This is a genomic window from Synechococcus sp. PCC 7335 (assembly GCF_000155595.1).
Classification (GTDB): Bacteria; Cyanobacteriota; Cyanobacteriia; order Phormidesmidales; family Phormidesmidaceae; genus Phormidesmis.
In genome coordinates this window covers 1,187,711-1,244,617 of sequence record NZ_DS989904.1, presented here as the reverse complement: position 1 = coordinate 1,244,617, position 56,907 = coordinate 1,187,711, and the positions used below count along the sequence as shown (strand labels likewise).

The window sequence follows — 56,907 nt, the reverse complement described above, 5'->3', positions numbered from 1 at the left end:
GCGTCGTCCGGCTTAGGAATTGCCTCTAGGTTCAGCTCTCTAGCTACAGCGTCCTGCACTTCTACTTTATCCGCATTGCCGTGGCCAGTGATCGACTGCTTAATTTGAGCAGGCGTAAACTCTACAAAAGGCAAATTGCACTGAGCTAGCACCAACATCACAACGCCTCTAGCCTGGGCAACCAAAATGGTATTACCCATCCGATAAAAAAAAAGCTTCTCAATTGAAACCAAATCTGGCTTGTACTCGTCGATGACGCTGTGCAAGTCGTTATATATAGTACAAAGGCGCTGGCCGGTATCCGTACGAGCAGGCGTCTGCACAATGCCATAGTCTATGACTCGAATATCTGGCATCAAGTCTCGCATCTTGGCTGGGTCATACTCGAGCACGCCAAACCCTAAAATTGCCAAACCCGGGTCCAAACCAAGAATGCGCTTAGTCATGCAGGTACTAAATTATCGAGTAGCCATAGGCTTACGGCCATTCATCTCTGGCGCGGCAACACCGAAAGTAGCGCTAAAAGTCTTTTCTACCTTGAAACCAGAATCAATTGATTCCAAAGGATCTTTGCGCAGACGGTGACGTAAACATAGCGCAATCACTCGTTGGATGTCCTCCAAAGCGACCTCAGTTCTGCCTTCGTAGGCGGCTAGCGCCTTGGCTGCTCGAGTACTTACAATATCGCCTCTTAGTCCATCTACATTCAGCTCTGAGCAGACTTGAGATATTTTGAGCTGATACTCGTGATCAAGCGTGACGTCCTTTAGTCGATTCTGGGCAGCCACAATCTTCTCTTGCAGCGCTGCTTGTTCAGCCTGACACTGGGCGGCAAACCCCTCTGGGTCTTGGTCAAATTCAGTCCGCTGCTCTACGATCCGAACGCGCAGCGTCGGTTCACGAACGGTGCGAATCTCAGCGTGCATACCAAAGCGATCCAATAGCTGAGGTCGTAGTTCACCTTCCTCCGGGTTTCCAGAACCAATCAGAACAAACTGCGCTGGGTGACGAATGGAGATACCTTCACGTTCTACGGTGTTCCAACCAGAGGCGGCAGAATCTAGCAAAACATCGACTAGATGGTCGTCTAGTAAGTTTACTTCGTCTACATAGAGCAGACCGCGGTTTGCTTTAGCGAGTAGACCAGGTTCAAAATCTTTCTTGCCTTCAGCAAGTGCTTTTTCAATATCAATCGTGCCGCAAACGCGATCTTCGGTTGCACCCAAAGGCAAATCAACCATAGGCACCTTTTTACTAGCCGTTGTGATGTCTTGACCTTCATATTCAGCTAGAACGTCAGGGTTATCAGGCGCACGGTTGAAAGGGTCGTTGGCGACCACTTCAATATCTGGTAGCAGATCGGCTAGAGCCCGGATTGTGGTAGATTTACCTGTCCCGCGATCGCCCATGATCATCACGCCACCGATCTTAGGATCGATCACATTCAAGATCAGCGCTAACTTCATGTCTTCTTGGCCAATAACCGCAGTGAAGGGAAAAACGGCTCGGCGGGCTGGCGACTTTACGATACTCACAGGTGGCAATCATTTATACATTGGGCTTATTCCATTGTGCCATAGGAGGTTGTGCCTAGTGCTTATGCCAAAAATAAACCCATCAGCAAGGAGGAAGAGCACGATGGCTAGAAAACCGTATGGCTAGCAGATGCTGATCGTCCAATCTAGCTTCAGCTATCGCCTTACCTCCTAGCGACCCTTTAATACACCTTTGATACAAGAGAAGCGCTGACAAATTGTCAACGCTTTAAGCTCCTGTATGCAGACTGTCCAACAATCGGAGCGGCGGGATTTGAACCCACGACCCCTACTACCCCAAAGTAGTGCGCTACCAAGCTGCGCTACGCCCCGAAGCTGCTAATTTGCCTATCAAGAATAGCACAACCCACGACCCCTACTACCTCAAAGTAGTGCGCTACTAGCTATCAGATACGTTTAGGACAGTCTGCAATATAGTCCTGAGTATCTTCCTGATACTTATCCTACAGACTGTCCTAAGTACATAGCATTGTAGATTCAATGAACAAGACCAAAGGGAGATTGAGAATAGAACGGACTAGTTCTATCTCTTCGAGACTAGCCAAGCACCTTCACCCCCCGATCGATAGCCTGCACGATTAAAGATGAATCCTGCTTCATAGAAGGTGTGGCCGTAGCCCTCAATCTCTTTAGGATCGAGTTTTAGTAGCTCTGCCAATTCAGAGGTCCTCAACTTCCATCCTCCTTTAGCTGCTTTCTCTAAGGATTCGTAGTAGGCTAGCGGATCGCGCGCAGACAAAGCAGGCTGAAGCTTTGTGGACATTTCGGCCGCGATCGCACTGATCAGCTTCACCATATCAGACTGGTTGAGGGCTAGATCCGAGGATTGTCCTGAGGATCGACCTGAGGACTGTCCTGAAGAATTGTTAGAAGACGAGGGGCTAGGCTTGTTGAGTCCTTTACGGGCTATGAATTCGGCAACGTTGCCGCCCACACCGATAAAATTATGCAGCTCGTCTAGTAGCTTGACCTGCTCGTTACTGACGTATGCTCGATTACCGATCTTCTCCCGCTCAACTCCTAAATCTGACATGCGCTTGTACACAGCGCTTCTAGCTAATTGGTAGCGATCGCTCAGTTGATTGACCGGGATACGGTCGATATTTCCACTACTCATGACCTATCCTCTGGACAATCCGCAGGAGCTTTAAATTGAATCTATCATACATACTTTTCTCTGCTAGGTCCGGTCACTAGACAGCTCTAAAGATAAGTAGAGGACAGTTATCCATATTCATCGCTTAGCAGCCATGGGTTCCAACTCAAAGTCCAGATTCTATGACATGGGAAAAGAGAACCTCAGCAGTTGCTTCATTGTTTCTAACATCCGAACGAAGAGCACCTAAAAATGTAATCTGCGGCCCTTTGAGGTAATACAGAGACCGTTAGGCTCTTGTAGGCCTAGGGTAGGTTTAGGGCATTTGGAGTCCTAAGCTGGCAGTAGAAGGGATGCTTTTTTCTATCTAGCGACGAGCAGACAGATGGGTGGTCTGTAGCTCTCTAGTACGCTACCCATTCCAGTTTCGTCCATAGGATAGTATACAGGAATATAGTTCATATATACCATATATTAATTCCTGAGGACAGTCCTATAGTTTTTGCCTTGTAGTCGTCTTCATAGCCCGTAAGACTAGCGAGCGTAGCCTGCTCCGACTTGGATACGCGTGAAAATTGAAACGCTATTGGGCAGTCAATGACGCTATAGACTCGATGACGCTGTAGATAAAGTAATAAAGCTAGTGATTGATAAAGCTAGTGATCAAGATTAACCTAGTTAAGCTTGATTACTTATGCGGAATTGACCTTCGAACTCGTGCCCCGTAGTGCACAGCGCAAGGTATACAGAGAAGTACCTACAGAGCAGTGCCTACGGCCGAAGTGTCTAGCGCTATAGGTCACGAAAAGGTAATTGATCTAGAGCGCTAATCAACTGTGGAACTACATCAGGCGGCCATTCTCCTTCGCACTTTCTGCCTGTCAATAGTATGAAGCGCAGACCATAGCAGGTCGGAAAGCCTTCAGCTTCTAACCAAACTATCTGAGTTTCCTGCTCACAGCTCAAACGCTCTTCGTCGACTAGTTGCACTGTCATCGCGTTCATCGTGCTATCTAACTGCCGAGCGAGCCTACAAAAATCTTTGAGTTCTGCAGCGGTCAACTCTAGGGCCCAGTCTGGTCCAGCTATCAAACCACGAAAGTTATCAGCCTCAGGGTTCCAGCCCAGTCGCCAACCATTTCCTTCTAGGACTTTTTGCTTCACCTGCGGTCACTATTAGACGCTATGGTCGGCGAGACAAATGCTTCATAAAGAAGATTGGTAAGGAGATCGCGTACCTCCCAGCTTAGATTCTCAACTGCCAAGATATCACCAGCCATCGGATTTTCTCGCAAACCGTAGTCAGGATAGTCATCGGCAGATATCCGCTCAAATACACCGAGAAAATCAGCCATCGTCAGCTTCCAATCAAGTCGCAAAGTAGTAGGACGGTCCTTGATGTATAGGTGATAGCGAATAATTCTAGAAACCAGTGTATTTTCCGCAGCGACCTCTCCGGTTTCACTGCTGACATACTGATTTTCTAAAGGTAGTTCTGGTATCTGGGTATATACCTGTATCGATATGGCCGCAGGGTTAACAGCGCGAGATGGAGACTGAGCTTGCCCGGGTTCAAGTGCGATTCCGTTAAACGCAACAAACGTAGCCACTAAGACGCCTAATAAACGATATCGCTTTAGGTGTTTATACATAGCCACGCTTGTTTTCTTAAAGTTTGACTTGAAATTTGGTTGTGTTAACTAGATGGGAACGCCAATTGAATGCTAGCTGAATGCTGAATGCCTATTCACCGATGATCTCTGGTTGCGTTAGCTCGTCCGACATCTCGACAATCGCACGTAGGACAGGCTTCATTTTGGACTCATCTAAGCTATCGAACTCTTCAAAACGACGACGCTGCGCCCGGTTAGCAACTTGTACAGTGATGCGATAGCGATTTGAGGCGGCGCTGATCAGATCTTCAGTGCGGCGCATGACTTGTTGGCTGTCAAAGGGAAGTCGCTTCATAGAATATTTCTTTAGGTAACAGCGTTTAGTGTAGCAAACAGCGCCAGATTACAGACCTAGATTACAGGCATAGATGAACAGAACCCTCAATTAGGCTCTAAGTGTGTGGTACTTGGACTAAGCGCAATTAGGGGGCAATGGCTGGATGCAGACTCTGCGAGAAGGCAAAGCCTACGGTCATTGCTGACCACTTAGCTCTTCATACATCAAGGGTTTCAGTCCTAGAAAATGTGTAGAGCTAAGTGGCGAAAGCTATAGATCGATCGTCATCAGGCTATTAAAACAAAGTCTCACTGCTAAGAGAGGGTCTCAATGCCATGGGCGGTAAATGGAGCGGTATAGACCATAAGATCTGAGTCGCTAACGGATTGACGGAGTGCCTTCGCCATAGACTGGGCTTGCTCTGGCGTTTCAGATAGCGTGAATAAGGTAGGTCCAGAACCAGACATTAGGGTACCGAGAGCATTGAACTGCGCTGCCAAAGCAGTCATGGTTGACTTGAGCAGAGCGACCTTAGGATGAGCTGGCAACACGATTTTCTCTAGATCGTTATAAAGATTTGAACCAATCGCCTGCGACTGCTTTTTGCCGATCGCCTGGACCATACTGCCAGAATGCACTCGCGCTCGGCGTTTCTCTAAGCTAGTGAATCTGTCGACGGGGATGTAGGTGTGGCCGAACTGCTCTCGATAGGTCTGATAGGCCCATGGGGTAGAAACTGAAAGGCTATTGTACTTAGCCAAGACAGCGTGAAGGCTGTTGTTTTTATAAAGTAGATTGACTTCCTCACCTCTGCCGGTCGCGATCGCGCATCCCCCTGCCAAGCAAAATGGCACATCCGAGCCGAGTTCCGAGCCGAGTTCCTGAAGCTCCACCCGCGTCAACCCTAGATCCCATAAGATATCTAGACCAAACAGTACCGCAGCCGCATTCGACGATCCGCCCGCTAGTCCAGCCCCTACCGGAATCTTCTTCTCAATTGTGATTTCTACCCCACCCTTTTGATTGGTTCGATGAGGCAGTCGCTCTTGAAGGAGTGCTACCGCCTGATAAGCCAGATTCGCTGAGTCAGTAGGAACCTGCGGGTGATCACATTGAATCTGAATAGTTGGTGTGTTTAGAGGGCGAAGGGTAATGCGATCCGCTAAAGCAACGCTTTGCATGACCATAACTAGCTCATGAAAGCCGTCAGGTCGACTGCCAATGATTTCAAGGTGGAGGTTGATTTTGGCGTTAGCGAGGAAAGTGAGCATCGAGGGCGGGTCTATACTTCTGACTTTAATTTTCCAACAGCATTGCTCAAGGCGACCCACTCACCAACGCCTAGACCTTCTGCTCTAGTTTGAGGATTGAGAGAAAGGCTTTCTAGAAGCGCACTTAACGTATCGCGATCAACAATGCTCTGTAAGTTGTTACGTAGCATCTTACGCTTTTGAGAAAACCCAAGTTTGACCAGCTGACTGAGGAAGATGGGATCTTCAGCGGGGGTAAGAAAGGGTCGAGGCCGAAGTCGAACAACAGCGGAGTCTACTTTAGGAGTAGGCTTAAAGGCGCTAGGCGGAACTAAGCAGATCTCTTCGCACTCAGCTAGATACTGGACTCGGATAGTGAGTGCGCCGTTAGCTCTAGTACCGGGTTGAGCGCAGAGGCGATCGCTGATTTCCTTTTGGACTAAGAGGACAATATTGCTGAAGGGGAAAGGGTTGGGCGATCGCATTGTCCCTAACAGCTTCTCTAAAATAGGCGCGGTGATGTAGTAAGGAATATTCGCAACTACTTTGTTGGGTCGATCTAGCTCAAAATCAAGCAGCGCCTGGTCAAAGTTCAGCTCTAAAAAGTCAGACTCAATCAGCCGAAACTGCCCAGACGCCATGTCTGCAATAAACTGATCGCTAAGCTGCAAACACAGATCTCGATCGATTTCCACCGCGAGCACCTTTGCAGAGGTGTCTAACAACCTTTGGGTCAGTACGCCCTGGCCAGGACCAATCTCTAGCACCAGGTCGCCTTCAGCCAACTCGCCCGCCCTCACAATCTGGTTGAGCACCTGATCGCTACACAGCCAGTGCTGACCAAATCTTTTTCGCGCTCTTTTACCGACTTTAGGACCGGCCCTAGGGTCATTTCTAGGCGCAGGGTTAGCGCTTGTTTTCCGTCCAGTTCTCGCAGGCACAGGCCAAACCATTCCTTATTAGAGATAGCCCTGAGGGAAGTCATGGGTGACTGGGCTTGCTAGCACCTTATCTTAGCGTGTGCGATCGCTCAGCGGGAAAATCCTATCTCAATAGGAGCGAGGCAAGCGTTTCACACTCACGGTATTTTAGAGATTGGGTAGACACACCGCACTCGAGACAGGTAACGAGTACTAAACAGGTGATTAGCGCTGCCGAAACCCATAGCTGCCAACTGATGGAATCAACTGATGGAAGAGTCCAATTCGCCTACTCCGACTAACGCTTCAGACATTGAAGATTCAGATCTTGAAAGTGGTCAAAAGCCAGCAACACCGCTCCGCTGCTTTACAGGAGCGCTGATGGCAGCCACGCTTTCTCTACTGGCCTATCGGCTGACGATTTCGATTGCCGCAACCTTTGCTAGCAAGCCAATTGTTTCAGACAATCCGGTGGCAGTGAACATCTCGGCTGCGGTTCGGACACTGGTAACTGGCATAGCAGCTTTGGGAGCAGGCGTCTTTGGGGTAGCAGCATTAGGCCTAACGGCACTAGGTATTCAGCTAATTTTCAAGCCAGACGCTCAATCGTCAGAGGCTACCGATTGAGCTAAACCCACTAAGCGCCACTAGGATCATCCGTGCTGATCCACTAAACTCTCAATTTAGACAGGCCGCACTAGAGAAACCTATAGCCTTCCGACAGTAGCCAACCCAAAAACTGCCACTAATCTTGTTCGAGACAATTGGAATCTCTAAGATGCTAAGGGAATGTTGAAGCGTAAGCTCAGCAAAATTTGATACGTTAAATCATTCGTCCAAGCGCTACGCGTGTCTTTACCTCCCTAACCTTGCTTAATCATGTCTGCCAACTCTAATTCTTTCGCTAAAAACTGGCTTTTCGGTCTGGTCAACCAGACATTGGGGAGCAACGATCAGGCAGTTGACGGGACTGGTTCTAGGCGGCAGCATGGATCAGCGCTGCGATGGAGCTTGCGGTGGTGGGGTGGGATGCTCCTGTGGCTGGTGCTTGTGCTACCGGCGCAGGCCGCAGTCGAGCTAAGAGTAGCGATTGGGCAAGACCAGGACACCGTTACTATTGGTAGTTCTACGACAGCGGTTATCCGTAACGGCAGCGGCGAGGCAATCTATCAGCTTCCTCAGTTGCAAGGTGTCAGCATGGAATCTGATACTTCCGACATCGATTTAGTTAACGATGGCACAGTCTTATCTGAGTCGGATGCGTTTTGGCTAGAGCCTGCTAACGACGGGTTCGTTTGGATCAACGGCAGTTGGTACCGCGGCCGAGTGCGGGTAGCTCAAGAAGGCGGCAAACTACTCGCTATTAACTATGTAGAGTTGGAAGATTATCTGTATAGCGTAGTAGGTAGTGAAATGCCGACAAGCTGGCCACAAGCTGCGTTACAGTCTCAGGCAGTAGCCGCTAGATCTTACGCTTTGTACAAGCAATCGCGCTCTAAACATCCCCTCTACGACCTCAATGCAACCACTACTTACCAGGTATACAAGGGAATAGAACAAGAGCATCCCAACACCATTAACGCTGTCGATAGCACGGCCCGGGAGGTAGTGACCTACAATGGCACCGTTATCGAAGCCATCTTTCATTCGTCCTCGGGCGGCGGCACCGAGAATGCTGCAGACGTGTGGAGTAGCGACGTACCTTATCTACGCAGTGTTCAAGACTTCGATCAAGGCTCACCTGTCTACAGTTGGCAAGAAACCTATACCCTAACTGAGTTTAGTCATAAGATTGGCGACATTGGTCAGATCCATACTATTGGCACTGCTCAACTAACACCAAGTGGGCGAGTCGCATCTATTACCTTCGCAGGAGAGGACGGTACTAGAACCTTGCGAGGCCGAGATGTTCGCTCTGCACTAAAGCTGCGCAGTACTCGGTTTGACATTGACTTGAACGAAGATACAGAAATGATTACCGTTACTGGCTCAGGTTACGGCCACGGTGTCGGCATGAGTCAGTGGGGCGCCCGCACTCTAGCTGAAAAGGGCTGGGACTATGAGCAAATTTTGAACCATTACTATCAGAGCACCGCGATCGCCCAGCTAGAAAACTAACTATCCGCCCTGCTTACAAAAGATAGCGGTCCTCCGATGCGCTCTTATAGAGAAGGCTATGCCTACAAGGAAGGTGAATCATTTAGCCTTTTGGCTTGGTAAGCGTTTCCTAAAGCCACAAAGCGATGCGGGTTCCTACCGCTGCTTCGCATAGCTTGCAGCAAAAAGCCGTCTCACAGCTGAGCGTCCTTATACTGAAAAGTGACAAACGCTATGGTCTTGATTTCTTTCTACTCAAGAGACTCAGCAGTAGAGCGCTGCCTAGCATGCCGACGCCTAGCGCCAAGGAAATCCAGATGCCAATGGGCAGAGGAACGCTCTGACCATTTAGAAAGGTTAGCTGGATCAAGGTAGCATTTTGAACGGAAAGGATGGCAATCGAGATGACCAAAACTGTCGAAATGACCACGACCAAAAGCTTCACCATGGCACAAACCTATGCTAGAACCAGATAACGTTGTGCAAAACAACCATACACAAGGTATAGCAGATGGCCTGATGCATTGGAGCATCTACGCAGTAGAGTTGCAGGCTTGCAGGTAGGGTTGACATCTCCAATTGCAATCTTCAAATATATCCTAAGCAAGCTCTATGAAAGCGATACGCTTAGAGACTCAAACAGCCGCAGAGGCTACTTTTAGCGACGGGATTTCTTCTTCACGCCCAATCGTGTGGTGGGATTGATTTTGAGTGACTTCTAGATAGATATGGTCCAACCCTACGGCGCGACGAGAAATTGAGTTGATAGGCAACCCGGAAAAGCGCTGTAGCAGCTGTGGGAGCTCTAGAAGTTCTGGCACCCAAAAGGCTAAATCTCTACCATAGCGCCGAAGCGTAAATCCGTAAGACTGGGCGCGGGCAATCACACCGACCTCATCATCGGTATCAATCACTACCACTTCTTTAGCAGGGATTTGCTCGCGTAGATGCTCAAGCGTCCCTTCTGCAAGCAGTCTGCCCTGTTTGATAATGCCAATGCGATCGCATAGCCGCTCTACCTCATCGAGCAAGTGTGTTGTCAGCAGCACTGTCACTCCCTGCTGCTTTAGCGAGCGAATCAACTCCCAGACTTCGTATCTTGCCTCGATGTCCAACCCGGTAGAGGGTTCGTCAAGCACTACCAGCTTTGGCTGATGAACAATTGCCGCTGCTAGGCTTAGTCGCCGCTGCATACCACCACTCAGGTTACCGACCACGCTATTAGAACGCGCTGATAAGTTCACAGATTCTAAACATATCTGCACTCTGCGCGATGTTTCTTTTTTGTTTAGGCCGTAAATGCGAGCAATAAAAGCTAGATTCTCTGCGCAGGTTAGACTCTGATAGAGCAGATTTTGTTGAGGCATCACCCCTATCACTCGTTTAGTTGAGCGATCAACTGGCCGGCCTTGAACCATAATCTCCCCGCTATCTGGCTGTAGTAGGCCGCATAGCAGGTTCAGTGCAGTTGTTTTACCCGCCCCGTTTGGACCTAACAATCCATATATTTCTCCAGGCTGTAGGCTTAGCGAGAGTTCGGTCAGCACCTGTCGCTCACCGAACTGCTTTGAAAGACGAGTAATTTTTAGCATTAAGGATTAGCATTTTTATCTTTCACATAATGCCTCACGAGGGACTAAGTTTTACTGATGCTAGGCCAATTCACTCCGCAGGCCGCTATCTCAAGTGAAAGGGCAATAGCCGTACTAGAATTCAATGCCCGCTTGCGCCTTTATCCCTTGCTCTTTGAAAGGGTGCTTGATCAAAGTCATTTCCGTGACTAGATCGGCGCGCTCAATCAGTTCAGCCGGTGCGCCTCTACCCGTCAAGATGAGGTGATTCATCTCGGGCTTTTCCTCTATGCCCGCTAATACTTGATCGATGGATAAATATCCTAGCTTCAGAGCGATGTTGACTTCATCGAGCAATACGGTACGGTAGTCTGGGTCGCGAATGTATGCCAGCGCCTTCTCCCAAGCGGCTTGAGCGGTTTGGATATCGCGATCGCGATCTTGCGTCTCCCAGGTAAAGCCCTCACCCATCGCATGAAACGCCAGCTGATCTGGCCAATGGCTCAGGGCCGCTTTTTCTGCTGGCTCCCAGCCACCCTTAATGAACTGAACAATCGCCACTTTAAACCCATGACCAAGCGATCGCAGCACCATGCCTAACGCCGCCGTCGTCTTGCCTTTGCCGTTCCCCGTATTGACAACAATCAGTCCTTTCTCTGCGCTACGACTGGCTAATCGCTCCTGCTGAACCTCTTTGCGCCGTTTCATTTTGCGCTTGTACTGGGCTTCACTTAATCCTGTCTGCGTTGCTTCTTCATCTAACTGGGTAGCCGTCTGGTCGAGCTGTGTTTGATCAGAAGCATTTGAGCTAGTCATAAAGAAAGAACGTAAGGATACCGTTTGTGAAGAAAATCCGACGCTGAATTAGCGAGATCTTGTAAGTTTAGCAAGACTAGGGACGCAAGACGATTCCACTTGTTGTGCTCACTTGTTGTAATTAGTTGTAATTAGAGCGCGACAGTTATTTTCTGCGGAACACGCGACGAAGCAAAGTGCGATAATAAGTTTTTCATCCACTATCACTAGCATGACCCCTAAGCGAATTGTTCTCTCTGTTTTGACACTGCTCGTGGCGTGGGTGATGGGGAATTCACTTTTTAGCAGTCTTGGTGAACCGCAGGTTGGCAATCAGCTTCAGCTCTATCAAACTGACCTATTAGTTCAAGCTAGCGAATGGAGCGGCAGCGGCTTGCCGGAGGCTGAAGTTCAACAGTTTCGCCAAGCTGTCTTTGGAGAAGACGCCCTAGAATCGGCTACTGAACAATACAAAGAGGTACGCAAAGAAGCGGCTACCGGCCTTGCCCGTTTGCAGCAGCAGCTTGAGAGCTCACCGGGGCCAGATATTGAACGCACTCAAAAGCTGATGGCTACTGCCAGGTCGCAAGAGGCTTTAATTGACCAAATCGATCTGCGCTTAGGGATGATAGAAGCGCAGACAGGGGATGTAGCAGAGGCTGTTTCTACTTGGAAGAAGCTATCTCAAAAGGGTACGAAAGACACTCGCAAAGTTTTATCAGCGCCAACAGTCACTGCTACAGTACTTGCCGATCTTTGGAAAGATCCGCCAATTACTCACCCCGAAACAGCAGATGTGATTAACAATAATCTTAGGGGCTGGTATCGAGAGTCGGCGCTTGCCAGGCTGTATGAGACAACAGGTCAAAGCGAATTACTCGCGCAAGTTGAAACGACACAGGCCGACACCGCAGAGAGTACACTAATCCGACTTAGCGTGATTAGCCTGCTGCCTTCTTTAGGGGGTCTGCTAGGTGTTGGACTATTGATTGCGCTAGTCGCTCAGCGGATACTCAGAGGGAAGGAATCTATCTTGGCGATTACGCAGACTCCTTGGGAAGTGCCTTGGAATTGGGAAGTGGTTTGGCTAGTTATTGTCGGCGGCTTCTTATTTATCGGCCAGCTGGCGCTACCTTTAGTCTTGCAAGTAGGGTTGCTGCTTACTCAATCAGGCAGTTTACAGACTGCTAGTCTAACTGATTCAGGCTTAGCTGCAGCGGCCACTATCTTAGGATTAAACAGCCGAGGGAAAGCGCTGTACTCTCTGGTGTTCTACCTATTGATGGCGGCAAGCACGCTAGGCGTATTGTACTGGGCTATCAGGCAATATTTACCACTTTCTAAAGCATGGTTTCGCTTTGAGCTGGCTGGTCGGTGGCCGCTGTGGGGAGGGGGCGGTTACCTTGTAGCGCTGCCTCTGATGCTAGGTGTCTCAGCCTTGAATCAGCAGATTTGGCAAGGGCAAGGAGGGAACAATCCGATCCTTCAGCTGGTGCTAGAAGAGCGCGATCCGGTGGCGCTAGGAATGTTTTTGTTTACAGCTGCGATCGCCGCTCCTATTTTTGAAGAGATTTTATTTCGAGGGTTTTTACTTCCCTCGCTCACTCGCTATATGTCAACCTGGACAGCGATCGGGCTGAGCAGCTTGATTTTTGCGACGGCACACCTAAGTTTTTCAGAAGTTTTACCGCTGACAGTACTAGGCGCTATCTTAGGATTCGTGTACGCTAAGTCGCGAAATTTGATGTCTTCAATTCTGCTACATAGCACCTGGAATAGCATCACTATGATTGGTCTGTTCCTGCTAGGCAGTGGCAGTTAGCGGCAGCGACGCTCTAGTCGTCGGTGCTCTAGTCGTCGGTAGCCTGCGGTGGCCAGCTCTCTGCCGTGTCGTCTTCTACCACCTCTTCAACCATATCGTCCGTTAAATCTTCAGAGGAGCTGTCGCTTACCTTTGTAGTTGGAGGGGTGGTCGTTTGAGGCGATGCTGTCTGGGATTCTGGCTGAGAGGCTACTGGCGAGGTTGTCTCAGATGAGACCTTTGGAGCAGCGGAGGGGACGGCGGTCTTAGCGGGAATGGCTAGAGCATCCGCTTTCTTCGTAGGTGTCGGCAAGGGCTCTGCTTCTAGGCCTAGCTCTTCTCGGGCCTTATTCACTAGCTTGACGATAGCTGTACGACTCTTGTCAAGCACGTCTTTACTAGTCTCACTCAGCGGCTTCGATGCTTCAGTCGTCGTATCGCTATTCGTTTGCCGATCTAGCCAGAGCCTGATGTTGTTGCCCGCCTTTACAGAAGCATCGCTAAACCAGGCACCAAAGACAAAAACAGAGCAAATAATCAACCAAAGAAGGCGGGCCGTATCAGTCAGAATTTTGCCTGTTAAGTTTAGGGCTGCCTGATAGGTTTCAGCAGTTTCATCTTTAAAGATAAGCTCCCACAACTCTGATGCCTGTTCTTGGATACGGTCCATGGCTTTAATCAAGGGGTTAGATTTAACAAGTGGTCTCTACCGCAATATTACGGCACTGGTACGGCGCTGGCCTACGATGACCGAACAAAACATCACAACCAGGAACCATACAGAGTAGCCTAGAGGAAAGGTTATCCTCCCCAGACCTTTTCTAATACTGTCTCAGGTGGGATATCAGCAATTAGATTTGTTTTCGAAGCAATTCCTAAGAAACGGGTTTCTTCGCCTTTGGCTGCCGGCAGCATTTCCGCCGGCTTGTTCTTACCAAACAACGCTAACGTAAACACTTTAAGGGCAGTTGATAGCTGCATAACATAGCTATCAGGGGTCAGCAGCAGATCTGCGCCCGCAATAACGGCGGCGGCCTGACCTAGATTCTCAGCGTTGGCCACAATTAGTTTGTCGTCGCCGACTCTTAGCGCATTGATTTGTGGAATACTGCCTTCTGTTTGAAGGAGTACGATTGGCATCTGGGGCTGCTTTTCTCGAAAATCTTTAATCACAGCCTGCCAGCTAGGCACTGGGAAGCGCGCACCTGCCTCAGCACTACCGGTGTCTGGACCTGGATACATCAAGACATAGCCATCTTTGAGGCCAAGGCGATCGCGCAGTTCCTTTGCCCAAGCTAGATCTGCTTCTGGCACATTCACCGATAGTGCTGGCGTAGGTCCTTCAATGCCGATAGCCGATAGCAGATTATGATAGCGATCCGCTTGATAGTGAGAGGATTGGGCACTATCTGGCAGGACCCTGGTGTAGAAGTAAGGGGCGCTTGTGCCTTCGAGCGTTACCCTAGTTGGCACGCCGCTAAGCCAGAGCAATAGGCCCATCGACCAGCTCAGGTCGGTCGTGAGCACCACTTCATATTCTCTATCACGCACATTGCCTAGCAGATTAGCCCAATCGGAGGGACTATTAGCAGCCGAGAACGAAAACGGGATGATGGTATCGACAATTTTTGAGACTCGGTAGGCGGGAGATGCCTTGGGCTCGGCGACAACACCAATCTCAGCATTTGGGTAAACCCGCTTAATATCTTCTAAAGCTGGAAAAAACAAAAGCTGATCACTGATGCCACCAGGGACTATGGCCAGTATGCGCATGCGGTTAAAATTCGTATTTTTATCCGCTCATCATTCTAAGCGACGCTGGTGAGCTTAGCGAAATTCTACGGAAATAAAACTGAAATAAGCCCAAAAAGGTGTTCTATGTAACCAGTAGCAGTCACCAGCAGCAAAGCAACACTAATCTAAATCCTATGCATTTACTGATTCCAGCAGCCGGGGTAGGCCGTCGCATGGGAAGCGATCGCAACAAACTCCTGCTTCCCCTACTGTCGCGTCCTATCCTTGCCTGGACTTTGATCGCCGCAGAGTCAGCTAGCAGCCTCGAGTGGATTGGCATTATCTGCCAGCCCATAGATCGCCCGGACATCGAGGCCATGGTCAATCAGTGCCAGATACAGAAGCCCATTCAATTCATCCAGGGCGGTGATACCCGGCAAGCCTCAGTCTTCAACGGGCTGCAGGCACTTCCAAACCAGGCTACGCACGTCTTGATTCACGATGGGGCCCGCTGTTTAGCTACGCCAGCACTGTTCGATCGCTGTGCTAAGGCGGCGCTAGCGTCAAAAGGATTTATTGCCGCGGTACCTGTGAAGGACACCATCAAGCAAGTCAATGCGCAAAACGTGATCACGAGCACGCCAGATCGTTCACAGCTATGGGCCGCGCAGACACCCCAAGGATTTGAAGTCGCGCTGCTAAAGCAGTGTCACGCCAAAGGACAAAGCGAAGGTTGGCAGGTAACCGATGATGCGGCGCTATTGGAAAAATGCGGTGTCCCTGTCAGCATAGTGAACGGAGAAGAGACTAATTTGAAAGTGACCACGCCAGTGGATCTAGCGATCGCGCAGTTCATCCTTCAAAAACGGAAAGATACCACAGCCTAGAAGGAGCGCGCTTGATAGAGAAAGAGCGTCCTTGATAGAAAATTAGATAACATCAATAAAACCCTATGACTTCACTAAGGTAGTCATAGGGCCTTTGACAAATTCGGTTCAAGCTCAGCTAAGGAAAGAATTAACCGAAGGAGCACTTTATAGATCGCCGCCCCGAAGTGCCAGCAGAAACACAATCGCAGGGCCAGCGATCACCACTAGTGCCAGCATCGTTAGCTGAGCGATCAAAACAAAATCGATACTATTTATCAAAGAAAGAGCGCTATTCAACAGAGCTATTTATCCTCCAAACTGTTTAAACCGAACCACATCAAGCAATTTCACTTCACAGCATTGTACCTGTTTGCGGTGGCTCACATTAAGCTTTGTTTACAAAATTCTAAGGTCCGTCGTTTGCTTAGCTATGGCGAGTTTCACTAGATTTAGGACACATTAGACGTAAGGTATGGAAGTGAGTAATATGGCAACTTGGCAGTGTGTAAAAAACTGTGGTGCCTGCTGTGAGCTTAGCCCAGCGGATAGGCCAGATCTTGCTGACTACCTATCACCTACTGAGCTCAGTCTGTACCTGAGTATGGTCGGCGATGATGGCTGGTGCATTCACTACAACCAAGACCAGCGAACTTGCTCAATTTACGATCAGCGGCCAAACTTTTGCCGAGTACAAGCAGATACGTTTGAACAGCTCTACAACATTGAACCAGACAAACTCAACGACTTCGCGATTGAATGCTGTGAGCAGCAAATTGACGCTATATACGGCAATATAAGCCCAGAGATGAATCGGTTCTACGAGGCGATTGGTGTAGATACGCAGGTGATTACAATTGAGGGCGAAGCAGATAGTAGCAAGCAATGATTGCAGTAGCAGCAGGTCATCACAGATAATAAGAAAATTATGAAGTTAGGTAAATTGTGACCTCTAAGCCCACGACTTCTGAATCTAGCAGGTTAGAACCTACCAAGCTGGGACTAAATGATTCGATCGAAACGCCGACTGCCGTCAAGGTTGGCGAGCAGCGTTCAACCAATGGCTTTTGGAGCGTTTTTTTCTCCACCTTCCTCACCATTTTTCTAGCAGAGTTAGGTGACAAAACACAGATAACCACAATGTTGATGAGCGCTGAATCACAATCGCCGCTGATAGTATTTGCTGGCGCGGGTTTAGCGTTAATATCAACTAGCTTGATTGGAGTTTTACTAGGTCAGTGGCTATCCAAACGCGTTTCAGAAGAGTCTTTAGACACTTGGGCAGGGATTCTACTGTTGCTGATTACCATCGGGTTAGTTGGTGATATTGTTGGCTCTTGAAGCTAGTTTGCAGAGTTAATGCTAAGGGCTAGGCCCATTAGTTGAGTCTAAGCACTAAGTCCTAAGAACAATGCAAACGCATTTAAGGCTATCTTCTTCAAAGGCTATCTACATAGGTAAGAATGGATTTTCAGCTATTATTTGTGACATTTGCAGCAGTCTTTATCTCTGAGCTAGGCGATAAAAGTCAACTGGCCGCGATGGCCCTTGGCGGCTCTTCTGCTTCCCCTAAAGCGGTCTTTCTAGGATCTGCAAGTGCTTTACTATTGGCTTCTTTTGTCAGCGTGATTCTAGGCGAAAGTACAGCGCTCTTTCTGCCTGAAAAGATTGTCAAAGGCATTGCGGCAATCGGATTCGGACTCCTCGCAGTGCGATTGCTGTGGCCAGAAGCTGAAGCGTCCAAAGAGACAGCCAACAGCCTTCTAAGTGATGACCTACTTGATCAAATACCTAGCGCAGACTAGCCAACAGCTAGAACGCACTTAGGCATCGAAGTTGGCATCAAAGTTTCATAGGTATCGACGTTCCAAAGGATATGCCGGAGACGGACAGTATCTCGTGCTAAGACAGGCCTTATTTATAGACTGTTGGCCATATCGCGATAGCAGAGCTTCATTAATAGACCAGCAGCGGCTAGTTTCGTCGCTTCTAGCGCCCAATACAGTAGGTGCATTAGGTTCATTTGAGGTGTGATAGGGTCAAAAAACTCACCACTGAGATTAAGGCCAAGTGCGCCCATCTGCGGAGTGAGTAGGTAGGTATAGACCAAGGCAATCACAAACAAAGCACCACTTAGCCAAAGCGCCCAGCGACTGCGAGAACCACTAGCGATCACGTCATACTGAGTCCTGTTTTGACGCAGCACCAACAGCCCGGTCAAAATCGCCGCTGCACATAGAATCTCAACCCGATTGAACACCCAAAACAGGCTGTAGCCTGCCGTCGCAAAATCAGGCGTGTTCATCATGCCAGATTCGTACATCATCGGCATCATGACAAAGTCTAGCAAGACACTACTACTTAGCCAGAAAGTCACTAGCAGCAGAACAAACGCATCCCAGCTAAACTGACGCCGAGAAAGCTTTGAAGACAGATTAGAGAGATTAGTCATAATCGAATCCTACAAAGGGGTGAAGGGATGCTTTTACCTTAACTAAACTCCCTGGCGTCTCCCGTGAATATTTCTTGCATAAAGACTATTCAAGGTAAGACAACTTTGTACAGCAACACACAGCTTAAAATACTGAACAATTACTTAACGAACTCAACTACTTAAGCGGCTAAAGCCAAGGTGCCCAAGCCCTAAAAAATTTTCTTGAGGCTTACAAGAAGATGAAGTTTATCTTAGGAGACTTTGGCTGTGTTTAGAGGGGAGACAAGTTCGTCTTAGGATGCTGTGGATTAAAGCACAAAAAGTATGCGCAAAAGAAATCATAAGTTGGCGCTTTGCGCCGCATTCTAGGTTAAACAGGAATTTGAGGGAAGCCTCCATATATGTAGATAGCTACTAACTAGCCACAGGCCGGCAAAAGAGGCCGGCAAAGAGGCAGAGTAGCTGGCCCATTCTAATTGTGCGGCCGGTGATCGCCGCTCTTCGTATAGATAACGCTGTAGGCGAATATTCTAAATTTTGGACAGATTTTTACTTACGACTTCCATAGGAAAGCAATCGATGAAAGCGCTAAGGCCGAGACGTCATACATACTTTCTAATTGCAATTCTGATATTAGCGATCGCCTTACGGTTCAATCACATCGATCAACCCTACGTGGATGTGTTTAGCTGGCGGCAGACCAGCACAGCCATGATGGCAGACAATTACTACCGCACAAATTGGAACATCTTTTTCCCTGAGGTGAGCTGGGGAGGGGTAGGCCCCAACTATCAAGGTAGAGAGTTTCAAACCGTTAGCTATGTATCAGCGCTACTCTACACAGTATTTGGTCAGCAGGACTGGATAGGCCGCTCAGTGGCAGCTTCATTTGGCGTTTGGGGAGTGTTTGCGCTCTACCAGCTTGTTCGCCGCGTCTGGGATGACGAGCGGGCGATCGCCAGCGCTGCGATTATGGCCATTCTTCCTGGCGGCGTTTTTATTGATCGTTCCTTTTTGCCTGACCCAGCGATGACCGCGTTGATGACGACCAGCTGCTGGCTATTGGTGGCTCACCTGCAGACGGGGAGCTGGCGCTATCTTCTGTTTGCTGCCGTCATTTTTTCTTGGGGAGCACTCTCGAAAATTACTGGCCTGATGGTAGGCATTCCTTTGCTCTATGCACTGTTTGTGATTTTGCGCCAGAAGCGAGAACTCAATTACAAACGTTTAATTCCGATTGCGATCGCGGGCACGCTATCGCTGCTGCCGATAGTTGCTTACTATCTTTGGGCTAAGTATTTAGCAAGCAACTATCCACCCTACCACTTTGCCGGATCTGCTAATTGGATCTGGGTGCAGGGGTTCAGCCGATGGTTTGAAGAGCTTTACTTCATTCCAGACTTTGTACGCAGCACTTACTATTGGCTCTGGACATGGCCAATTATGATTTTGCTGCTAATTGGCATAGTCGTCTTGCCAGGCAAGCAAATCTTCAAGAGCAACCTAGAAAAGAGCCCTCTCAAACCAATCTTTGCCACTAGGCCGACTCTCTCTTCTCAAAAATCATCTTGTAAGGCGCCTTGGTTCTTTCACTGGTGGTTATTTTCGGCCGCTTTGTACTACTTCATTGGCGCTCGAGAGCTGATTGACAATCCTTGGAACTTTCATATTTTCAATCCGGCAGTTGCTGCGCTAGCAGGTCATGGCATGTTAGTAGTCGGTCGGCTTTTAGCCTCAGTATTTTCTCCTCTGCTTCAACCATACAGTCCTAGGAAATCTGCTCAAAAGACTGTTTTTATCACCACTATCGTCGCTGTTCTACTGATCATCTCTGGAGTGAGTCATGTGAGACTCAAAGGGATGTACAGTCGGCACTATGGAGAAGAAAGCTACGAGCTAGGACAGCTGCTACGACAGATCTCTGAGCCTGGAGATATGGTGGTCTCAATGTCTAGCGACTTAGGCGATCCCAACGTGATTTATTACAGTCAGCGGCGAGGCTGGACATTTCCACCTGCTAATAACGATATTGACTGGAGCGTTTTCCCAGAAGATGAGAGCGATTCTATCGAGATGTTTGAGGATCTTAGGGGAAGGGGGGCAGACTGGCTAGCGATCACCCAAACTCAAGCCCCCATACTTCAGAACGAGCACCCAACCCTAGCTAAGCATATTGAAGCCAACTGTCAGGTAGAAACACAAAGCGAGTTTGGCTCTATCTGTAAACTCGTTCCGCCGAAGGAATGAATAAGACGGATTAAGGGAGGAAGTCGCTAGCACTACATTTAGGTTTTACTAGAGCTAGTTACTGGAACTAGCTATGCAAAGATCTATTGGCCAGACCAGGATACAGATTGTGCGGCAGTGGCTGACCGTAGTAGCAGTTTTGATGGCGATCGTCATCAACGGTATCTCTAATGTCTATCCACCTGCCGGAAAGAACACAGGGGAAGTGTCTAATACGATATTAGGCGGCGTGCTGATTACACCCGCAGGCTTTGCCTTCGCGATTTGGGGTTTGATCTACGTTGGGTTAATTGCTTACAGCATCTACCAAGCGCTCCCTGCTCAGCGGCATGAACCCGCCTTTCAAAAGACTTCTTGGGGAATTATCGGCGCGTGCGTGCTGCAAATCATCTGGATATATGTCTTCTTGACATTTCGGTTCTGGCTATCTGTCCTATTAATTCTGGGTATCTGGCTGTGCTTAGCGTATGCCTATCTCAACACGCGCTCTGTGCAGACGTCCTGGAAAAAACGCTGGTTATATCAGGCACCGGTTAGCATTTACTTTGGGTGGATTACGGTGGCTACAATCGTCAATATTGCCGGAGCGCTCTATGTCATGGATGTCCCCCTAGAGAACTTAGGAGAGTTTTCGAGCACTGTTAACGCCTCCGGCGGCGGACTGCTAGCAACTGTCTTCATGATGGCAATCAGTACAGGATTAGCAATGGTAGTAGCCTCGAAGTACAGGGACGTTTCTTATCCAGCGGTGATCGTTTGGGCCTTGAGTGCGATCGCCATCCGCCATAGCACCCTGCTGGTGATCGCAATAGTGGGCATAGCTCTAGCCGTTGCCCTATCAGTACTTATTGTCAAAATTAAGGTATCCAAATTGAGATGACCCGGACTTAGATCACATAGCTCGACTGGTTCGGCTCAACCGGTTCGGCTCAATCTATCTAGCTCAATGCCTCTAGCTGCCGTGGGCAGTTTTGACCCACTTCAATCGCTTCTGCCGCACGGAAATTCGGATGGCCATCGAGCCGATCACAACTAGCCAATGCAGCATGTAGATAGACCCGCGTATGGTCTGCACGATTGCGCTCCATACAGAGGTGCGCTCGGACTGGCGCAAGGTTGTAAACATGCCGATTCCAGACATACAGACAGCCAGTATCGTAATCGGGGCATAGACTGGCGTCTGACGGCGGATCAGCGCGATCACTAAATCAGGTAGCGCGACTAAAGGCAACATGTATTGAATAATCCAAAACCCTAACATATCCAGTGACTTGCCCCAGCCCAATTGATTTTTTCCTAGCTGACGCCAGTAGTCTAGATAGCGCTGAAAGCCACCCTCTGCCCAGCGATTGCGCTGATGCCAAAGCGCAAGCGGATTCGTAACGCCCTCTTCACCGACGGCAGGTGCAAATAGCAAACCGATATCCCACTGCTGCAAGTGCAGTTGAATAGTCAAATCTAAATCATCGGTGATGGTTTCTTCGTTCCAGCCGCCGCACTGGGCGATCGCCTCTCGCCTAACGAACTGACCATTGCCCCGTAGTTCACCAATGCCGCCTACCGCAATTCGCCGCTGTTGCATATAGCAATCTAGTGCCATCTCAGCCTTCTGACCGCGTGTCCAGAAATTCTTAGTGGCATTCGCGATCGCCTTACGCACCTGCACGGCACCTGTCTTCTTACCCCCTTTTTCCGGATCAAACATCGGCACCACATAGCGCAGTAAATCGCTAGAGACCTGAGCATCCGCATCGAAAACCGCTAGTAGATCTCCCTTCGTTTGCGGCCAGACCAGATTTAACGCACCAGACTTACCACCTATCGCCCCAGGTCCTCTGTGGATGACGTTGAGTTGACGATGTCGCTTGACCAAATTATCGAGTATTTCTGGTGTGGCATCTGTACTGTAATCGTCAATAATCCAGAGATCGTAACGGTCAGTCGGATAGTCGATATGCAACAAAGATTCGACCAGTGAACCGATCACCTGTTCCTCATTCTTAGCAGCAACTAACAGGGAAACATATGGCCAAGACTTTGAATCTAAAGGGATTTCACCTGCTTCATCCACCGCTTCTAGAGAAGCACGATCGATGGACGTTTGGGTCAACGACTCCACGCTAGGCAAAGGAATAGGGGGAGATTGAGGCCTAGCAAAGATAACGCGCAGCGCATACACAGCTAAGACCACAGTCGCGATCAAGACAAATTCATGTCCCCAGCTCACTTTGTGGAGGAAGGCTGTAAGCAGCCATAGAGCGGAGAGGGCGATCGCAGCTTTTAGCCGCCGTCCAGAATAGCCCTCGAATAGATCATCATCTAGGACAAAGTCAGACTCCAAGTCCAGCTCAGACTCCACAGGTTTAACAAAATCCGTCATGCGTATTTATTGTTTCGATCTCTTAACAAATTCTTTCATTTTAACCATACCGCTTCATGAGCAATAAGCATGCATTAGTGAGCGCTAGAAGCGGCAAACGGGAATTCTAAAGCAAGGGCAGTTATCGTCTATCGACGCATCTTCTATCAGCCTCCTTGCAGCACACTCAACATCTGCCACCCGTCACCTCTGTAGCTATGTCTCTTCAATCTATTCAGCCTGCTACTAAACCTGAAGTCAGTGTGTTTTTGCCCTACTATCAAGGCAAAAGACGCAACGCTCTGCCCTATGCCATTGGTCTATACAAACAAGGCAACATAGAAGGCGAACGTAAAATTGAAGGAGCTGATAGTATCGCCTTTCTAGCCACATGGAATACTTCCATGCTCCCAGCCGATCTTACTCGCTGCCGAATGCAGTTCGATGGCGACGCTGAACTCACCTATGAAATCGCGATGCCGACTTATGAATTCGTAGATTGCTTGATCAGCATTATCTTTGCTTTGAATCAGAATAAGACACCAGACTTTGATAAGGCCTTCTACCGCAAGCTACTGCGGATCAATGCATGAGGTAAAAGGAAGCAAAGAATCAAGTTTGGTAAGAGCCAAATTTACCCGGTGCCTCTAGTAGTGCCTCTAGCAAAGAGCTAGACGATCCATTTCCCGACTGGATTGTCTGGCTTTTTCAATTTTCTTTCGCTTTCTTTCGCGACTTATCAAGCGAACGTGTCAGAATAATTTCAGGTTTGCGCTTGTATCCTTTGAACCAAGCCATTAGGTGTCGGTAATAGATAAGGTATGGTCAGCGCTTGTAAGTTGCGAGGAGTCAAGGGCGTGCCCCAGTCATTAGTCCGAACGTCGAAACAGTTGTTGATCGGGTCAGTCGAGGCGTATAGCGGTAAGTCTGCCACAGTATTAGGCCTAGCTGTGCAGCTGCGATCACAAGGATTAGATGTTGCCTATGCCAAACCCATCGGCACCTGCCCTAGCGAAGACAACTCGGATAGCAACCTCGACGAAGACGTTCGATTCATTTCACAGACCCTAGAGCTGGGCGCAGACCGTATTCGTCCGACCCTCTTCGTACTAGACGAGCCCACTATCCAACAGCAGCTCTCTCAAGAGCAACGACTCAATGGGCCAGAAGTCACTACCGCCCTAGCGCCACAGGGCGAAGATATTCTACTTATGGAAGGGCCAGGTAACCTAGAAGAGGGCTCTCTATTTGGACTTTCGTTGCCAGATATCGCCGAAACGACTCAAGCTGCAGTCATGCTAGTGGCTCGCTATCATTCCACACTAGTCGTCGACAAGCTGCTAGCTGCTAAGAAAAAGCTAGGCGATAAGCTCATCGGCGTTGTGATTAACGACGTGCCTAAAGACCTGATGAAAGTCGCTAACACCTCAGTTCGTGCCTACTTAGAACGGCATGACATCAAGGTATTTGGCATTTTACCAAGAACCGCCATTATGCGCAGTGTCAGTGTAGGTGCGCTCGTAGACCAACTCAACGCAGAAATTCTGAACAAGCCTGAGCGCATCGATCAGATGATGGTAGAAGAAATCTCTATCGGAGCTATGAATGCTAATTCAGCGCTCCGATACTTTAACCAAGCTCACAATATGGTGGTTGTCACAGGAGGGGATAGATTTGATATCCAGATGGCCGCACTAGAAAGCTCGACCCAATGCTTAGTACTTACGGGCAGACTATCGCCTAGAAAAGACATTCTAGACAGAGCAAACGACGTAGAAGTGCCCATCTTATCTGTCGATTTTGATACGCTAACAACCGTGGATAAGATTGAACAGGCCTTTGATCAAGTGCGTCTGCATGAACCAATCAAAGTAGCCTGCATCAAGCATCTAATGGAACAACATTTTGATATTGAGCGGATGATGAACGCCTTAGGGCTAGCTCCGGCTGTAACAGCTTAGTATCTCATTTCATTTAGATCTGCGATTCCCCTGCTTGTCACGGCGATGCTGGTGGAATGAGACGATTTTGGCAGAGTTTAAAGGGTTTGGTACTATTGCATAGTCGATTTTCTACATCTTTTTAGTCCCCGAGGTAGCCATTGAGTCAGTCCGTCGAAAATCCGCTTGATTCTGTCAAAGTAGATGACTTTTTGCAAGAGCTGGCGACAATTCAGCAATCTGGCTCGAAGCGTATTGCTATTTTGGGTTCTCGTCATGTGCCGATTACTCATCAGCGGCTGATTGAGCTTATGAGCTATGCGCTCGTGCTAGGGGGTAATCGATTGATTACGTCTGGGGCCGCTGGGACTAACTCAGCAGCCATTAGAGGTGCTATGAAGGCAGATCCGAACTTGCTGACAGTGATCTTGCCGCAAAGTTTGAAAAAGCAGCCGAGAGAATCTCGCGATCAGCTGGAAATGGTTGCCAATTTGGTTGAAAATTCAACGAATGATATGCTGCCGCTCGCGGATGCTAGTGCGATGTGCAACCGCGAAATTATCAGTCGATGTCAGCAACTCATTTGTTTTGCATTTCACGATAGCGTGACACTATTAAAAACCTGTCAGGATGCTGAGGACCAGCGAAAGATTGTAACGCTATTTTATTTTGATTAAGCAGGTAGCGTATATCTCTCGCTATGATCAAGTACGTTTAACCTCAAGTTGAGTGTATGCCTAGATGCGTTTGTTTTCAGATGCGTTTGATCATAGACGCTCAAAATCTTGTGTCTGGTTGAGCGTTGTTGTTTGCCTTTGCTTTCCCTATGGCTTCTAGTTCATCGTTTGATGTAGTCAGTGATTTTGATCGACAGGAATTAGTCAATGCGCTCGATCAGGCCCGCCGCGAAATCAAAAGCCGCTACGACCTAAAAGATACCAAGACAGAAATAAATCTCAAAGAAGACACTATCGATATAGAAACCGATAGCGATATGACGCTAAGAGCTATACATGTTTTGATTCAGACCAAAGCGGCGAAGCGTAACTTGTCGATGAAGATCTTCGACTTTGGTGAGATTGACGCGGCTAGTGGTAGTCGGGTTCGGCAAGAAATCAAGCTGAAAAAGGGAATTGAAAAAGAAGATGCTAAGAAAATTTCTAAGCTGATCAAGGATAATTTCAAGAAGGTACAGGCATCTATCCAGGGTGATTCTGTTCGGATATCAGCCAAGAGCAAAGACGACCTGCAAGAAGCTATGCAAATGATTAAAGCCGAGGACTGGCCCATGGCTTTGCAATTCAACAATTATCGATAAGCCCTTATTGCGATCAGACTCTAAAAGGCTTCCAAGCGATAACGACTCAGAACAAAACGACTTAAAACAATAAGTTCCAAAGCAATAAGGACATAGATAATCAGTGTCTAGGATATTTTCTCAAATATCTAAAGACATCCATCTTGCCTGAGGCGTGTAGCCGAGCTTCTGATACAGGCTAAGAGCCGCGTTGTTGTCCTCGAATACTTGCAAACTAACCTGCTGATAATTTTGTTCTTTTGCCCAATTGTGAGCATGTCGCATGAGAGCGCTTCCCAGTCCTTTGCGACGATGCGAGGCTGCTATATAGAGCAAAAAAACGTACGCTTGCCTATGCCCGTTGCGTTGATCGATAGATTCACCTAACCACAAGCAACCTACCGGCTCATGGCGTTGGAGTCCTGGTAAACCACCTGATAGAGATGACTTTGGACCAATGAGCCACCATAGTTTGGAACTAGCAGTAAAGTGTCGACTGACAGTATCAGCTAGATGATTACCCGTTTCAGTTGTGCCTAACTCACGATAGGCACGCTGCATGAACTTAACTAAACGGGCTCTATCTAGCGTAGAGCCAGATTCTAGTCGGTATTCAGGAACGCTAAATGGGATAGGCACTAGGTGCTAGGTAAGTAAGCGTGCTAGGTAAGTAAGTGCATAGGGTTTGTACTGACATAGTCATGCTCTAAAAGGACAGAGATAGGTTCTTCTATAGGCGCAGGCGCCATCATGTCGCTAGGTAGAAAAATCCGAGCACTAACAGCTAATAGAGCGATCGCAAAAATCAGCACAATGAACAATGGTGCAATATATTGACGGAAAAAACCCATAGCTGCGCAGCTTGATTAAAGTTATGTAAATCTCTGTCTCTATCTTAGCGGTTTAGCTTCGATACGTTCTAACCATCTTCGATACCAGGACGAGGTGTCGAAAAAGCAGGCTGCTTGGTGAGTCGGCGCAGCCAAAGACCGCTGCCTACCGCAACAATCAAAGACAGCCAGCCGGTGAAGGATTGCAACAGCAAAAACCCGCCTACCGCAAACAGAGATCCAAACAGCACTAGCAGTGCCGCTACCGCTTTTTGCCCATCTAAAACCAAATTCTGCAGGGGCTTTAGGCCCGTACGCCGTCTCTGCTTTTTCCAACCTGGCCCGCCTGGGCGGATCTGGGCAAAAAAGCAATCGAGTACCTGATCGCTCTCCGCTGGGGTCACTAGCATAGTCACTACCCACACCAGCGTTGTTACAGCGGTAATCACCAGCAGCCGTAAGCCAAACGCTTCTATCACTAATCCACTTGGACCAACGCTAGTGACTAGCCCAGCGACAAACCCAACGACTACGGCCGCTAGCTCGGTGGCCGCGTTAATTCGCCACCAGAACCAACGCAAGATCAGCACTAGTCCTGGGCCTGTACCGACAGCGATCACCAGTCGAAAAATGGTGGCAATATCGCTTGAGATAAAAGCGACCATTCCTCCCAGGAGCGCAATCAAAATCGAAGCCCCTCTACTCACCAGCAGCTGCTCGCCAGCCGTTGCTCTCGGGCTCAAAAACCGAACATACCCATCAGTTGTAAGATAAGCTGCGCCCCAGTTAATTAAGGTGGAGACTGTGCTTAGAAAGGCCGCAATCAAAGAGGTGACGACCACACCTAAAACCACAGAGGGAAGATAGTCGACTAGCAGCAGCGGGTAGCCTAGCTCTTTGTCCACCAAATCTGGATAGAGTATAACTGCTGCTAGCGCTGACACGATCCAGGGCCAGGTCCGCACGACATAGTGTAAGACACTGAACAGCCAAGCGGCTTTCTCAGCATCTACAGTCGTTTTTGAGGTGGCTAATCGCTGCGCAAACTCACCACCGCCGTCGCTGCGCCGAAAAGACCACCACTGTAAAAAACCATAGGCAAGAAAAGTGCTTGAGGGAATCGCTGCTAAAGCGCTCCATTCAATCCCTTGATCGAATCGAAGTGGGACAAAGGTCAGCATCTCAGGGTTACTGGCGCTGAGCTGTTCAACCAGCGGACGCATACCGCCGACTGCATTGACAGAGACAGCCGCAACCACCAGGGAGCCAAGCAGTGCGACAGAAAATTGAAAGAAATCTGTGGCAACCACATTCCAAAGATTAGAGCAGGCAGCGTAGATAATCACCACGATGGTAAGCGTGATCGCACTCCATAGCTTCGGACCACCCGCTAATGCGTCTATGCCAGGCCCTGACTGTAGAACAGCCATCACCTTCATCATCGCTAGCATCGCATAGCCAATACCCAAACAGTTGAGCGGCACTGCAAACAAAAAAGCTTTCACCCCACGCAGCACCGCTGCCGGTTTCCCGCCATAGCGCAGCTCAGTTAGCTCTGCATCGGTCACAATCTCTGAGCGCCGCCATAGGCGCGAGAACAGATAGATCATGAGTACATGAGCAAAGCCAAAGCACCACCATTCCCAATTGCCCGCAATCCCACGATTAGCCACGATACCAGCAATATACAGCGGCGTATCAGCAGAAAACGTCGTCGCCGCCATACTTGTGCCCAATAGCCACCAGGCAGGCGATCGCCTGCCATCAAGGAGACTGCGCTTGTGCTTAAGCGCTCGGCTAGAGAGATACGCCCCTAAGATCAGCGTCAAAATTAGGTAGCTAGCAACAATCAGCCAGTCGATAGGTTGCATGGATTGGTCACCTGTAATGCCAGCAGTCAACGTCCTGCAATCATGCCATGCTAGAACCTTCTACCCTTAGAAACTCCTTAGAGGTTTCTAGAAATAGCCGTCCTGCTCAATCTCTTCGATTACCTGCAGTCCACGAGAGTCGCCCACACTTAGAATCGCAGAGCGAGCATCTTCTTTCACCCCGAACTCATCATCTTCTGCAAACGCCTCAATCAGCGCATCGATGGCCGTCGCGTAAACCACGTTCGACGGCAGCTCCACACAAATCTGTCCAATTGCCCAGGCGCAGTTGCTCCTGACTGCAGCCACAGCATCTCGGCGTAATCCACCAATCAGAGCAGGCATCGCCTTAATCATGCAGTCATAGTTGATTTTGGGCGTTTGGCCTAACGCACTCGCTGCCCACAGCCGTACTGCCGCAATATCATGCTTGAGTGCATCAATGAGCGTGTCGATCGTTCGCGCATCATGACTGTTGCCCAGTGCCCAGATCACCCCTTTGCGGACATAGCCATTCCAGTCTCGATGGAATTGGGCTATCAAGGGCTCTACAGCGTTTGAGCTCGTGTTGTGGCCTAGCGCTTTGGCCGCGCTGACACGCACCAAGGGGCATGGGTCACCTAATAGGCCAATCAAGAAAGGGATCGCTCTATTGTCTTCAATATCGCAAAACGCCCTGGCACCGAACATTCGCTGCTGACTATCTGGATGATACAGCAGCGCCAGCATCACATCTGCATCCGGCTTTGGCTCATTTTCTTCCCCAGCAAGGGCAATCAGATCGAGCGGATCATGTGGGCTAGCGCCGCCAATCTCGGCTTCTAAAACTGATAGTTCGTCGTCGTATATGTTCACTGCATCGTCTAAATCTCCGCAAACACACGGCTCGCAGCAGCAATTGTTTGCTCAATGTCTTCATCAGTATGCGCTAGAGAGGTAAACCCTGCCTCAAACTGAGAGGGTGCTAGGTAGATACCTTCTTCTAACATGCCTCTGTGGAAGCGACTGAACTTTTCTAAATCAGAGGTCTTAGCATCGTCGTAGTTGTGGACGGGCGAGCCGGTGAAGAACATACCGAACATGGCACTAATACTACCACCGGTAACTTCATGACCCGCCTCACGAGCAGCCTTTAGCAAGCCTTCACTGAGTTTTTTAGTCATTCGCTCTAGCTGTTCATAAGTATCTGGGCGCCGCAAAATCTCAAGCGTTTTAATGCCTGCGGTCATCGCTAAAGGATTTCCAGAAAGCGTACCGGCTTGGTAAACAGGGCCAGCAGGGGCGATCATTTCCATGATTTCGCGGCGACCGCCATAAGCGCCGACGGGCAGGCCACCACCGATGACTTTGCCCATAGTAGTCAAATCAGGTGTGACATTGAACTTTTGCTGAGCTCCTCCATAGGAGATGCGAAAGCCAGTCATGACCTCGTCAAACACCAAAAGCGCATCGTTATCTTTGGTAATCTCCCTTAACCCTTCTAGAAAGCCAGCATCGGGAGTGACAAACCCAGAGTTACCGACAACGGGCTCTAGAATCACGCCGGCGATCGCGTCAGGATTCTCGGCAAAGAGCTTTTTGACGGCTTCTAAATCGTTGTAGGGTGCATTTAAGGTATCAGCCGTCGCTGCTTTGGGAACCCCAGGCGAATCCGGCAGACCAAGCGTCGCCACCCCAGAACCAGCCTTGACCAAGAACATGTCAGCATGGCCATGGTAGCAGCCTTCAAACTTGATAATTTTGTTACGACCAGTAAAGGCACGCATCAAGCGCAGCACTGCCATACAGGCTTCTGTACCCGAGTTAACAAAACGGACCATCTCAACGCTAGGGACCGCATCAATCACCATTTCAGCTAGCACATTTTCTAACTGGCAAGGCGCACCAAAACTGGTCCCGTTATCGAGAGCAGCATGAAGCGCTTCTAGTACCTCTGGGTGAGCGTGACCACAAATCGCCGGGCCCCAGGTGCCCACGTAATCAATATATTTATTCTCGTCTACGTCCCAAACATAGGCGCCTTTAACCCGTTTGAAGACGATGGGCTGACCGCCAACAGAACGAAAAGCACGAACGGGAGAACTGACGCCACCGGGCATTAGAGACTGAGCCGCTGAGAAAATCTCGTCAGACTTGGTTGTTTTTAGGGTCGTGGTGCTAACCAAAGCGCGCTCCTGAATGAGTGTTGAAAAGCAGTGTTTTTTATCGTAGCGGGTTGAGTTCGCTTTTGTTTTTGAATAGTGTCGTAATGTTACGACCTTGTTAATTAATACGGGTAATCAAGCAACCCTAGGCAACCACCAATCGAGCAGTCGCTAGCTGAGTAAATGAAGTGCTATAGCAACAACACAAGGTTCAACACTCGCTCAGCCTGTAGCATAGAGACTATATTTCTGCTAACTCTTAACCAGCTATGACTCCGTTCTCGGGCACTGTTCCAATCGATCAGATTCGCTTTAATCAGCAGGGACTAGTGCCTGCGATCGCTCAAGACTATCTAGATGGCACCGTGCTGATGATGGCTTGGATGAACGCCGACGCGCTGCAAAAAACGATGGCCACTGGTGAGGTGTGGTACTGGAGCCGATCGCGCCAGGAATTGTGGCATAAAGGAGCAACTTCTGGCCATATCCAAAAGGTCCGGGGCTTACGCTACGACTGTGATAGCGATGCGCTATTAGTCACGATTGAACAGGTGGGCGATGTTGCCTGTCATACCGGAGAGCGCAGCTGTTTTCATCAGATTGACTTGGACGGGACTCAGGGGGTTCTGCCGCCGCCTGCGGATACGCTCTCGCAGGTGTTCAGTGTGATTCGCGATCGCCAGCAAAATCCTCAACCGGGATCGTACACTAACCAGCTTTTTGAGGGCGGCGATAATAAAATATTGCAAAAAATCGGTGAAGAAGCTGTCGAGGTCGTCATGGCCTGTAAAGATAACGCACCTGATGAGATTGCTGGGGAAGTGGCCGATCTGCTCTATCACACGCTCGTGGCGATCGCCCACCACAACGTAGATCTCAATGATGTCTATCGCAAGCTTCAATCGAGACGATAAACTTCAATCGAGACGACAAAACAGAGCGATAAAAGCCCAAAACGCCTGGAGTTGGACAGCATAGTCGTTATCAGGGCATAATTAACACGGCATTAGTACAAATAAACTACCAACAATAGGAGGTGAAGTGGTGCAAGAACAGGCTGAGCGAGCATCCGCCCAGACAGCTGGGCTACCACCTGATCTAGAGATTGAGACAAGAGCGGCTGAGCTGCGATCGCAGCTTCAAAAAGCTAGCTATGCCTACTATGTGCTCGACGCACCTGAGCTGCCAGATTCGGTTTACGATCGGCTCTACCGAGAATTACAAACGCTAGAAGATCAATACCCAGGGCTACAGACGTCAGATAGTCCTACCCAAAGAGTCGGGGCCGAGCCCGCAGAACAATTTACCTCCGTTCGCCACAATATTCCGCTCTACAGCCTTGAAAATGCCTTCGACACCGAAGAGTATTTAGACTGGCAGGCGCGCTGGCAGCGACTAGAGCCCGACGTAGGTGAAACGACCGCCGTCGCCGAACTCAAGATTGACGGGAATGCCCTAGCCCTCACCTACGAGAATGGCATGCTCATACGCGGCGTGACCCGTGGTGATGGCATTGCCGGCGAAGATATCACTCAGAACGTTCGCACGATTCGCACAATTCCCTTGCGACTGCACATAGAGAATGGCCAAGCGCCGCCGCCTGTTGTTGAAGTGCGTGGTGAGGCTTTTTTGCCGCTAGATGTATTCGATGATATTAACCAAAAGCGTCAGGCCGAAGGGACAGCGCTCTTTGCCAACCCGCGCAACGCGGCGGCGGGAACGCTCCGTCAGCTCGATGCTAAAATCGTCGCCGAACGTCAGCTTGATTTTTTTGCCTATACAGTGCTGATGCCAGAAGGCACGGGCGATCTAGACGCGCCGACAACTCAATGGACCGCACTCGATCTTCTGCAAACGCTTAGATTTCGGGTCAATCCCCACCGTAAGCTGTGCCAGCGTGCAGCAGAAGTGGCTAGCTACTACGATGAGTGGGAAGAAAAGCGCCACGATCTGCCTTATTTAACCGATGGAGTTGTCGTTAAGCTCGATAGCTTTGAACTGCAAGATCGACTGGGTTTTACCAACAAATTTCCGCGCTGGGCGATCGCCCTTAAATATCCCGCCGAAGAAGTCCCGACGACGCTGAATAAAATCACCGTTCAGGTAGGGCGCACGGGTGCGATTACGCCCGTTGCTGAACTGAGTCCTGTGCAATTAGCAGGCACTACCGTCTCACGAGCTACCTTGCACAATGCCGATCGCCTCATCGAACTCGATCTGCATCTGGGCGATACGGTGGTGGTGCGAAAGGCAGGAGAGATTATTCCCGAAGTCGTTCGCGTGCTGAGTGATCTAAGGCCTAAAGGCGCAAAAGCCTATCAGCTACCAACGAACTGCCCAGTTTGCGATCAGCCTGTTGTCAAACCAGAAGGTGAAGCCGTCACTCGCTGCGTGAATCAATCTTGCCCGGCCATCTTGAGCGGCAGCCTGCGACATTGGGCAAGCCGGGATGCGTTGGATATCAGCGGCTTGGGCGAACGGTTGGTTCAAAGCTGGATCGATCAAAGCGTTGTGACTTCAATTGCGGATCTCTATGACCTCACGCTTGAAGATCTGTTGCCGCTGGAACGGATGGGCAAGCAGCTAGCAAACAAACTTTTGCAGGCGATCGCCCTTTCAAAGCAAAAGCCCTGGGCTAAGGTTCTCTACGGATTAGGGATTCGCCTAGTAGGCAGTACCAATGCTCAAATTTTGGCCAATAGATTTCCCTCGGTGGCGATGCTAGCAGCAGCAGATGAAAGCGTGATCGCCCAAATCTACGGTATTGGCCCAGAAATCGCACAATCTGTCCGGCAATGGTTTCAGCTACCGGCCAATCAACAGCTGATCGCCCGACTAGAGGCAGCGGGGCTTCAATTAGAAGCGACCCCTCAGAAAATTGATCAGCGGCCACAGCCTTTGATGGGTAAGAGTTTTGTACTTACGGGTACCTTGCCAACCCTAAAACGTGCTGAGGCAAAAGCTCAGATTCAAGCAGCAGGCGGTAGGGTAAGCGGAGCGCCAAGTGCTAAGACAGACTATGTTGTGGTTGGCGAGAATGCTGGGTCCAAACAGGCAAAGGCAGACGAACTAGGGCTAAAACAACTGACAGAAGCTGAGCTGATAGAACTTCTCAGCAGTTCTTAATCTGATTTTGAGCCGAGTGATAGCGCTATGAGCTACTTTAACTATTGGCAGATGGAACTAGCCGACTGACTATCTATGTGGATCTTGCAATCAGGGCCCTATTCACTATTCTCATTTTTGTTTCAGCAAAGATTTTTCAAGCAGGGGGTATGGGGCCTAGGAATAGGACTATTGCAAGCGGTCATCGCATTCTCTCCTCAAGCAGCTAGACCTGGACAGGCGGCTGAAAAGATTGTCTTTTATCTGGGATCAGGGATTGAACGGTCTCTTTCTGTTGATTCTTTGACGCTCTATGCGAAAGAGGGCATTATCACCGAAGAATTTTCCGCCTATCTACCTTATCTACGTCAGCTCGATGCAGCCAGCTTGAATCGAGCCCGCGAGATTCTAACAGAGCGAGTAGATACAGATGTGACGACCGTCTCACAATTTAGCTACACCGCACAGGGGGAATATATACTCCAACAGATCGGAGAAGTTTTTCGAACAGGCGCCCGGCTATCTGGCGCAAGTGGGTTGCGGGGTGCAGCGATATTGTCCGCAGCTGATCCAGAAGAAGGATTAACCCTGTTGAATGTGATTCAACGATTTCCCACGCCAGTGCTGCGAGTAGATATCCGTCAAGGGATTGCGATCGCCCGCCAGTTCGATGCCGCATTTCAACAGTCAGATACTGCACTACAACTAGTCGAACAGCTTTCTCTAGCAAGAGCGACTGAAGATCTCCCCGGCGATACCTCTGCTATTAGACTCACCCAACTAGTCACAGAACCGGGTCCTTTTCAAGTCAGACGTCAGCCGATCCGGACAAAGGCAAGCGATCGCCCCGTCGATATCTATATACCGACCTTCTCCACCGGCTTTCTCCATAGCGCTATGCGAAGAGACGACTTTGTTTGGCCAGCGGTTGTGATTTCTCACGGACTTGGCAATGACCGTAATACCTACGCCTATCTCGCGGAGTTCCTAGCTGAGCACGGCTTCGCGGTGATCAACATAGAGCATAGAGGTAGCAGCGATGAACAGGTCTCCGGGCTATTCGCTGGGTTTAGGAACGAAGTGGTAGATACCGATGAGTTTGTCGATCGCCCTGAGATGATCTCGCAGGTATTAGACGAGCTAGAACAAAGAGATAACTTACTTGAGAAAGACGGCGGACGCATCGACTTCAATAATGTTGGCGTCATTGGTCAATCCCTTGGCGGATATACGGCCCTTGCGGTAGCGGGTGCACCGCTTAATCTCGAACAGCTGCGAACAGACTGTCCGCTCACAGAGCTAAGCTTTAACGTCTCACTACTTCTGCAGTGTCAAGCCGTCGAACTTTCACAGGAAAATAGTTTCAGCACGAGTCTTAGCTTCCGAGATCCTCGTATTCGTGCTGTGGTCGCTATTAACCCGATCACTAGTAAGCTGTTTGGCCCAGAAGGTCTCTCTGAAATAGACATTCCGCTGCTGCTGATAGCAGGTAGTAACGACACGATCGCACCGGCTCTGCCTGAACAGATCCAGCCATTCACATGGTTGACTACGGCTGATCACTTTCTGCTAGTAATGCAAGGGGCAACTCACTTTTCAACCATTGATATTACTGGAACAGAAGCGATTGATCTGCCCCCTGCAGTCGTCGGGCCTTATCCTGAAATTGCTCAAGACTATACTGAGGCAATGAGTCTGGCCTTTCTCAATACCTACCTTAAAGGCGAAGAGGAATATGCTTCTGTGCTCACCAGCGCCTTCACAACTCGCTTTAGTCAGCCAGAAATTCCGCTTAGCTTAATCTCAGAACTTACGCCAGAGCAGTTAGCAGAACAGGTTAAGTAACAACGTTCATGATTCATGGGTTTATCAATCTCAACAAACCAGTTGGCTGGACCTCACATGACTGTGTTGCCCGCACGCGCAAACTCTTGGGCACCAAGAAAATTGGACACGGCGGAACCCTTGATCCACTAGCCACTGGCGTTTTGCCATTAGCGGTAGGGCGAGCGACGCGGCTATTACAATATCTGCCAGAAGGAAAAGCGTATCGAGCGGTGATCAGATTTGGAGTGATCACAACAACAGACGACCTCGAAGGTAACATCGCCAAGCAGCAAGATGCTACTGAACTAGAAGAAGCTGCGGTAGATGCGGCGCTTTCTCAATTTATTGGAAAGATTGAACAAGTTCCCCCGATGTATAGCGCCATCCAAGTAGAGGGACGGCGACTATACGATCTCGCACGAGCAGGCAAAGCAGTAGAGGTTCCTAAACGGGTAGTCACCATCGAGCACTTAGTCAGTCAAAGCTGGAAGCCAGGCGTGCAGCCGGAGCTAACGGTAGATATTAAGTGTGGTGCTGGTACGTACATTCGCTCTCTGGCTAGGGATCTAGGTGAAGCAGTAGGGACCGGCGCAACTCTAGCAGGACTAACGCGCACTTACAGCAGCGGATTTAAACTCACAGATAGTCTCACTTTAGAAAACTTGGAAAAGGCGATCGCACAGAATACTTTTGCACCCGTTTCAGCTGGAAAAGCGATGGAACACTTAGCGGCAATCACGCTGCCGCCAGATCTAGCTCGGCGTTGGCAGCTGGGGCAAAAGCTAGAAATTACAGCGGGTATTCCTATCCCTCAACCGATCGGCGATCACGCCAACTATCCACCAGTTCGCATTCTAGAAGCAACTACCCAAACATTTTTAGGAATCGGCGAAATTCGTAGCCTGCCTTTTGACCCTCTACCTTCTGACCCTCTATCAGTAGAGTGCGCTACCAAGATTCTGGTGCCAAAGCGCGTCTTCTTAACAGCAGATTAACGCTACTCATGTTTGTAACTTTTGTTCACACGCCTCTTAATAACTCTCGTAGTGTTTAGGACATACTCATCGGCTTAAAGCGTTACGGGGCAACAGGCAACTCTACCCACGAAGTAAGGATGCATCCTTACTTCGCGACAACTATTAATGAAGAGGAGAGAGATTACGATATGATTAAGATTACTGTTACAAGCGCGTTTGGAGATAGGAAATGGTAACGCTCAAAATCGTTGTATATCTTACGGTTTCATTCTTTGTTGGCCTCTTTATCTTCGGATTTTTGAGTGGAGACCCTGCCCGCAATCCGAGTGGTAGAGATTTTGATTAATTTGTACGCCTAAGAGCAAGCCCTAGGATACAAACCCCAGGATACAAACTAAAAGCTCAGGACCTAGAAACGATGTTGCATTGCGTCCTGAGTTTTTTATGTCAAATTTTTAGAGTATAAAGGCGCTTTGACTAGTCAGATAGTCAGACTGATATTTCAGCTGACGATAAGGCCAGTTCATAACCCGGTTAGTTCGCTATGGTCAATTCTCGTAGCTGTGTGAGAGGGTGTATGGGTCAGTTCGAGATAGGGGGCATGTCCATATGGTTCAAATTAACTTACCCCCTCAGCCGGTTGCTGTAATTGAGGCGATCGCTGAACAAGCACAAAGGCCACAGAACTTTCTACAGCATCATACACAGCTTGTAGAAGTCACCTCCTCCCGTCCCCAACCCCGCTTATCGATGCTGGTAGATGGGCTCGAGCAGCAGGGTAAGGGAATAAAACAAACGAACTCCTTCTCGCCAGTTGAAAACACGGCCTCAACATCACTTGCCCAAACCACCCATACTGAAATACCCGGCGTAGGATCTAGCCCGATAGACGTGCCTAGCCCGGTAGACACCAAACTTGAAGAGAACCTAGAAACTGAAGAAGACCTAGCCCCCGAAGCAATCTTCTTAGAGCCGAACGAAACTGAAGCGAGTGAGCAACCCTCGGACGAAGAATTTATCTCGCGGCTATCGCTTACAGCCGATTCCCAAACCTATGATCCAGAAACGCAAGTCATTACAGCCAGAGGTGACGTGCGTTTACAAGTCGGCGATTCTGTGATTGAAGCCGACCAGGCTTGGGTAAATCTAACCAATCGCTTTACCCTAGCCGAAGGAAATGTACTACTGACTACAGGCGGACAACTAGCGCGAGGGAATAGCGCTGAATATAACTTCATCCAACAGGCAGGAGTAATTAGGGGCGCCGTTGGAACATTGTTCCTTCCTGATATCGAAGAGGATTTTGCGTCTCCTTTAGCAGGCGGCAGTCGCTCGCGGCGGGTCTTTGACCCAGTTAATCGTAACCCATCGCTCGAAGTTGTTAATGACGGCAATGTCCAAATTGGTGTCCAAGTTGGCAGTCGCTCTTTCAATCAGCAAGCTCCTAGAGGTAGCGACGGGCAGTTTAGCCAGCTTCGGTTTGAGACCGATGAGCTCTCTTTTGGCGTAGAAGGTTGGCGAGCGGAATCGGTACGGATTACGAACGATCCCTTTTCACCCCCAGAAGTAGAACTCCGTGCCGACAGTCTGCTGTTACGCAACCTATCGGCTACTCAAGATGAACTTCTACTTAAACGACCTAGATTAGTTTTCGATCAAGGGTTGGCATTGCCGTTGCTGCGATCGCGCATTCTTATTAATCGAGGCGACGTCGATTCAGACGACATTAACCCGGTACCAGTCGCAATTGGCATAGATGAACGAGATCGCGGCGGTCTATACATCGGTCGTCAAATTCCTATTGTCACCACCCCTAGAACTCGACTCTCTATCACCCCTCAGTACTTCGCAGCCCAGGCATTGAGCGGTGATACTAACTCGCCAATAGATCTCGAAAACTTTGGGACAACTGCCAGGTTAGATAATCGCCTTTCTCCTACCACTCGGCTTAGCAGTAGAGCCGAAGTCAACGGTTTTGACTTTGAAGACATCACTGAGGACATTCGTGCTAGCGTTAGCGTCGATCAGGCGCTCTCTCGGCACAGACTATCCCTTCAATACAGCTACCGCGAGCGCCTCTTCAATGGGTCACTAGGCTTTCAAGACGTCCAGTCAAGTGTAGGAACTATCCTTCTTTCACCAACCTTCACACTTGGCAAAACTGGACTCAAGCTCTCCTATCAAGCGAGCGCTCAGCTAATCAACGCCCGGACTGACCAACAAGACCTACTCCTTGCCAGTGGATCTGATACTGGCCGAGTGACGTTAGGGCGCTATCAAGGCAGTGTTGCCCTCACACGCAGCTTTAACCTTTTACGCGGTAAGCCCAAGCCCGCGACTCAAGAGGAAGGTCTGCGGTTTACACCGCGCCCAGTCGTGCCCTATCTAAATCTCAATACAGGCATCCGCACTACGCTCACTCACTATAGCAGCGGCGACTCACAGAATAGTCTGCTGGCGAATATCGGCCTAGATGCTCAGCTCGGTCACTTCTCCCGTAACTTTGGCGACTATACTCGCTTGTCCCTAGGTTACTCTCAGTCCTTCATCGGGGAAGCAAGCTCTCCTTTTTTGTTCGATCGGTTGGTAGATCGTAACGTCCTTTCCGTAGGCGTTGCACAGCAGTTGTACGGTCCAATTATTGCTGGGTTCGAGACGGCCTTTAGTGTCGATTCGGGCGATTCTGTAAGCACAGCATACTCGCTGGAGTACAGCCGCCGCACCTATGGCATTCTGGTGCGATATAACGCCACTCAATCGGTCGGTTCTATCGGCCTCCGGCTTAGCAACTTCAACTGGGTAGGTGAGACCGACCCCTTCGATACTCCTCGAATCAGACAGGTCGAAGCGGGCGTGGTCGAAAGATTTTGATCAGAAGCAAAACAGCAATACGATCATAAAATAAGACTACTAATAAGCACACTTGCCTATTGTTAAAAGATGAGGCTAAATGGTAAGTGTACTCTCTTAATGTAAACACGCTGGGCTCTTTAGTAAGCTCATACATGAGCTAAGCTCGCAGACTCATTGAACTTCAGTCGTAGGAAGTCACTTCTTGGAATAGGCAGCATCTCTTATGACCCTAGCCACATTTTCCACATCGATAGAGGCGCAGCAAGCCGCTGTTCTACTAGAAGGGTATCGCTTCGAGGTAGGCAATCACGACGCGCGTCAGTGGGTTTCACTGTGGTTAGAATTTTATCGCCCCGTATGGATCCGCGATGCTGTGGTTGAAGCGCTCTATCAAGGTCGTTATAAGTCGCGCTCCGTCAAACAGATTCTAGAGTTGTGGGAACGCCGCGGTCAGCCTGTTCGTCATGCCACCCATGAGTTTGAAGCGGCTATCTGCCGGGAGTTTGGCGAAGTGAAGTTAGTGACGACATTGCCTCAATCTACGATTGAATCTATTCAAACTAATCAAGAAGCTCCTCTCAAGGAACGCGCTAGCCGCCGCATTCACCAGTCACTATCGGCGATGGCCTTCCATCCAGGAATACCTGATTTGGCGAAGGAAATAACTCCGGCCAAAGCAACTACAGCTAATGAGTCAACCGGATTACCTACGAGCAATCGACAATCAACATCTGGGCCGACAGAGACGGTCGATTTATTGCGATCGCACCAGCAGCACAGCATTCCATTCTCCTCGGCCAGAGCGATTCAACCCTTTAAGCCAGCCTTGCCTTTCTCTGCGCAGACTCTTCGACTGGCCAAGAAGAAGGCATTTGCCACTACCTAATCTGCCTTTGGAGGCTTTACGCCCAGACGAATTTCAGAGCAAAACGAAGCGATTCGTAGACCATCCGTTAGCTCCATCATTCCAGTACGCATACGTAAGTTGTCATTAATAAACCATACACGCTCTGTAGATTGGGCCTGATCATCTTCGGTCACAATCGTCAGGACTTCGTCTTCTAGCAAGTAGGTACTTTGCTGTACTCTTTGGCTTGGTCCCCCACTGCTGACTAGCTTTCCATGACCTGATGCTGAAGAGTCTGGAGCAAACGGCACCATCAAGGTTGTCGATATCGATGGCTTGGTATCTCCCTCAATCGTACTGCTCTGCTGAATTTGCAGTCCACACAGTGGTGCACCAGAGCTTTGATCGCTCTCACTTAAGCTTTCACAAAGCGTCTGAACCTCAGCAGAATCTGATGCTAAGAATGAGACTTCCAAATCAGACTTGCCCGCTTTAGACTGCTGAGTCGAAAGGGCGTGAGTCGTCCGTTGAGAAAACCATCGCCCAGCTAGTTTTTCAAAAAAGTTCACAATTTCCATAGGGTCACTTTTGATAGCGCTGAAAACAAGTCTACAGTTCTTTACTTCCTTTAATTTTACGCGCAAGCGGCGGCGGCACTGTTCTATCTCAAACGGAGTCAAGTTCTATTGTTTCCTTACGCTTCGGGCTTTGTGGGGCTCGCGCAGACACAGTGAATGATAAGCTAGCCAGTGGAAAATAAAACAAATATCTAAGAGCGCCCACGCCATGACCGGATCGAACCAAACCCCTCTTCTACTACGGGCAGCCCAAGGCCAATCGGTTGAGCGTCCTCCGGTTTGGATGATGCGTCAGGCAGGTCGCTATATGAAAGCCTATCGAGACCTGAGAGAAAAGTACCCCTCCTTCCGCGATAGATCTGAGATCCCAGAAGTTGCCATTGAAGTCTCGCTTCAACCCTGGAAAGCATTCAAGCCCGATGGTGTGATTCTCTTTTCAGACATCGTCACACCGCTACCTGGCATGGGTGTGGCTATGGACGTAGCTGAGGGGAAAGGCCCAATCATTGATGAACCCATCCGCTCTCAAGCGCAGATCGACGCACTGACCACGCTCGATCCCGATGAGTCAATGCCCTATATTCGCAAGATTTTAGGCGCCTTGCGAGAAGAGGTTGGCAACCAATCGACCGTCTTAGGCTTTGTGGGTGCGCCTTGGACACTAGCCGCCTACATTGTGGAAGGCAAAGGGTCTAAGACCTACTCTGTAATCAAGAATATGGCATTCTCTCGACCTGAAATGCTACATAGTCTGCTCAGTAAGATCGCAGACAACATTGCTATCTACGTTCGTCATCAAATTGACTGCGGCGCCCAGGTAGTACAGCTTTTTGATTCTTGGGCAGGTCAGCTGAGCCCGCAAGACTACAAGACTTTTGCACTTCCCTACCAGCAGCAGATTGTGCGGCAGGTTAAAGAAACGCATCCTGATACACCACTAATTTTGCTCGTGAGTGGCAGCGCAGGGGTACTAGAACTGATGGGCGAGTCGGGTGTAGATATTGTCAGTGTTGACTGGTCGGTAGATATGGCGGATGCGCGTCGCCGCCTTGGACCGAACATGATGGTGCAAGGCAATGTTGATCCGGGCGTGTTGTTTGGATCTAAGGAAGTGATTCGCGATCGCATTATCGATACCGTCCGCAAAGCCGGTAGCAAAGGCCACATCCTTAATCTTGGGCACGGCATCCTGCCTGGCACTCCCGAAGAAAATGGGGCGTATTTCTTCGAGGTAGGCAAGCAAGTTAACGAACTACTAGCGACGGCTGTTTAGAAATCACGACATCGATGGAGTTAGACATCGATGGAGTTAAAGAGTTAGCTTCTCAATTCTGCAAGTAATCAAGTGGCCCACGGCACCAAATGTCTTGGGCTTTTTCATGTCAGAATAAATAGGCTTTCTCAGCGACATGACTCATGCGTATTTTCATCACCGGTGCGAGTGGCTGTATTGGCCATTACCTGGTAGAGACCTTAATAGAAAACACGGATCATGAGCTGTTTTTGATGATGCGCAATCCGGCTAAGCTACAGGTATCTGTAGACCAGCGCCCCGGTATTCATGTGCTCCAAGGCGATATGCGAGAGATCGCTCAGTTCGCGGATTTGCTAAAGACAATGGACACCGCGATCTTAGTAGCAACCTCGTGGGGCGATCCGAAAGAAAGCTATGAAATCAACGTCGAAAAAACGCTAGAGACGATGTCTTTGCTAGATGTTGAACGTTGTCAGCAGGTGATTTATTTCTCGACGGCCAGCATTCTCGATCGAGACAATACGCCGCTGAAAGAGGCAGGTGAGATCGGGACAGACTATGTGCGTACTAAATATATTTGCCACCAGAAACTGCAAGCGTTGGCGATCACGCCCAAAGTCACCACCGTTTTTCCTACTCTAGTCTTCGGTGGCAGCGAGACCAAGCCCTACTCTCACATTTCTGGGGGACTGCCTGAAGTCGCAAAGTATATTAGCTTGATTCGCTTTCTCAGTGCCGATGGTAGCTTGCACTACATCCACGCCAAAGACATCGCCGACGTCGTCCGCCATCTAGTAGACAATCCACCTGGCGCAGAAGAGAGTAGAGAAATCGTCATTGGCAACCCTGCTAAAACCGCCAACGAAATCGTTGAAGAAATTGCTACATACCTTGGGAAACCACCTATCTTTCGAATTCCACTCTCTTTTGCCCTAGCTGACATCGTTATCAAAGTCTTCAACATCCGCATGGCCGAATGGGATCGATTTTGTATGGACTATCGCCATTTTACCTACGAGAACACAGTCACACCATCTAGCTTTGGCCTAGAAGACAACTATCCGAGTATCAAGGACGTCTTTCGCTCAGCAGGTGTAGCCCCTAAACAAAAGCTGAAATAGATACTTTCGTGGCAAAAGCATTTTGTCATCACTGGATGTCATAGCTAGCTCAGGTGACATAGCCGGCTCAGGTGCCACAACTGGCTAAGATTGCCTACACAAGGCCACGACGGTTTAGCAACTCTAGAATGTCTTTCTTTTTAAGCTGAGAACAGCCATCCAATCCAGCTCGTTTCGCAATTCTCAGCAGTTGCGCTTTCGTCAGGCCTTTAGCGCCAGCCTTCACCCGATACGAAAGCGGCCCGGGCAGATTGAGTGAGGCTCTTTGATGCATAGAGTCCCAGCTCAGCGGGCCAGCCTTCATATTGGCAGAAACACCCAGATCAGAGAGGACAACAGATACCCCTGGTAGCAGCTTGATCTTTTTTCTTAAGCGAAGTCCCATGATAAGTCAGTTGTAGTGATTGAATTGTAGCGGCACTTGCATTGAAGCATCGCTATCCATACTTAGCCTGCGCGCTAACCAACCTGCACGCTAACCAACCTGCACAAAACCAAAAGATACCTACAGCCCTATCGGATCAAGCTAGAGGCTCATCTGCTGCTGGGGCATTCGCTAGACTGCTATGACTGTTAGAAAAATCACTCTGGAGTAAGCTGCTATAGTACATCTGTCTAGACTTGGGTATCACTTGGCGCTGTTCTATGGCGATTTTCTCTTCAAAACATTCGACCTCAGAGGGTGGTAGAAAGAAGCGGCTATCGATAGATAGCAAGATAGTTTCGCCTACCCAGTCAAAGCAAACGCAGCCAGGAACAGCTTCTGATAAGAGCAACGTTCCAGTAAAAACTGACTTGTTGAAAGGCGAGGCCAGAACAACAGAGCTATCAAGGAACGAAGAGGGTATTCGCCCAGGGGCCATTAGCGACTACATCGGCCAAAAAGCGCTCAAAGAAGTCTTAAGTATCGCCATTCAAGCAGCTAAATCTCGGCAAGAGCCGCTCGATCATCTGCTGCTCTATGGTCCGCCTGGACTGGGTAAAACTACAATGGCCCTGATCTTAGCGCAGGAGATGGAAGTCGACTGCAAGATTACGACAGCTCCGGCCCTAGAGCGTCCGCGAGATATTGCCGGACTACTGGTGAACTTGAAGGCAGGCGATGTCCTATTTATTGATGAGATCCATCGGCTTTCACGAGTGACCGAAGAGATTCTATATCCGGCGATGGAAGATGCCAGATTGGATATCACCATTGGCAAAGGGCAAAGCGCCAGGACTCGGAGCATTCCACTACAGCCATTTACGCTGGTTGGGGCAACCACCCGGGTCGGCGCATTAGCCTCACCTTTACGCGATCGCTTTGGCCTAGTCCAACGTTTGAGGTTTTATGAAGTTGATGAGCTTACTCAAATTGTCCTACGGACCGCCGATGTGCTCAAGACTCAGGTTCTAGCTGACGGTGCCCAAGAGATTGCCCGGCGCGCTAGAGGCACACCGCGAATTGCTAACCGCTTGTTGAAGCGGGTGCGCGATTACGTACAGGTCAAACAGTTAGGACCGATTAACCAGCAGACAGCAGCGGAAGCTCTAGAGCTATTCAACGTTGATCCTTGTGGACTCGATTGGACCGATCGCCGGCTACTGACACTGATGATCGAAAACTTCAACGGCGGTCCGGTCGGTCTGGATACGATGGCTGCTTCTACTGGGGAAGATCCTCAAACTATCGAAGAAGTCTACGAGCCATATCTACTACAAATCGGCTATTTACAGCGGACGCCTAGAGGGCGAGTCGTCACATCAGCGGCCTGCAAACATCTCGGCTATCAAGTGCCACACAACCATTTCTTTATACCTGATGCGCCGCTACTCAACTTGATTGACACAGAGGAGCTAACTTAAAAGGGTTTACACTCATCCACATTAGGAATTCCAACACTGAGCGCGAATCCAAGCTTTTCAAAACTACGGGTCTAAGACGCTAATGATAAAGAGAATACAGCCCCACTTCCCTACAGCAGCTTCAAAGGTTCTGCGCTGTGTTGTTAGGTCCTGTGCTATCGGACTCTGTGTAATCTTACTTTCTATAACGGCTATTGCGCCTGTTTTAGCAGAGGATAGTGCGAACACGATCGCTAGACCAGTTCTACCAAAGTCGGCAACGAATTCATATACAGTGAGCTTAGACTGGGAAAAGGTTGGTGAGCTAAGAGAAGCAGCCTTTGCAGCGACGCAGGCTGGAGAGTTTGACCTAGCAGAAGAGAAGTGGTCTGAGCTGATAGAGCAGTTACCTGAAGCTGCGCCCTTATGGAGTAATCGCGGCAATGTGCGAGTACGCCGCAACGATTTAGCAGGGGCGATCGCCGATTACAACCAAGCGATCACGCTAGCCCCTACTGAGCCAGACCCTTATCTGAACCGAGGGGCACTGCGAGAAGCTATGGGGGAATGGGAAGCGGCAATCGCTGACTACAATCAGGTTTTGCAAATTGATCCTGACGATCCCGCTGCTTACAACAATCGAGGGAACGCAGAAGCTGGCTTAGGGGAATGGGATCTGGCGATCGCAGACTACCAAGCAGCGATTACTTTGCAGCCTAGCTTTTCTTTGGCCTATGGCAACTACGCCCTAGCGCTCTATGAAACAGGTGATGTTCAGAAATCTTTACAGATTATGAAAAGCCTGGTGCGTAAGTATCCTAGCTTTGTCGATATGCGCGCCGCACTGACAGCCGCTCTATGGGAAACCGGACAGCGCGGTGAAGCAGAAAGCAACTGGGTGGCTGTCGTGGGACTAGACACCCGCTATAAAGATCTCAAGTGGGTCAAAGATGTCAGGCGGTGGCCACCTAAAATGGTGACTGCTTTAGAGCATTTTCTGACGCTCTAAAAACTCTAATCACTTCTAATAGCAAGCCATCATACGGTGAGCAACCGCCGGATACATTCGGCGATTGCTGATGCGCTTAGCTCCATATGCATCAACGATTATCCTTATCCACGAATATGTAGAGATAAGTGGCGAACGCTATATTGCTCTTCATTGGATGAAGGAACCTAAGCGCATTAGACAGGTGCAACTAACGACGCTCCTGTAGATAGCCAATGTACGTAAAAAGTATCAGCGTATACACGGTTATACGTAGACCTCTAGCGAGCTAACATCACAGTAGATTCCTGTATAGAGCTACTAAAGATATAGCAGCATGCGACTGCTTACTCGAATAGAAGTCATGTCTACCTATCCCTACAGTCACTGGGGTCTATATTGTACAAGGGTTGCACCTACATTGTTGTACTTCAGGTAAGTAACAAACGTGATAGCGCTTTTCTTTTTGCTTCGAAGTAATGAACGATGAAGACATAGAACAACACAGATAAAAAGCTAATCGCAGCTACGTACTACTCATACAAGTCTCATACAAGTCAGCTTTGCTTAAGCATGTTGAACACTTTATAGCTCCTTTTTTGGAAGGGCAGACTTGCTAGCCATCCGTAGAATGTATCAACCGTAGCTATTAAATGGCCTGATTTTAGCTTTGCCTTTGACTATAGAACTCCTCAAGCAAGCTTTTGGTGCTGTATGTACTAGATAGAGTTCGCCAAATAGACGCAATCAATCGATCAGCAATCAATCGATCAATAGTATTCCCACCTTGTAGGATACGTGTCTCACATTCTAATGGAGAGTCATATGCGTGAGCCTCTTTAGGCTCCATCGTCTAGGCTCAGTTGCCCTTTGTTGAATTGGTTAGTTGGATTAGTTAAAAGGGCTTAGCTCGAAGGAAACTGCCTATGCTTACATATGTAACTGAAGGAATAAACCCTCATACCTTGCAACAGGTTCCGCAGAGTAATCAGTTTGCACTGCGAGATCTGCAACCACAAAGACTTGTTCAGCAGCAACGGCTTAGAGAAGTCGAGCGCAAGATTAGGAGAACGCTCGACTTAAAGACCGTCTTAGGAACGACTGTTGTCGAGATCGCAAGACTGTTTGGGGCTAGCCAAGTCGTACTGATACAACCTGATCGGACACATACGACATATCAACAGGTTTCTCGCTATTGTCAGAATCAATCCCTATCTTGGCAGTTGCCCTTTACTTTTTGTCACGCTGATTTTCCCTCGCTTCTAGAACAGCTTTGGCAAGGGCAGCCTATTGATCTATCTCTTGCTTTATCTCAAACGAACGAGTCGGTTGACGAGTTTAGGCAATCATATTGTTCACTCAAGCAAGACATACAGCGCTGGCAGGCACGCTGGCTAGGGAACTGGCTGTTAATCCCTGTCCAAAACGCGCTAGTACCTTCTGCGACTAGTCGCCTATCGCAGTCTCCTTCACAATGTGGTGCTTCGCAGTATTGGGGCATCCTGGCGCTGGCACTGGCAAACGACCAGACCTGGTCCGCATCTGCCGTTACAGATACTCAAAGCATTGCTACTGAGCTAGCTTCAGCGATCGCACATAGCATCCAACACCAAGCGCTCATTACCAATAACCAGGCACTTCAAAAGCTAGCACTCTCTGACGGGCTCACTAGCATCGCGAACCGTCGACGATTTGATGAATATATTGAAGATGAATGGCAGCGGCTCGCTAGAGACCAGCAGCCACTCTCTTTAATTTTGTGTGATATAGATCAGTTCAAACTCTACAACGATACCTTTGGCCATCCAGCAGGCGATCGCTGCCTGATCCATATCGCTAGGGCACTTCTGCAAGTTTCCCAACGCTCCGCTGATTTAGTTGCTCGCTATGGCGGAGAAGAGTTCGCCATTATTTTACCGAACACAGATACTCATGGCGCTTGGCGCGTAGCCCAAAACATTCACTCAAGTATACGTGGGCTGCAGATCGCTCACGCAGCTAGCAGCAACGAGCCCTACCTGAGCGTTACCCTCGGCATTGCGACTATCATTCCAGGCCCCGATAGCACACCCCAGGTGCTGCTTCAGGCATCGGATATCGCGCTCTACTACGCTAAGCAACAAGGCCGCAACCGCACCTATATCAACGGTCACCATAACACCATTAACCATAGCGACCTCATCCCCAAAGCAGCAGTCGATGCCAAACTTGAGCTAACACCGAATGGATAATCAATTTTAACCAGGCAACCCTTGCTAATGCCTAAGCGCAAAAGGCACCCACTCTCGTAGATTACTAAGTCTCACAGATTACTAGGACTACCACTACTGAGATTACTTCAGCCTGGATGATTACTGATCTTGATAGTTTGCTAGCCGCGCGAAACTGTCTGGCGTCAGACTTGCCCCACCTACTAGCGCACCATCGATCTCGCTTTGTGCCATAATCTCGTCTACATTCTCAGGCTTGACCGAACCACCATACTGAATAGATACTTCCTTATTGTCTAAGAGTGCACGAATTTTACCAATGACAGCATCCGCTTCATCGGCCGCACAGGTGTCTCCTGTACCAATTGCCCAGATTGGTTCATAGGCAATTACCAAATTAAACTGGTTAATATCGACTAACGCTTTTTTAATTTGGCCAGTAATCACAGATTCAGTCTGATCGGCATCGCGCTGCTGCTTAGTTTCACCTACACACAAAATTGGCGTTAGACCATGGAGCTGAGCCGCCTTTAGTCTGGCGTTCACCGTTTCATCCGTCTCTCCGAAGTATTGCCTACGCTCACTATGGCCCACCACTACGTAGCGCACGCCTAGTTCTTTTAGCATGACACCCGAGACTTCACCCGTGTAGGCACCTTCTCTTTCCCAATGCACGTTTTGAGCGCCGACCTGCACCCGACTGCTCTGTAGCTTATCGACTAATAGACCTAGCGTAGTAAATGGAGCGCAGAGCACAATTTCTCTTTCCTCAGGAACACTTTCTAGCTGAGGCATCAACTGCTGCACAAACGCAGACGCGTCTGCCTGAGTTTTGTGCATCTTCCAATTACCAGCAATTACAACTTTTCGCACGGATATTCTTCTATAGGCATAGCACCCTAGATCGTACAGGTAAATGATTGCCTCCGGCAATCAAGTATGAAGGATGAGCGCGGAATGATGAAGTAGTCAGAGCAAATTTCAATTCCGTTATTCATCATTCCTTGCTGATCACTTCTTACTCGTCATCAGGCAACGCCTGCTGCTGCCTTAGCCTTTTCTGCCTCATCAGGATGAATGCCTAGTCGAGTTAGATTCACGCGGCCACGGTTGTCAATCTCACGAACTTTGACTAAAACTTCGTCATCCACGTCGACCTCATCTTCTACCTTGTTCACCCGATAGTCGGCAAGCTGAGAGATATGAATCATGCCTTCTTTACCTGGCATGATCTCAACAAAGGCACCAATCGGAATCACGCGAGTCACTTTGCCCATGTAGACGTTACCCGCTTCTGGTACATGGGTGATACCTTCGATCATCTTCTGAGCCTGCTTGGCTTTATCTGAGTCGACCGCAGAGATAGTCACTGTACCATCGTCTTCGATGTCTACTTTAGCGCCCGTTGCTTCCGTGATTGCCTTAATTTGCTTACCGCCAGGGCCAATCACCATGCCAATCTGATCAGGTTTGACTTGCATGGTTAACAGACGAGGTGCATAGGGAGAAACTTCAGTGCGAGGCTTATCTAGTTCCCCTAACATTTTTTCGAGAATATGCAGCCGGGCAGGACGCGCTTGGTTGATCGCTTCACCGATCACTTCCATCGGCAGGCCAGTAATTTTCATATCTAGCTGTAAAGCAGTGATACCGCTTTCAGTCCCCGCTACCTTGAAGTCCATATCGCCTAGGAAGTCTTCAATCCCTTGAATATCAGAAAGGATACGGACTTCATCGCCTTCTCGAATCAGACCCATAGCCGCGCCGCTAACAGGCTGCATGATAGGTACACCTGCATCCATCAACGATAGGGTCGAACCACACACCGAGCCCATCGAGGTAGACCCGTTAGAAGAGAGACATTCAGAAACGACCCGGATAACGTAGGGGAAGTCTTCTTGTGAGGGAAGTACCGGTATGAGAGCGCGCTCGGCTAAAGCGCCATGCCCCACTTCACGACGACCTGGCGATCGCATTGGCCGAGTTTCCCCAACCGAATAAGGGGGAAAGTTGTAGTGGTGTAAGTATCTCTTTTCTTCGCCGGGATGAAGATCGTCCATCATCTGAGCATCGCCTGGTGTCCCTAAGGTCGTAACCGACAGCACCTGAGTGAGTCCTCTACGGAAAAGACCCGTGCCGTGTACACGAGTAGGCAGTACGCCTGTTCGACAGGTGATTTTACGAATTTCATCCAGCTTGCGACCATCTACTCGAACGCCTTCTTCTAAGATCTGCGATCGCATTAGCTTTTTAGTCAAACTTTTGAATGACTTACCTAGCGCCTTGCTGTTGCTATCAATTGCTATACGAACAGCATCGTCCTCATCTTTAGCTGCAATTTCTTCGGCGATGGTCGCTTTGATAGCATCTAGTTTGCTATCTCGTTCAGATTTGGACTGATCGAACTGCTTGAGGACTTCTTTAATATCGGCTGTCGCGCGATCACTGAGAAACGCTTCTAAACTAGGATCGGCTACAGGCGCGGGTTCAGTAGGCCTTTCCAGTCCCAGCTCTTCTACCAAATCCAGCTGCGCTTGAATTAGATCGCGAACCACTTCGTAGCCAAAGTCGATCGCCTCAATTACATCCTGTTCAGGTAGCTGGTTGGCGCCGGCCTCAACCATAATCACGCCATCAGGTGAGCCGGCAACGATTAGATCGAGTTCTCCATTTTCAATCTCTTGATAGGTAGGGTTGATAATGAAGTCGTCTCCAACTAACCCTACGCGCACGGTCGCCATCGGACCATTAAAGGGGATCTCAGCTAGCAAAACAGCAATTGACGCGCCAGTCGCTGCTAAGACATCAGGGGGGACATCCTCATCCATCGAAAGGGTGGTTGCGACAATTTGAATGTCATCACGAATCCACTGGGGGAATAAGGGTCGCATGGGCCTGTCAATCAGGCGACTGGTTAATGTTGCTCGCTCAGGAGGGCGGCCCTCTCTACGCAAAAATCCACCGGGAATGCGACCTGCGGCGTATAGTCGTTCCTCGTAATCTACTAGCAAAGGCAGGAAGTCAATCCCTTCTCTACCGCTAGAGCGTGTAGCTGTAACCAATACAGCCGTATCGCCAGAACTTATCAGCACCGAGCCTCCCGCTTGCGGAGCAAACAGTCCCGCTTTTAGCTGAATGTCTCGGCCGTCGATTGAAATCGACTTATCAATTTCCTGCATTGATGCGTCCTTATACTCTCTTTAAGTTTTCTCATTTTGTGCTTTGGCAATCGTATCACTGATGACGAAGCCTTGCGCTTGCGGTGACGAAAGCGGCTAAAACTCAATCTGCTTTGATATGACGAGGGTTTAACTGCTTCACAAAGACTTGACTACCGTTTTCGTAGAGTCACGTCACAATGTTTAATCAGAGTCCGACCTTTACTATCTTCTCAACATGGCGATTCTTGTAACTGGCGCTGCCGGGTTCATTGGGTTCTACCTATCACTAAGGCTTTTAGAGGCAGGCAAGTCAGTCTACGGCATAGATGTCATGAATGATTATTACGACGTCTCTTTGAAAGAGGGCAGACTAGCTCAGCTTAAGCCGTTTTCAAACTTCAGCTTTGGACAGATAGACATTAGCGATCGCACGGCTATGAGCGATCTTTTTGGACAGCATTCGTTTGAGTGTGTGGTGCATTTAGCGGCCCAAGCAGGCGTGCGTTACTCCTTACAAAATCCACTTGCATACGCGGATAGCAACCTGTTGGGCTTTGTCAATATCTTAGAAGGCTGTCGTCAGAGTAAGGTGGGTCATTTAGTCTTTGCTTCCTCTAGCTCCGTCTATGGCAAGAACAAGAAAGTCCCCTTTGCCACAGACGACCGAGTCGACCATCCCGTCTCACTCTATGCCGCAACCAAAAAGTCGAACGAGTTGATGGCCCATGCCTATAGCCACCTGTACGGTTTACCGATGACGGGGCTGAGGTTTTTCACGGTGTATGGCCCTTGGGGCAGACCAGATATGGCGTACTTTAAGTTTGTCGATGCGATCGCCAAAGGAAATTCAATCGATGTCTATAACCATGGCAAAATGAAGCGCGACTTTACCTACATAGACGATGTTGTTGAGGGCATTATCAGAGTTATGAATCGTCCTCCGACCCCACTGAGTAAAGCAGAAGCCGCTGCCGAGAATAAAGATACCAACGCTCCTTACAAGATCTACAACATCGGCAATCACAGCCCTGTCACGCTCATGGACTTCATCACCACCATTGAGGTGGCTATGGGCAAAAAAGCAGAGAAAATCATGCTGCCAATGCAGCCAGGCGATGTCCCTGTCACCTACGCCGATGTACAAGATCTAATGGACGATGTTGGATTCAAGCCTTCGACACCACTGTCTGTGGGCATTCAGAAATTTGTAGACTGGTATAGAGAGCAGTATGGCGTGTCATGAGCAAAGGATACGCTTGCTCAAGTGCAGCACTCTACACACAGCTCGACCGACAGTTCTCCACGTCCGGTTCTACATACTCGACTTGAGTTTATCAGTGAGATCTACGTGGTGAGATCTACAAGAGTAAGACCTTGCTAAACAAAACCTTTAGGCGAAATCTTTAGATATTTAGATGAATGGAGCTAAGGAGATTCGAACTCCTGACCCCCTCAATGCCATTGAGGTGCGCTACCAGCTGCGCTATAGCCCCTTATTCTACGGTCCGTCTTAAGCCACTGTTTGCGGTTGTGTCATTAAGCAAACCAGCTTAACCGAACATTTGCTTAGACTACTATAATTACGTAGAAACGAGAATTGCGTCAACCATCTATGACCGCTTACCCCCCCAGCGCATCTAGCGCCAAACCCGGCGAACCTGACAGTCCAGAAAGTCTAGATCAGCTGGAAATTCAAAGCACCGTTCAAAAGCTACGACGCAAAGAGGGTAGCTGGGTAGATTGGGGCAAAGCCTGTCAGAGGCTGCAAAGAGCAAAGATGAGCCCTCAAGACGTTTTTGAGGCGACTGGGTTCGAGCCCATCCAGCAAAACCAGCTAATCGTCGCCGCTCAGGTCTTTGACTCTATGCTGGCGGGTGGCGTGAGTGAGCAAACCGCAACCCACTATCAAACTAGAGGCAGTGATAGCCTCTACGAATTTAGAATTCTGCCTCAAGAGCGCCGCGCTACCGCTGCTGATTTTGCCTTTAGCCACGGTCTAGATAGCGAGCAGGTTAAAGAGATCGTTAAAGGGCTTAGAGACTTTTACTACAGCGAAACGCCACCCCCTGGCTTTGAGAAAACCATGGGCGACGCCGCTGCCTATTACTACTGGCGCTTAGCCCGTCAGCAAAGTGATTTGCAAGCGAGATCACGGCTGATTGCACAGAGTTTGCGATTTGCAACCTCTGATAGCGCTCGTAGCAAAATCGAAAAGCTACTAATCGACTTCACAGTGGTATCGTCAAAAGCTGCGCCTAGACTGCCCATCTTCCGGCTAGAGAACGAAGCCGACTCACCTGTTATCGTTCCAGTAGCAGGCCGAATGCCGCTGTCAACAGCAGACTACAAACAAGTACCGATGGTCGAACCAGAAGACGCCTTCGGACTAGTCAAATTTTCTGGAACCGGCGCTTGGGTGCCTGTTCCTGGATGGCAAGTCATTCTAAAGACCGAAGATCCGATTGCCCTACTCGCCAAGTATGGACAGCTGCCTAATCCACCTGATGGCTATGACGATGAAGAGGTGCTGATAATAGTCGATCGGGCTAAGCGCCAGTGGGATGAATTTAGCTATTTCATCATTGACGCAGATGGAAAAATAGAGATCAGCTGGTTTGAAACCCAGCCAGACGTCCAGATTTTGGGCGGGCTCGCTTTGATCATGCGTCCCAAGAAAATATTCGATGAGGACTATACTCAAGAGTATTGGCAGACAGACGAATAAGGATACGATATGGCCCTCGAACGCCGCTTATCTAGAGAAATATTTGCTGAAACCGAGATTGTCGAGCTTCGCCAAGTGTGTATGACCCCTAGCGGGCTATTTGAACCTGGGAAATATCTAGCTGGTCAGCTTCCTGATGCTGCTTTTGAAATGGGGCTAGTTGATAGCCTACCGCCGGTTCGTGGCAAAAGCGAACAAGTTGGCTCACCCCCAGCACAACTTGAAACTGAAGCTGAGGAATCGTAGATGTAACCATCAGCTTCAAAACTTCACGATTTGTTCTTCATACTTTCTTAGGAGTCTTTCTATCTACACCCGCCCCTTAGCTAAATTGATTGAAGAATTTCAACGCCTGCCTGGTATTGGACCTAAATCAGCGCAGCGACTAGCGATGCATATGCTGAAGCGGCCCGAAGCTGAGGTCAGAGCGTTAGCAAATGCTTTAATTGACGCAAAAAATCAGGTAGGCCAGTGCTCACAATGCTTTCACCTATCAGCTGAGCCGGTGTGCAATATTTGCCGTTCCCAGTCGCGCGATCGCAATACAATCTGTGTAGTAGCCGAATCTAAAGATGTGATTGCGCTAGAAAAGACACGTGAATACAAGGGAAGATATCACGTACTCGGCGGCTTAATTTCGCCAATGGATGGCATTGGCCCAGAACAACTGAATGTAGGGCAGCTAGTTCATAGAGTAAATAGGGAAGGCATCAGTGAGGCAATCTTAGCAATCAGTCCTAGTATCGAAGGCGATACAACTACGCTGTATGTTGGCCAGCTGCTGAAGCCATTCACCAAAGTCACTCGGATCGCGTTTGGGCTACCTATGGGCGGTGACTTAGAATATGCAGACGAGGTAACGCTAGCTAGAGCGTTAGAAGGCCGTCGAGAGCTAGACGCCTAAGCAGCGCTTGAGGAGCATCCTGGGCAAGTTAAAGATGACCTCACAACTGCCTAGAACTCAAAAAACTCTTCTGATCAAAGTTTTAGAATACTAAAATTAAAAGAGTTGTTTGAGTCAGATCAAAAACGGGCAATGGAAGTATCGGCAACCAATTAGTACGCTAACGTTTCTAACGTCTCACGCAAGTACAGTCGCACCATATTTTCTGTAGACGTAGCGGTCACTAGGGAGCTAGATTGCTCAGAGTACCAGCTTTGAAAACCAGAGCTGTTTGCGATCGCACTCTTCAAACTCTGCCAAAGCTCAGTATGTTGTGCGGGATGAGTTGAGCTGATAGATGACGAATTTGTCATAGGTGGTCTCCAGTTTGGGCTTTTAGGGGGCGTTGGGGCAACAAGTGTGGAATTGACTCACTCCTCTCATCTATTGATCCTAGCTTAAGGACCAAACACAAATTGTAAGAAAAACCACAATTTACAACAACGTAAATTGAAGGCAAATGGACTAGAGACCTTTAGTCTTGTTTAAAAGTCTAGAGCGCTATGTCAAAGCTTCAAGAGCAGCTCTCATATATAGATCTATATAGCAACTTCAGACTGTCAACTCCAGAGTCTCTACAGCACTCAATAAATCGTTACGACACCTACGAACCTCTTCTAACAGATTCAATCAACCACGCCATTGAACTAGCACCAAATACCTACGCTCGCCATGCTGCCCAAATCAATGACGCTAACTTGAAACTCTTTGATATGAAGAACGATGCGTTCAAACTTATTCGTGACAATCAGTCTGATCGGGCAATAGACTTCTTGTTTGGCAAGACCTACCAGCTATAAAAAGAAGTGTACGGGAATGGAATACAGCAGTGGTCAAAAGAGCTAACTGAACAGACTTGCAGAAGCTGATATCAATTTTGATAAAGAGGGCTTACCGAAGATTTTGAGATCCACACAGGTGGGCTCTGAACGTATTAAAGAGATTGTTCTTTCATTGAGGAACTTTTCTCGATCTGATGAACAAGGATCTAAGTCAGTGAATATTCACGAAGCGTTAGAGGATACTTTACTGATCTTGAAGCATCGATTAGCAAAAGGAACGGAACGCCCAGCGATTACTGTAGGAAAGAACTATGGAACGCTGCCTTCTGTAGAGTGCTACCCGGGCTTGCTAAAACAGGCGGTTTATGAATCTTTTGGCTAACGCTGTTGATGCAGGCAAGGAAGCAGCAGAAAGACATCAGAACAATTATCAGGGACATATTTCGCTGCGCACCTCTAGCTTTACTAGAGAAAGATGTGACTAGGTAGAGATTACTATCATCGACAACGGCCTCGGTATCCCAGTCGAGGTTCGAACTCGTATCTTTGACACTTTCTACATGACTAAACCAATAGGGAAAGGAACAGGAATGGGGCTTTCTATTAGCTATAGTATTATTTCCCAAAAGCACCATGACGACCTATCTTGTCGATCTATTGTCAGTCAAGGTAGTGAGTTTATTGTTCAGATTCCAGTTGTTGCAGGTGCATCGAAAAAATCTACTTCATCATCAGAGCATGAAGTTAGAGAAAAGGTAGAAAACAGATGATAGGAGAGATCATTCTACCTACCGCCATCGAAATATCAAAGCGATCTGAAAGATAGTCTAACTGAGCGAATAGTGGAGCTATACCCACACATAAGGTGCAATGATGAAAGCGTGAAAGCTATCACCGCATACTAAGGTCGTAGAATTGGTATGAGACTTATGATATTCGAATGCTCTCATCCA

Annotated in this window: 58 protein-coding genes and 2 tRNA genes (1 of these 60 running past the window's edge); 32 read left to right on the top strand and 28 right to left on the bottom strand. The window is 49.0% G+C overall.

The window, feature by feature from the left end:
• From ruvC to rsmA, 9 genes are all read right to left on the bottom strand, one after another.
• Positions 1-446: the 5' portion of a crossover junction endodeoxyribonuclease RuvC gene (ruvC, locus tag S7335_RS05585; RefSeq protein WP_038015706.1), read on the bottom strand. The gene continues 49 nt to the left of window position 1, outside the view; the window shows 446 of its 495 coding nt (coding positions 1-446); the start codon lies at positions 444-446; the stop codon falls past the left edge of the window.
• Between the two features lie 12 nt (positions 447-458).
• Positions 459-1,535, bottom strand: a complete 1,077-nt coding sequence (bchI, locus tag S7335_RS05580; protein WP_006456940.1) for a magnesium chelatase ATPase subunit I — start codon at positions 1,533-1,535, stop codon at positions 459-461.
• A gap of 259 nt (positions 1,536-1,794) precedes the next feature.
• A tRNA-Pro gene (locus S7335_RS05575) sits at positions 1,795-1,868 on the bottom strand.
• A 211-nt stretch (positions 1,869-2,079) separates the two neighbouring features.
• A complete protein-coding gene (locus tag S7335_RS05570) occupies positions 2,080-2,673 on the bottom strand; it encodes a hypothetical protein (RefSeq protein WP_006454475.1) in 594 nt (197 codons plus the stop codon).
• A gap of 771 nt (positions 2,674-3,444) precedes the next feature.
• Complete coding sequence (locus S7335_RS05565) at positions 3,445-3,816, bottom strand: DUF1818 family protein (protein WP_006456761.1); 372 nt, start codon at positions 3,814-3,816, stop codon at positions 3,445-3,447.
• Positions 3,813-4,304: a hypothetical protein gene (locus S7335_RS05560; RefSeq protein WP_050765782.1), complete on the bottom strand. Its 492-nt coding sequence runs from the start codon at positions 4,302-4,304 to the stop codon at positions 3,813-3,815. Before S7335_RS05560 ends, S7335_RS05565 begins: the two co-directional genes overlap by 4 nt.
• 91 nt (positions 4,305-4,395) lie before the next feature.
• Positions 4,396-4,620 carry a DNA-directed RNA polymerase subunit omega gene (locus S7335_RS05555; RefSeq protein WP_006455847.1) on the bottom strand — a complete coding sequence of 75 codons (225 nt, stop codon included), beginning with the start codon at positions 4,618-4,620 and terminating at the stop codon, positions 4,396-4,398.
• Positions 4,621-4,916: 296 nt separating this feature from the next.
• On the bottom strand, positions 4,917-5,873 hold the full coding sequence (gene ispE, locus S7335_RS05550; RefSeq protein ID WP_038015701.1) for a 4-(cytidine 5'-diphospho)-2-C-methyl-D-erythritol kinase: 957 nt from the start codon (positions 5,871-5,873) through the stop codon (positions 4,917-4,919).
• Positions 5,874-5,884: 11 nt separating this feature from the next.
• The gene (gene rsmA, locus S7335_RS05545; RefSeq protein ID WP_006454878.1) at positions 5,885-6,793 is read right to left on the bottom strand and encodes a 16S rRNA (adenine(1518)-N(6)/adenine(1519)-N(6))-dimethyltransferase RsmA; all 909 of its coding nucleotides are present in this window, start codon (positions 6,791-6,793) and stop codon (positions 5,885-5,887) included.
• A 249-nt stretch (positions 6,794-7,042) separates the two neighbouring features.
• Between rsmA and S7335_RS05540 the strand changes: the two genes are divergently transcribed.
• Positions 7,043-7,399 carry a DUF3082 domain-containing protein gene (locus tag S7335_RS05540; RefSeq protein ID WP_006454873.1) on the top strand — a complete coding sequence of 119 codons (357 nt, stop codon included), beginning with the start codon at positions 7,043-7,045 and terminating at the stop codon, positions 7,397-7,399.
• Between the two features lie 252 nt (positions 7,400-7,651).
• The gene (locus S7335_RS05535) at positions 7,652-8,890 is read left to right on the top strand and encodes a SpoIID/LytB domain-containing protein (protein WP_006455191.1); all 1,239 of its coding nucleotides are present in this window, start codon (positions 7,652-7,654) and stop codon (positions 8,888-8,890) included.
• A gap of 211 nt (positions 8,891-9,101) precedes the next feature.
• On the opposite strand, the gene S7335_RS05530 is transcribed toward S7335_RS05535, so the two are convergent.
• From S7335_RS05530 to cobO, 3 genes are all read right to left on the bottom strand, one after another.
• Positions 9,102-9,317: a lipopolysaccharide assembly protein LapA domain-containing protein gene (locus tag S7335_RS05530; protein ID WP_006455040.1), complete on the bottom strand. Its 216-nt coding sequence runs from the start codon at positions 9,315-9,317 to the stop codon at positions 9,102-9,104.
• Between the two features lie 187 nt (positions 9,318-9,504).
• On the bottom strand, positions 9,505-10,461 hold the full coding sequence (locus S7335_RS05525; protein WP_006454848.1) for an ABC transporter ATP-binding protein: 957 nt from the start codon (positions 10,459-10,461) through the stop codon (positions 9,505-9,507).
• 114 nt (positions 10,462-10,575) lie between these two features.
• On the bottom strand, positions 10,576-11,256 hold the full coding sequence (cobO, locus tag S7335_RS05520) for a cob(I)yrinic acid a,c-diamide adenosyltransferase (protein WP_006456811.1): 681 nt from the start codon (positions 11,254-11,256) through the stop codon (positions 10,576-10,578).
• A 211-nt stretch (positions 11,257-11,467) separates the two neighbouring features.
• Between cobO and S7335_RS05515 the strand changes: the two genes are divergently transcribed.
• Entirely contained in the window at positions 11,468-13,057 is a 1,590-nt protein-coding gene (locus S7335_RS05515) for a CPBP family intramembrane glutamic endopeptidase (protein WP_006456997.1), read from the top strand.
• A gap of 28 nt (positions 13,058-13,085) precedes the next feature.
• On the opposite strand, the gene S7335_RS05510 is transcribed toward S7335_RS05515, so the two are convergent.
• Together S7335_RS05510 and S7335_RS05505 are read right to left on the bottom strand one after the other, a co-directional pair.
• Positions 13,086-13,706, bottom strand: a complete 621-nt coding sequence (locus S7335_RS05510; RefSeq protein WP_006454621.1) for a hypothetical protein — start codon at positions 13,704-13,706, stop codon at positions 13,086-13,088.
• Positions 13,707-13,837: 131 nt separating this feature from the next.
• Positions 13,838-14,809, bottom strand: coding sequence for a glycosyltransferase family 9 protein (locus S7335_RS05505; protein ID WP_006455276.1), 972 nt, complete (start codon positions 14,807-14,809; stop codon positions 13,838-13,840).
• Positions 14,810-14,964: 155 nt separating this feature from the next.
• Between S7335_RS05505 and ispD the strand changes: the two genes are divergently transcribed.
• Complete coding sequence (ispD, locus tag S7335_RS05500; RefSeq protein WP_038015698.1) at positions 14,965-15,657, top strand: 2-C-methyl-D-erythritol 4-phosphate cytidylyltransferase; 693 nt, start codon at positions 14,965-14,967, stop codon at positions 15,655-15,657.
• 147 nt (positions 15,658-15,804) lie between these two features.
• Here the strand turns inward: ispD and psb30 are convergent, their stop codons facing one another.
• A complete protein-coding gene (gene psb30, locus S7335_RS05495; RefSeq protein ID WP_369791686.1) occupies positions 15,805-15,906 on the bottom strand; it encodes a photosystem II reaction center protein Ycf12/Psb30 in 102 nt (33 codons plus the stop codon).
• A 205-nt stretch (positions 15,907-16,111) separates the two neighbouring features.
• On the opposite strand from psb30, the gene S7335_RS05490 reads away from it, so the two are divergent.
• From S7335_RS05490 to S7335_RS05480, 3 genes are all read left to right on the top strand, one after another.
• Positions 16,112-16,525 carry a YkgJ family cysteine cluster protein gene (locus S7335_RS05490; RefSeq protein ID WP_369791674.1) on the top strand — a complete coding sequence of 138 codons (414 nt, stop codon included), beginning with the start codon at positions 16,112-16,114 and terminating at the stop codon, positions 16,523-16,525.
• Between the two features lie 125 nt (positions 16,526-16,650).
• Positions 16,651-16,977: a TMEM165/GDT1 family protein gene (locus S7335_RS05485; protein WP_227500047.1), complete on the top strand. Its 327-nt coding sequence runs from the start codon at positions 16,651-16,653 to the stop codon at positions 16,975-16,977.
• Positions 16,978-17,099: 122 nt separating this feature from the next.
• Positions 17,100-17,441, top strand: a complete 342-nt coding sequence (locus S7335_RS05480) for a TMEM165/GDT1 family protein (protein WP_006457295.1) — start codon at positions 17,100-17,102, stop codon at positions 17,439-17,441.
• Positions 17,442-17,554: 113 nt separating this feature from the next.
• On the opposite strand, the gene S7335_RS05475 is transcribed toward S7335_RS05480, so the two are convergent.
• Positions 17,555-18,088, bottom strand: a complete 534-nt coding sequence (locus tag S7335_RS05475; RefSeq protein WP_006455642.1) for a DUF4149 domain-containing protein — start codon at positions 18,086-18,088, stop codon at positions 17,555-17,557.
• A 561-nt stretch (positions 18,089-18,649) separates the two neighbouring features.
• On the opposite strand from S7335_RS05475, the gene S7335_RS05470 reads away from it, so the two are divergent.
• Complete coding sequence (locus S7335_RS05470; RefSeq protein ID WP_006456683.1) at positions 18,650-20,317, top strand: glycosyltransferase family 39 protein; 1,668 nt, start codon at positions 18,650-18,652, stop codon at positions 20,315-20,317.
• A gap of 73 nt (positions 20,318-20,390) precedes the next feature.
• Positions 20,391-21,197 (top strand): tryptophan-rich sensory protein, encoded by an 807-nt coding sequence (locus S7335_RS05465; RefSeq protein WP_006457528.1) that lies wholly within the window; start codon positions 20,391-20,393, stop codon positions 21,195-21,197.
• A gap of 72 nt (positions 21,198-21,269) precedes the next feature.
• Here the strand turns inward: S7335_RS05465 and S7335_RS05460 are convergent, their stop codons facing one another.
• Positions 21,270-22,697 carry a glycosyltransferase family 2 protein gene (locus S7335_RS05460; protein WP_006457563.1) on the bottom strand — a complete coding sequence of 476 codons (1,428 nt, stop codon included), beginning with the start codon at positions 22,695-22,697 and terminating at the stop codon, positions 21,270-21,272.
• Positions 22,698-22,894: 197 nt separating this feature from the next.
• On the opposite strand from S7335_RS05460, the gene ebsA reads away from it, so the two are divergent.
• From ebsA to S7335_RS05440, 4 genes are all read left to right on the top strand, one after another.
• Entirely contained in the window at positions 22,895-23,269 is a 375-nt protein-coding gene (ebsA, locus tag S7335_RS05455; protein WP_038015696.1) for a type IV pilus biogenesis protein EbsA, read from the top strand.
• Positions 23,270-23,533: 264 nt separating this feature from the next.
• On the top strand, positions 23,534-24,637 hold the full coding sequence (locus S7335_RS05450) for a phosphotransacetylase family protein (protein ID WP_006455905.1): 1,104 nt from the start codon (positions 23,534-23,536) through the stop codon (positions 24,635-24,637).
• 140 nt (positions 24,638-24,777) lie between these two features.
• Positions 24,778-25,293, top strand: a complete 516-nt coding sequence (locus tag S7335_RS05445; protein ID WP_006454377.1) for a hypothetical protein — start codon at positions 24,778-24,780, stop codon at positions 25,291-25,293.
• A 149-nt stretch (positions 25,294-25,442) separates the two neighbouring features.
• Positions 25,443-25,934, top strand: coding sequence for a YajQ family cyclic di-GMP-binding protein (locus S7335_RS05440; RefSeq protein ID WP_038015693.1), 492 nt, complete (start codon positions 25,443-25,445; stop codon positions 25,932-25,934).
• Between the two features lie 120 nt (positions 25,935-26,054).
• On the opposite strand, the gene S7335_RS05435 is transcribed toward S7335_RS05440, so the two are convergent.
• The 5 genes from S7335_RS05435 to hemL all read right to left on the bottom strand — a co-directional run bounded on the left by S7335_RS05435 (position 26,055) and on the right by hemL (position 30,779).
• Positions 26,055-26,552 carry an N-acetyltransferase gene (locus S7335_RS05435; RefSeq protein ID WP_006453877.1) on the bottom strand — a complete coding sequence of 166 codons (498 nt, stop codon included), beginning with the start codon at positions 26,550-26,552 and terminating at the stop codon, positions 26,055-26,057.
• A gap of 23 nt (positions 26,553-26,575) precedes the next feature.
• The gene (locus tag S7335_RS05430) at positions 26,576-26,764 is read right to left on the bottom strand and encodes a hypothetical protein (protein ID WP_006454108.1); all 189 of its coding nucleotides are present in this window, start codon (positions 26,762-26,764) and stop codon (positions 26,576-26,578) included.
• A 68-nt stretch (positions 26,765-26,832) separates the two neighbouring features.
• Positions 26,833-28,614, bottom strand: a complete 1,782-nt coding sequence (locus S7335_RS05425; RefSeq protein ID WP_006455533.1) for a sodium:solute symporter family protein — start codon at positions 28,612-28,614, stop codon at positions 26,833-26,835.
• A gap of 87 nt (positions 28,615-28,701) precedes the next feature.
• Positions 28,702-29,463, bottom strand: coding sequence for a HEAT repeat domain-containing protein (locus S7335_RS05420; RefSeq protein ID WP_038017175.1), 762 nt, complete (start codon positions 29,461-29,463; stop codon positions 28,702-28,704).
• Positions 29,464-29,477: 14 nt separating this feature from the next.
• Positions 29,478-30,779, bottom strand: a complete 1,302-nt coding sequence (hemL, locus tag S7335_RS05415; protein ID WP_006453604.1) for a glutamate-1-semialdehyde 2,1-aminomutase — start codon at positions 30,777-30,779, stop codon at positions 29,478-29,480.
• A 248-nt stretch (positions 30,780-31,027) separates the two neighbouring features.
• Between hemL and hisIE the strand changes: the two genes are divergently transcribed.
• The 7 genes from hisIE to S7335_RS25750 all read left to right on the top strand — a co-directional run bounded on the left by hisIE (position 31,028) and on the right by S7335_RS25750 (position 40,406).
• Positions 31,028-31,672 carry a bifunctional phosphoribosyl-AMP cyclohydrolase/phosphoribosyl-ATP diphosphatase HisIE gene (gene hisIE / locus S7335_RS05410; RefSeq protein WP_006456474.1) on the top strand — a complete coding sequence of 215 codons (645 nt, stop codon included), beginning with the start codon at positions 31,028-31,030 and terminating at the stop codon, positions 31,670-31,672.
• A gap of 127 nt (positions 31,673-31,799) precedes the next feature.
• Entirely contained in the window at positions 31,800-33,884 is a 2,085-nt protein-coding gene (gene ligA / locus S7335_RS05405) for an NAD-dependent DNA ligase LigA (RefSeq protein WP_006454695.1), read from the top strand.
• Positions 33,885-34,001: 117 nt separating this feature from the next.
• A complete protein-coding gene (locus S7335_RS05400; RefSeq protein WP_227499952.1) occupies positions 34,002-35,708 on the top strand; it encodes an alpha/beta hydrolase in 1,707 nt (568 codons plus the stop codon).
• A gap of 8 nt (positions 35,709-35,716) precedes the next feature.
• On the top strand, positions 35,717-36,685 hold the full coding sequence (gene truB / locus S7335_RS05395; RefSeq protein ID WP_006455713.1) for a tRNA pseudouridine(55) synthase TruB: 969 nt from the start codon (positions 35,717-35,719) through the stop codon (positions 36,683-36,685).
• Positions 36,686-36,896: 211 nt separating this feature from the next.
• Positions 36,897-37,013: a photosystem II reaction center protein I gene (locus S7335_RS26660; protein WP_006455505.1), complete on the top strand. Its 117-nt coding sequence runs from the start codon at positions 36,897-36,899 to the stop codon at positions 37,011-37,013.
• A gap of 263 nt (positions 37,014-37,276) precedes the next feature.
• Positions 37,277-39,538: a DUF3769 domain-containing protein gene (locus S7335_RS05390; protein ID WP_006455165.1), complete on the top strand. Its 2,262-nt coding sequence runs from the start codon at positions 37,277-37,279 to the stop codon at positions 39,536-39,538.
• Positions 39,539-39,743: 205 nt separating this feature from the next.
• The gene (locus S7335_RS25750; RefSeq protein WP_006455462.1) at positions 39,744-40,406 is read left to right on the top strand and encodes a hypothetical protein; all 663 of its coding nucleotides are present in this window, start codon (positions 39,744-39,746) and stop codon (positions 40,404-40,406) included.
• Here S7335_RS25750 and S7335_RS05380 read toward each other — a convergent pair.
• The gene (locus S7335_RS05380) at positions 40,403-40,945 is read right to left on the bottom strand and encodes a phycobiliprotein lyase (protein ID WP_038015688.1); all 543 of its coding nucleotides are present in this window, start codon (positions 40,943-40,945) and stop codon (positions 40,403-40,405) included. The two genes, S7335_RS25750 and S7335_RS05380, sit on opposite strands and share 4 nt — an antisense overlap.
• Positions 40,946-41,153: 208 nt before the next feature.
• Between S7335_RS05380 and hemE the strand changes: the two genes are divergently transcribed.
• On the top strand, positions 41,154-42,218 hold the full coding sequence (gene hemE, locus S7335_RS05375; RefSeq protein WP_006454140.1) for a uroporphyrinogen decarboxylase: 1,065 nt from the start codon (positions 41,154-41,156) through the stop codon (positions 42,216-42,218).
• Between the two features lie 143 nt (positions 42,219-42,361).
• Positions 42,362-43,321 (top strand): NAD(P)-dependent oxidoreductase, encoded by a 960-nt coding sequence (locus tag S7335_RS05370; RefSeq protein WP_006455602.1) that lies wholly within the window; start codon positions 42,362-42,364, stop codon positions 43,319-43,321.
• A gap of 94 nt (positions 43,322-43,415) precedes the next feature.
• Here S7335_RS05370 and S7335_RS05365 read toward each other — a convergent pair whose 3' ends face one another.
• Complete coding sequence (locus S7335_RS05365) at positions 43,416-43,706, bottom strand: DUF4236 domain-containing protein (RefSeq protein ID WP_006456877.1); 291 nt, start codon at positions 43,704-43,706, stop codon at positions 43,416-43,418.
• Positions 43,707-43,966: 260 nt separating this feature from the next.
• Between S7335_RS05365 and ruvB the strand changes: the two genes are divergently transcribed.
• The 3 genes from ruvB (at position 43,967) to S7335_RS25745 (ending at position 48,364) form a co-directional block, all read left to right on the top strand.
• Positions 43,967-45,166, top strand: a complete 1,200-nt coding sequence (ruvB, locus tag S7335_RS05360; RefSeq protein WP_006456459.1) for a Holliday junction branch migration DNA helicase RuvB — start codon at positions 43,967-43,969, stop codon at positions 45,164-45,166.
• Positions 45,167-45,248: 82 nt separating this feature from the next.
• On the top strand, positions 45,249-46,154 hold the full coding sequence (locus tag S7335_RS05355; RefSeq protein ID WP_083785045.1) for a tetratricopeptide repeat protein: 906 nt from the start codon (positions 45,249-45,251) through the stop codon (positions 46,152-46,154).
• A gap of 905 nt (positions 46,155-47,059) precedes the next feature.
• Complete coding sequence (locus S7335_RS25745; protein WP_006455573.1) at positions 47,060-48,364, top strand: diguanylate cyclase domain-containing protein; 1,305 nt, start codon at positions 47,060-47,062, stop codon at positions 48,362-48,364.
• Positions 48,365-48,484: 120 nt separating this feature from the next.
• On the opposite strand, the gene tpiA is transcribed toward S7335_RS25745, so the two are convergent.
• Positions 48,485-49,216 (bottom strand): triose-phosphate isomerase, encoded by a 732-nt coding sequence (tpiA, locus tag S7335_RS05340; RefSeq protein WP_006455478.1) that lies wholly within the window; start codon positions 49,214-49,216, stop codon positions 48,485-48,487.
• A gap of 155 nt (positions 49,217-49,371) precedes the next feature.
• Positions 49,372-51,522 carry a polyribonucleotide nucleotidyltransferase gene (locus tag S7335_RS05335; RefSeq protein WP_006457606.1) on the bottom strand — a complete coding sequence of 717 codons (2,151 nt, stop codon included), beginning with the start codon at positions 51,520-51,522 and terminating at the stop codon, positions 49,372-49,374.
• Positions 51,523-51,739: 217 nt separating this feature from the next.
• On the opposite strand from S7335_RS05335, the gene S7335_RS05330 reads away from it, so the two are divergent.
• The gene (locus S7335_RS05330) at positions 51,740-52,747 is read left to right on the top strand and encodes an NAD-dependent epimerase (protein ID WP_006456239.1); all 1,008 of its coding nucleotides are present in this window, start codon (positions 51,740-51,742) and stop codon (positions 52,745-52,747) included.
• Positions 52,748-52,924: 177 nt separating this feature from the next.
• Here S7335_RS05330 and S7335_RS05325 read toward each other — a convergent pair.
• Positions 52,925-52,997, bottom strand: a tRNA-Ala gene (locus tag S7335_RS05325).
• A 119-nt stretch (positions 52,998-53,116) separates the two neighbouring features.
• Between S7335_RS05325 and S7335_RS05320 the strand changes: the two genes are divergently transcribed.
• Genes S7335_RS05320 through recR form a run of 3 tightly spaced genes read left to right on the top strand, consistent with a single transcriptional unit; the run spans position 53,117 to position 55,133 of the window.
• Positions 53,117-54,229, top strand: a complete 1,113-nt coding sequence (locus S7335_RS05320) for a RuBisCO accumulation factor 1 (protein WP_006455388.1) — start codon at positions 53,117-53,119, stop codon at positions 54,227-54,229.
• Positions 54,230-54,238: 9 nt separating this feature from the next.
• Entirely contained in the window at positions 54,239-54,475 is a 237-nt protein-coding gene (locus S7335_RS05315; RefSeq protein WP_006456074.1) for a hypothetical protein, read from the top strand.
• Between the two features lie 28 nt (positions 54,476-54,503).
• A complete protein-coding gene (gene recR, locus S7335_RS05310; protein ID WP_198011411.1) occupies positions 54,504-55,133 on the top strand; it encodes a recombination mediator RecR in 630 nt (209 codons plus the stop codon).
• A gap of 152 nt (positions 55,134-55,285) precedes the next feature.
• Here recR and S7335_RS26655 read toward each other — a convergent pair whose 3' ends face one another.
• On the bottom strand, positions 55,286-55,486 hold the full coding sequence (locus tag S7335_RS26655; RefSeq protein ID WP_006454199.1) for a hypothetical protein: 201 nt from the start codon (positions 55,484-55,486) through the stop codon (positions 55,286-55,288).
• 189 nt (positions 55,487-55,675) lie between these two features.
• Between S7335_RS26655 and S7335_RS05305 the strand changes: the two genes are divergently transcribed.
• The 3 genes from S7335_RS05305 (at position 55,676) to S7335_RS25740 (ending at position 56,724) form a co-directional block, all read left to right on the top strand.
• Entirely contained in the window at positions 55,676-55,972 is a 297-nt protein-coding gene (locus tag S7335_RS05305; RefSeq protein ID WP_006456585.1) for a hypothetical protein, read from the top strand.
• Between the two features lie 196 nt (positions 55,973-56,168).
• Entirely contained in the window at positions 56,169-56,336 is a 168-nt protein-coding gene (locus S7335_RS05300) for a hypothetical protein (protein WP_157620098.1), read from the top strand.
• 109 nt (positions 56,337-56,445) lie between these two features.
• Complete coding sequence (locus S7335_RS25740) at positions 56,446-56,724, top strand: ATP-binding protein (RefSeq protein ID WP_083785044.1); 279 nt, start codon at positions 56,446-56,448, stop codon at positions 56,722-56,724.
• Positions 56,725-56,907: the final 183 nt, after the last annotated feature.

What these genes read in the sequence shown, in the direction of transcription:
- S7335_RS05570 (WP_006454475.1), bottom strand. Translation starts at nt 2,673, where the DNA reads ATGAGTAGTGGAAATATCGACCGTATCCCGGTCAATCAACTGAGCGAT.
- S7335_RS05560 (WP_050765782.1), bottom strand. Translation starts at nt 4,304, where the DNA reads ATGTATAAACACCTAAAGCGATATCGTTTATTAGGCGTCTTAGTGGCT.
- S7335_RS05555 (WP_006455847.1), bottom strand. Translation starts at nt 4,620, where the DNA reads ATGAAGCGACTTCCCTTTGACAGCCAACAAGTCATGCGCCGCACTGAA.
- ispE (WP_038015701.1), bottom strand. Translation starts at nt 5,873, where the DNA reads ATGCTCACTTTCCTCGCTAACGCCAAAATCAACCTCCACCTTGAAATC.
- S7335_RS05540 (WP_006454873.1), top strand. Translation starts at nt 7,043, where the DNA reads ATGGAAGAGTCCAATTCGCCTACTCCGACTAACGCTTCAGACATTGAA.
- S7335_RS05535 (WP_006455191.1), top strand. Translation starts at nt 7,652, where the DNA reads ATGTCTGCCAACTCTAATTCTTTCGCTAAAAACTGGCTTTTCGGTCTG.
- S7335_RS05530 (WP_006455040.1), bottom strand. Translation starts at nt 9,317, where the DNA reads ATGGTGAAGCTTTTGGTCGTGGTCATTTCGACAGTTTTGGTCATCTCG.
- S7335_RS05525 (WP_006454848.1), bottom strand. Translation starts at nt 10,461, where the DNA reads ATGCTAAAAATTACTCGTCTTTCAAAGCAGTTCGGTGAGCGACAGGTG.
- cobO (WP_006456811.1), bottom strand. Translation starts at nt 11,256, where the DNA reads ATGACTAGCTCAAATGCTTCTGATCAAACACAGCTCGACCAGACGGCT.
- S7335_RS05515 (WP_006456997.1), top strand. Translation starts at nt 11,468, where the DNA reads ATGACCCCTAAGCGAATTGTTCTCTCTGTTTTGACACTGCTCGTGGCG.
- S7335_RS05510 (WP_006454621.1), bottom strand. Translation starts at nt 13,706, where the DNA reads ATGGACCGTATCCAAGAACAGGCATCAGAGTTGTGGGAGCTTATCTTT.
- S7335_RS05505 (WP_006455276.1), bottom strand. Translation starts at nt 14,809, where the DNA reads ATGCGCATACTGGCCATAGTCCCTGGTGGCATCAGTGATCAGCTTTTG.
- ispD (WP_038015698.1), top strand. Translation starts at nt 14,965, where the DNA reads ATGCATTTACTGATTCCAGCAGCCGGGGTAGGCCGTCGCATGGGAAGC.
- S7335_RS05490 (WP_369791674.1), top strand. Translation starts at nt 16,112, where the DNA reads ATGGAAGTGAGTAATATGGCAACTTGGCAGTGTGTAAAAAACTGTGGT.
- S7335_RS05480 (WP_006457295.1), top strand. Translation starts at nt 17,100, where the DNA reads ATGGATTTTCAGCTATTATTTGTGACATTTGCAGCAGTCTTTATCTCT.
- S7335_RS05475 (WP_006455642.1), bottom strand. Translation starts at nt 18,088, where the DNA reads ATGACTAATCTCTCTAATCTGTCTTCAAAGCTTTCTCGGCGTCAGTTT.
- S7335_RS05470 (WP_006456683.1), top strand. Translation starts at nt 18,650, where the DNA reads ATGAAAGCGCTAAGGCCGAGACGTCATACATACTTTCTAATTGCAATT.
- S7335_RS05465 (WP_006457528.1), top strand. Translation starts at nt 20,391, where the DNA reads ATGCAAAGATCTATTGGCCAGACCAGGATACAGATTGTGCGGCAGTGG.
- S7335_RS05460 (WP_006457563.1), bottom strand. Translation starts at nt 22,697, where the DNA reads ATGACGGATTTTGTTAAACCTGTGGAGTCTGAGCTGGACTTGGAGTCT.
- ebsA (WP_038015696.1), top strand. Translation starts at nt 22,895, where the DNA reads ATGTCTCTTCAATCTATTCAGCCTGCTACTAAACCTGAAGTCAGTGTG.
- S7335_RS05440 (WP_038015693.1), top strand. Translation starts at nt 25,443, where the DNA reads ATGGCTTCTAGTTCATCGTTTGATGTAGTCAGTGATTTTGATCGACAG.
- S7335_RS05430 (WP_006454108.1), bottom strand. Translation starts at nt 26,764, where the DNA reads ATGGGTTTTTTCCGTCAATATATTGCACCATTGTTCATTGTGCTGATT.
- S7335_RS05425 (WP_006455533.1), bottom strand. Translation starts at nt 28,614, where the DNA reads ATGCAACCTATCGACTGGCTGATTGTTGCTAGCTACCTAATTTTGACG.
- hisIE (WP_006456474.1), top strand. Translation starts at nt 31,028, where the DNA reads ATGACTCCGTTCTCGGGCACTGTTCCAATCGATCAGATTCGCTTTAAT.
- truB (WP_006455713.1), top strand. Translation starts at nt 35,717, where the DNA reads ATGATTCATGGGTTTATCAATCTCAACAAACCAGTTGGCTGGACCTCA.
- S7335_RS26660 (WP_006455505.1), top strand. Translation starts at nt 36,897, where the DNA reads ATGGTAACGCTCAAAATCGTTGTATATCTTACGGTTTCATTCTTTGTT.
- S7335_RS05390 (WP_006455165.1), top strand. Translation starts at nt 37,277, where the DNA reads ATGGTTCAAATTAACTTACCCCCTCAGCCGGTTGCTGTAATTGAGGCG.
- S7335_RS25750 (WP_006455462.1), top strand. Translation starts at nt 39,744, where the DNA reads ATGACCCTAGCCACATTTTCCACATCGATAGAGGCGCAGCAAGCCGCT.
- S7335_RS05380 (WP_038015688.1), bottom strand. Translation starts at nt 40,945, where the DNA reads ATGGAAATTGTGAACTTTTTTGAAAAACTAGCTGGGCGATGGTTTTCT.
- hemE (WP_006454140.1), top strand. Translation starts at nt 41,154, where the DNA reads ATGACCGGATCGAACCAAACCCCTCTTCTACTACGGGCAGCCCAAGGC.
- S7335_RS05370 (WP_006455602.1), top strand. Translation starts at nt 42,362, where the DNA reads ATGCGTATTTTCATCACCGGTGCGAGTGGCTGTATTGGCCATTACCTG.
- S7335_RS05365 (WP_006456877.1), bottom strand. Translation starts at nt 43,706, where the DNA reads ATGGGACTTCGCTTAAGAAAAAAGATCAAGCTGCTACCAGGGGTATCT.
- ruvB (WP_006456459.1), top strand. Translation starts at nt 43,967, where the DNA reads ATGGCGATTTTCTCTTCAAAACATTCGACCTCAGAGGGTGGTAGAAAG.
- S7335_RS05355 (WP_083785045.1), top strand. Translation starts at nt 45,249, where the DNA reads ATGATAAAGAGAATACAGCCCCACTTCCCTACAGCAGCTTCAAAGGTT.
- S7335_RS25745 (WP_006455573.1), top strand. Translation starts at nt 47,060, where the DNA reads ATGCTTACATATGTAACTGAAGGAATAAACCCTCATACCTTGCAACAG.
- S7335_RS05335 (WP_006457606.1), bottom strand. Translation starts at nt 51,522, where the DNA reads ATGCAGGAAATTGATAAGTCGATTTCAATCGACGGCCGAGACATTCAG.
- S7335_RS05330 (WP_006456239.1), top strand. Translation starts at nt 51,740, where the DNA reads ATGGCGATTCTTGTAACTGGCGCTGCCGGGTTCATTGGGTTCTACCTA.
- S7335_RS05320 (WP_006455388.1), top strand. Translation starts at nt 53,117, where the DNA reads ATGACCGCTTACCCCCCCAGCGCATCTAGCGCCAAACCCGGCGAACCT.
- S7335_RS05315 (WP_006456074.1), top strand. Translation starts at nt 54,239, where the DNA reads ATGGCCCTCGAACGCCGCTTATCTAGAGAAATATTTGCTGAAACCGAG.
- S7335_RS26655 (WP_006454199.1), bottom strand. Translation starts at nt 55,486, where the DNA reads ATGACAAATTCGTCATCTATCAGCTCAACTCATCCCGCACAACATACT.
- S7335_RS05305 (WP_006456585.1), top strand. Translation starts at nt 55,676, where the DNA reads ATGTCAAAGCTTCAAGAGCAGCTCTCATATATAGATCTATATAGCAAC.